Genomic DNA, 57538 nt, shown 5'->3' on the forward strand with positions numbered 1-57538 from the left:
CTTAATTGAGAACAGCTCCTAGCCTGATGAGTATGCTTTGGCAACAGCACAGCCTTTGGGTTTAGTCACCAGAATCCTCTCCTTCCGGGTGGCGAGCTAGTAGTAAATTCGGTTTACAACGCGCTTAAATTCGAGCAGGTGAAAAAAGAGCTGGCCAAGCTCAACGACCGGTGGAAAATGCTGGCCGAGATGTAGCCACAGCCGCCTCTTAAAACTGAAAGCCTCTCCTGAAGCGTTGTGCTTCGGGAGAGGCTTTTTTGTGGTGTTGTTTTGCTAACGACGGTTTGCAGCTACCCGAAGGTGGCGGTTTCGAAGCACTTCACTGTCAACCAAGCAGAAACTTTGATAGAAGCACAAAGCTTGATTTAACCACTGAACCGCCACTTTTGGGTAGGTGCTGTTGTATGCAGTTTTCATTTCTAATATACAATTGAACATTCTATTATTGTCAATCCGTTATTTTGTCTTTGAAGCAATAAGTCTAAACTTTCACCTTTTTCATTTGAGCCAGAGTAGAGTCTGTTCGTTTTATTTTTCTTGTTCTTTCCTGTCCAATAAAATTGTGTTTCAAGAACTGCTTCTAATTCATACCCATCACTTTTTAGATATTCAACAAATTTCTCTGTTAAAGTCTCAATGTCAGCCCTGCTTTCATATTTAATTTCCCAACCTGTCGCGATATTAGGCCCGTCTCCACCGATTTTGTTATAAGTCACATTTCCTATTAGTCCTAAAACTGGAAACTCGGTTATTGTTTTATTATCCATAGTGCATACCAAAGAAATGTCTCTTTTTTAACATCATAATGGTCGTCAAGTGCAATACCAAACAAGTAGGAAATGTAAAGTAGTCCTATTGGGAAAAATAGAACTATTGCTGAACCTATAATCCATCTTCTTATTCTTTTACGAACAGGTTCAGCACTTGTCTTGAAAAAATACTTTACAATCCAAGTCAAGATGATTACGATTATCAGATAGAGTAATATTGGTAGGACAATTATCAACTCTTAGTTTTTTTTTAAATTGCATACAACATTAGGGTTAGCGAAGGTGTGAGTTTCGCTAATCCCACCCCAGTACGAAAGTGACTTTCGTTTATCGTATCTAAATCGGTATGATAAACGAAATTCTGACTTGGTGCATCTCAACTTATCGATTGAGGAGGATGGTGTGGCGCGTAGCTGACAGTAGCAGCAGCGCCACCGCGCCTCAGCGGGTCCTCAAGTATACACCGTTTCATCAGAAACTGCGCGCCTCTGGTGTTGCTTAGACTCCTTAGGTCCGAACAGGGAAGGACGCTGAGTGGCCCGAATCTTATCCAGATAAGAATGATTCTTATCTGGAAAGAGTTACCTACCTTTGACCCCGACAACAAGCAGCGGCGGCGGCAGCTTCTTAAAGCACCGTAGCAGCTGGCCGAAACCGACTGCAAGCAACGCTAAACCGACCACCGACTTCCCACTCATCAACCTCATCACTATGGCTCACGAGCAAGAGGGGCGCGCCCCCGAGAATAACACCACCGAGTACTTCATGAACGATACGTCCGTGGCCAAGTGCCCGTTTGCGGGCGGTTCGATGACCCAGGCGGCCGGTGGTGGCACCCGCAACCGCGACTGGTGGCCCAACCAGCTTCGGCTGAACGTGTTGCGCCAGCACTCGGGCCTGTCCAACCCCATGGATCCCGACTTCAACTACGCCGAGGAGTTCCTCAAGCTCGATTTGCCGGCTGTAAAGCAGGATCTGTACGAGCTGATGACCACCTCGCAGGACTGGTGGCCCGCCGACTACGGCCACTACGGCCCGTTCTTTATCCGCATGGCCTGGCACAGCGCCGGCACCTACCGCATTGCCGACGGCCGCGGCGGTGCCGGATCGGGCATGCAGCGCTTCGCCCCGCTCAACAGCTGGCCCGACAACGCCAACCTCGACAAGGCCCGGCTGCTGCTGTGGCCCGTTAAGCAGAAATACGGCAACCAGCTTTCCTGGGCCGACCTCATGATTCTGGCCGGCAACTGCGCCCTCGAATCCATGGGCCTGCCCACCTTCGGTTTTGCCGGGGGCCGGGCCGATGTGTGGGAGCCGCTGGACGAAATCTACTGGGGCTCGGAGCGCGAGTGGCTGGGTGGCGACAAGCGCTACAGCGGCGACCGGCAGCTCGAGAACCCGCTGGCCGCCGTGCAGATGGGTCTTATCTACGTGAACCCCGAAGGCCCCAACGGCAACCCCGACCCGCTCGGCTCGGCCCGCGACATCCGCGAAACCTTTGGCCGCATGGCCATGAACGACGAGGAAACTGTAGCCCTGATTGCCGGCGGCCACACCTTTGGCAAAACCCACGGCGCCGCCGACCCCGCCAAGTACATCGAGCACGAGCCGGCCGCCGCTGGCATTGCCGAGCAGAGCAAGGGCTGGCTGAATTCGTTTGGCAAAGGCCACTCCGAAGACACCATTACCAGCGGCCTGGAGGGTGCCTGGACCACCACGCCCGCCAAGTGGAGCAACGACTACTTCAAGCACCTGTTCGAGTTTGAATGGGAGCTGACCAAGAGCCCCGCCGGTGCCCACCAGTGGCAGCCCAAAAACAACGGCGGCGCGGGCACCGTGCCCGATGCCCACGACCCCAGCCGGTCGCACGCGCCGTTCATGACTACTGCCGATATTGCCCTCCGCGAAGACCCGATTTACGAAAAGATTTCGCGCCGCTTCCACGAAAACCACGAGGAGTTTGCCGACGCCTTCTCGCGCGCCTGGTTCAAGCTCACCCACCGCGACATGGGCCCCATCGAGCGGTACCTGGGCCCCGAGGTGCCCGCCGAGGAGCTACTCTGGCAGGATCCGGTGCCGGTGGCCGATTACGAGCAGATTGACGAGACCGACGTGGCCAAGCTCAAGGGCATGCTGCTGGCCTCGGCCGTATCGGTGCCCCAGCTGGTGCGCACGGCCTGGGCCTCGGCCTCCACGTTCCGCGGCTCCGACAAGCGCGGCGGGGCCAACGGTGCCCGCTTGCGGCTGGCCCCCCAGAAGTACTGGGAAGCCAACAACCCCGGCGAGCTGAGCACCGTGCTCGACACGCTGGAAAGCATCCAGAAGGAGTTCAACGACGGCCAGACTGGCGGTAAGCGCGTATCGCTGGCCGACCTGATCGTGCTCGGCGGTAACGCCGGCATCGAGGAGGCCGCCCGCCTGGCGGGCCACGAGGGCGTGCAGGTGCCCTTCCGGCCCGGCCGCACCGATGCCACGCCCGAGCAAACCGACGTGCAGTCGTTTGCCGCGCTGGAACCCCACGCCGATGGTTTCCGCAATTACCTCAAGCTCAACCACGAGGCCTCACCCGAAGCCATGCTCATCGACCGGGCCCAGCTCCTGACGCTGACTGCCCCCGAAATGACCGTGCTCATCGGTGGCCTGCGGGTGCTCGATACCAACTTCGACTCCTCGCGCAACGGCGTGTTCACCGACCGTCCCGGCCAGCTCACCAACGACTACTTCGTGAACCTGCTCGACATGGGCACCACCTGGAAGGCCACCAGCAAGGAAGACCAGCTCTTCGAAGGCCGCGACCGGAAAACCGGCGTAGTAAAGTGGACCGGCACCCGCGTCGACCTCATCTTCGGCTCGAACTCGGAGCTGCGCGGTGTGGCCGAAGTGTACGGCACCCACCAGGCCGAACCCAAGTTCATCCGTGACTTCGTAGCCGCCTGGAGCAAAGTAATGGAAGCCGACCGCTTCGATTTACATCGGTAAGCCGCTTGCGTTTTAAGTTGAAAAGGGTGGCCCAGTAATGAGCCACCCTTTTTTTAGTTTCAGCCCAACGCTTCCGGTTGAATTAACGCAACCGATAGCCTAGCCGCAAATGGGCGCTGAGTAGGTCGCCGGGCAGCAGTTGGTAGGTGCGGCTTTCGATGCCAGCTTGTACGTAGAGGCGTTCGATAGTTGCATCCAGCCCCAAGCTCCAATACAAGGTGGGCTTCAACAGGCGGGTGGTTTCGTACTGTGGAGCGGTCAGGACGGTTACCGTACCATCGGGGTTAAGGTACTGGCCCGGATAGCGCTCCAAGGTGGTCGTCCTGCCCGCCACTAAACCCGGACCTAGGGCGAAGCATAAAGCCGGCCGGCCGGGGTATCGGGAGGTGCGCACGGACAAAGCGGCATCTAGTAAACCGACTGCGTACTTTTCGCCGGGACTTTTATCTGGCTCCCGGTCTTGGCTATCGGCCCGAAAAAAACCTATCTGGGGCTGAAAGCTCAGTAATGAGTGCTCAGACAGGGACCTATTAAGCCCGACTGTGGCTAAAGTTCCAGGCCAACCGTGGTTGGTATAGAAACCGCGCCCCAGGCTGGCAAATACGGTAGTAGCCAACCTTGTTTCGGCCGGAACTGCCGGGGGTTGAGCTTGAGCCGCCGCCGGTAACAACAAGCCGAGTGCGAATAGGCATCCTAAATGAATAGCAGATAGTTTCATAGCTGGGAAAGCGGTTGCGGCCACCAAGCTAGCGTAATTTCCGAGGCCGTACAATGCGCTATCATGCTTTATTTCAGGCGCCACTTTGGGATAGTAGAGCCTCTTGTCTTGGTCTTGCCCCACCGTAGTGCACGATGTTCTCAATCATGCCCTTAAAGATGACGGAGTGGAAAGGAACCATAGCGTACCAGTAGAGCCGGCCAGCCAAACCGTGGGGGCGGAAGGCGGCCAGTTGTTCCAACGTGTGGGTGCCGTCGTCGTTGGGCAGGATGCGGAACTGCAGCCAGGCTTCGCCGGGGAGCTTCATTTCGGCATAGAGCAGCAGGCGGCCGTTGGCGCGGTCGGCGACCAGCACGCGCCAGAAATCGAGCGGGTCGCCGGCGCGCAGGTCGGTGGGCGAGCGGCGGCCCCGGCGCAGCCCCACGCCGCCGGCCAGCTTATCGAGCAGGCCCCGGATGCGCCAGAGCCAATCGACCTTGTACCAGCCCCGCTCGCCGCCAATGCTCCACACGTTTTGCAGTACCTGCTGGGGCGGGCGCGTGAACGATAGGGTTTGCCGGTCGCGGAACAAACCGAACTGGGGCATCTGGATATGGTCCATGAACTGCTTTTCCATCACGCCGCTGCTCAGCGCGTCGCTCCAGCTGCTCACCACCTCGTTCTGCTCGATGCGCTGGAAAGCCAGCCGCACGGCCGCGTCGTAGCTCATGCACGCGTGCGGCACCACGGCGTCGATGCTGCGGGCGGGGTCGGCCACGGTGTCGTTGCGCAGGCTCTCGACTAGGCTCTGGGCCAGCGAAAACGTGGTGCTCGTGACCAAGTACAGCCACCACGACGAGAGCCGGGGCGTGAGCACGGGCACCGTAACGATGTAGCGCTTCAGGCCCCGGGCGTGGGCCAGCCCCAGCAGCATCTGCCGGTAGGTGAGCACGTCGGGCCCGCCGATATCGAACGAGCGGCCGAGGCAGGCGGGGTTGTTGAGCACCTGCATCAGGTAAAACATCACGTCGCGGATGCCGATGGGCTGGCAGCGCGAGTTAAGCCAGCGCGGCGTTACCATGACGGGCAGTTTCTCGACCAAATCCCGGATAATCTCGAAGGAAGCCGAACCCGAGCCGATGATAATGCTAGCCCGCAGCACTGTCAGCTGGGCGGTCTGGACCTTGCTTAGTACCTTTTCCACGGCTTTGCGAGAGCGGAGATGGACGCTCAGCGCCCGGTCGTTGGCAATGCCCGACAGGTAGATGACCTGCCGGCAGCTGGTGCGGCTCAGGTAGCGGCCGAAGTGCAGGGCCGAGAGTTGCTCCAGCCGAAAAAAATCCTTATCGTGCCCGCTCATTGAGTGCACCAGGTAGTAGGCCGCCTCAATATCGAGGGGCAAATCGGCCAGCGAATCAGGCCGTAGCAGGTCGCCCTCGGCCACCGTAATGTTGGCGCGCAGCCGCTCCGGAAACTCGAAGCGCCGAGCGTCGCGCACGAGGCAGGTAACGTGGTGGCCCGCCTCGATGAGCAGCGGCAGCAAGCGCTGGCCAATGTAGCCGGTAGCCCCGGTAAGGAGAATGTGCATTTTCGAGCTGTTAGCGGAGGGCTGTTAGCTGTTAGCTTCCGGGCCGACAGCCGAGGGTGGAGCTACGCGCCGGCGCCTCACTCATTCAACTGCATATGTAGGGGAGAGGTTATGGGTAGGACGTGAGAGGTGATAGAACGTCATTCTGAGCGAAGGCGCAGCCGCAGTCGAAGAATCTCTACCGCTTCGTTTGAATCGACATTACGAAGCGGTAGAGATGCTTCGACTGCGGCTGCGCCTTCGCTCAGAATGACCGGTTTTCTACTACCGCCCATTCCCGTACCGCTTCTTACTTCTCACACTACTTGTGTTTCGGCCGCCGCTTGCGCCTGCTGGCTGCCCGGTCGCGCTCGGCTTTGCGTTCGGCGCGTAGCAGCAGGCGCTCTTCGTAGCGGCTCAGCAACTGGCGGCGGACGAAGTGGGCGAGGTCGGCGAGCGAAACGAGCCGGGTAGTGCGCAGGAAGCTGAGAATATCGCGGCGGCGCAAAACGCTGATGCCCGGCAGGCCCTGGGCCAGCAGAAACTGCTTGATTTCGGAGACGCGCAGCAACCCGGCTACGGCGGGCCGCTCGACGGTGGCGTTGTACTCGGCCGGCCGGTACACCTGCAAGCCGGCCGGCGAAGCTACCAGCACGCCCACCCACTCGGGTAGCAGCGGCAGCAGTTTGGCCAGGTGCTTCTCGGTGACGACAAACGTGACGAAATCGTAGGCCCGGCCGTAACAGGGCAGTTGCCGGGGTACCCGTTGCAGCGTGTCGGCGTCGCCTTTCAGCTCGTAGCCGTGCATAAACTGCTCGGTAATGTGCACAACGTCGGCGCGGGTGGTGCCGGTGGGCAGCTCGTCAATATACACGCCGCCCGTCAGCAGCGGGTACAGCAAAGGGCGGATATCCGCGTCGTTCATTCGGGGGGCTACAAGCTTTCAGCCGCAAGCTACAAGCTGACGTTCAACATCAGCTTGTAGCTTGCGGCTGAAAGCTTGCGGCTCAAAACTAAATTACACGTACCCGGTCGCGGTGGGTGTCGTCGCACAAAATCTCGAGGCCTTTGTAAGCCAGGGGCCGGCCGGTGTTGTGGGTGAGGCCGTCGTTTTCGTAGAGGTGGGCTACATCGAGTACCAGTTGGGTGTATTTCCGTTCGCCCAGCTCGATGGCCACCGGCCGGCCAAGGCCGGCATCGAAGGTGGCCAGGGCCTGATCAATTTCTTCCAGAATTTTACTCATAGCTCAGAAGGACGGGTACGAGGAGGAAATATAGAAAGATGCGCGCAGTTATGTTGTGCCATTACCCTACGGCTGCCACAAAAAAAACGGCCCTGCCTGCTCCGACAGGAGCAGGCAGGGCCGTAAATAGTTGCAAAAGCCGCCGCTTATTTCTTGAGTAACTGAAGCAGTGCTTCGGCGGCCGGCTCCGACGAGGCCGGGTTCTGGCCCGTAATGAGGTTGCCGGCCTGGGTTACGTACGGTGCCCAATCGGGGCCTTTCGAGTAGTTGCCGCCGTTTTCCTTTAGCATATCTTCTACCAGGAAAGGCACCACGTTGGTCAGCTGCACGGCTTCCTCTTCGGAGTTCGTGAAGCCAGCTACCGATTTGCCTTTCACCAGTGGCTCGCCATTGGCGGCTTTGGTATGGCGCAGCACGCCGGGGGCATGGCATACGGCTGCTACGGGCTTACCGGCGGCATACATCGTTTCAATCAGCTCGATAGACTTTTTGTCCTCGGCCAAATCCCAGAGCGGGCCGTGGCCACCGGGGTAAAACACGGCATCGTAGTCAGCTCCCGAAACCGAATCGAGCTTCACGGTCGAAGCCAGCACCTTCTGGGCCTCGTCGTCGGCTTTAAAGCGTTTGGTAGCGTCGGTCTGGGCGCCGGGGTCGTCGCTTTTAGGGTCGAGGGGTGGCTGGCCGCCTTTGGGCGAGGCCACGGTCAGCGTTGCGCCGGCATCTTTGAATACGTAATAAGGAGCCGCAAATTCTTCGAGCCAGAAACCGGTTTTTTCGCCCGTGTTGCCAAGTGTATCGTGCGAAGTAAGCACCAGTAGAATTTTCATGGAAGTCGTTTTTAGGAGTAAGAGAAAAAAGAGCAGCGGCCCAAAACGCTACAGCGTGGCGGCTTGCTCGTAGCGCAAAACTTTGCACTCGGCCAATACGGGCACAATCTGGCCTGCTACAAGCTGCCGGAAATGGTTGGAGTTGAGCTAGGCCACCTTCACCACGGCTTTGCCGGTATTATCGCCCTGGAACAGGCCCAGGAACGCGGCCGGAATCTGGTCGAAGCCTTCGGTTACGGTTTCCTCGAACTGCAATTTGCCCTGGCCGTACCACTCGCCCAGCTGCTTTACGCCCTCGGGCCAGCGGCTGAGATAGTCGCTCACGATAAAGCCCTGGAGCTTGGTGCTGGTTTTAAGCAGCTTGCCTTCGGGCCGTGGGCCCATAGGCACTTCGGTGGCGTTGTACATCGAAATCTGACCACAGACGGCAATCCGGGCGTGCTTGTTGAGCAGGTCGTACACGGCGTCGGTGATGGGGCCGCCCACGTTGTCGAAGTAGCAATCCACGCCGTTGGGCGCGGCAGCGGCCAGCGCGGCGGGCACGTCGGCGGTTTTGTAGTTGATGGCCTCATCGAAGCCTAGTTCCTTCAAATACGCCACTTTCTCGTCGGTGCCGGCCGTGCCAATTACTTGGGCGCCTTTAATTTTGGCCAGCTGGCCTACTACCATCCCTACCGCGCCGGCCGCGCCCGATACTACCACCGTTTCGCCCGGCTTGGGCTCACAGATGTCGAGCAGCCCGAAGTAGGCGGTCAGGCCCGTCATGCCCAGCAGGCCGAGGTAGTAGCTGATGGGGGCCTGGTCGGCGGGTATCTGTTGCAGGCTTTGAGCCGGAGCCACGCTGTATTCCTGCCAGGGCAGGTTGCCTACCACCAGACTGCCTACCGGCAACTGGTCGGCCTGACTTTCCATTACCTCTGCCACCACGCCCCCGGCAATCGGCTCGCCCACCTCAAACGGCGCCACATACGATTTGGCACTGCTCATCCGGCCCCGCATGTAGGGGTCGACGCTTACGTAGCGGGTTTTTAGGAGCACTTCGCCGCTGTTAAGGGCGGGCAGTTCGCGGGTTTCAAACTTGAACTGGGCTTCGGTAGGCTCGCCCTGGGGGCGGCTGGCGAGAAGAATGGTGCTGGTTTTCATAGCAGAATCGGTTTTTAAGTGAGTGGGGGTAAATGAGAAAGAGAACGTGCGGCCGGGCATAGCCAGCGCAACACGTTCTCTTAATAGGCTACTGCCCGACTAAGCCGCGTTGGTCGTGGTCGTCAGGTTGACTTCGATGTTGCCTTTGGTGGCGCGCGAATAGGGGCAGATGCCGTGGGCAGCCTCTACCAACTGCTCGGCCTGGCCCTGCGAGAAGCCCGGCAGGTTTACGTGCAGATCGGCCGAAATGCCGTACCCGCCGTCTTCGGCCTGGCCGAAACCGATGAGGGCTTCCACCGTCACGTCCTGCAGCTTCACACCGGCCTGGCGGGCAGCTACGCCCAGCGCCCCCTCGAAGCAGGCGGCGTAACCGGCCGCGAACAGCTGCTCGGGGTTGGTGGCACCGGCTTTGCCGGGGCCGCCCATTTCCTTGGGGGTGCTCAGCGTCAGGTTCAGCACGTCGTTGCTGGTGCTGATGGCACCGTCGCGGCCGCCTTTGGCTTTGGCCTGGGCCGTGAATACTTTGTTGGTAAGTTTCATAAGAAAAGGTGAAATGAAAAGAAAAGGCTACTGCAGCCGAATAAGCAGGTTGTTGAGTTGGCTACGCAAAGCCAGAAAATCTTCGTTTGGCATCCCGAGGCGAGTCAGCATCTGCTCCGGAACCCGGCAGGCAGGTCCGTGCAGGGCTTCGCCGTCGGGTAGCAGCTCGATGATAACGGAACGCTCGTCGTGGGCGGCACGCCGGCGGCTGAGCCACTTCCGCTGCTCCATGCGCTTCAGCAGAGGGGTAAGAGTGCCCGAGTCAAGCAGCAGGTGCTCGCCTATCTCCTTTACCGTTAGCTCCTTGTGCTCCCAAAGCAGCAACAGCACCAGATACTGTGGATACGTGAGGCCCAACTCCTGTAGCAGCGGCTGGTAGGCCTTCGTCAGCATCCGGGAGGCGGCATACAACGGGAAGCAGAGCTGGTTTTCGAGCAACAGCATGGGGTTGGACGGATCGGGCGAAAGCGGGGCTGCTGGGTCGGTCATGGTAAGGTAAACGGAGAAAGGTTGTGTATGTTTTAATCGTGCGCAATTAATATGTAAAAACAGTTGGCCAGAAACCACTGCCGGTTTCTGGCCAACTAACTTGCACAGCAGGCACCAGGCGTTTTGGGTAGCTTCAGGCCTTTTCGTAGGCCTGGAAGCCACCAATCAGGTTGCGCACCTGGGTGAACCCCTGTTGTTGCAAAAAAGCCTTCGCGGCAGCCGAGCGGCTGCCTCCTTTGCAATGCACCACTACTTCCTGGTCGTGCAGGTCGTCCAGTTCCTGCAACTTGCCGGGCAAGTCGCCCAGCGGGATGTTGCGGCTGCCAGGAATGCGGTTTTCCTCGTTTTCCCAGGTTTCGCGGACATCGATGATAACGGGGGGAGTATTTTGGGTCAGGCGTTCTTTCAGTTCGACGGCTGTAATGTCAGTCATAGCAGAGTAGGCAGATCAGTGAAAAGCCCTGGTTGGAAAGGAGGGCGGTGAGAGTGTAAGCGCAACAATAGTAAAAAAGCCAGACAATCTGCACTGGCTCTGTTTTAAAAATTGCCAGAAAAATTACCGGGCCCCGATTGCCAGCCGTTGCGTCAGCCACTGGCCATTGGGCAGCAGCAGGCGCACGAAGTACAGCCCGGCCGGTAGCGGCAGCCGCAGCTCGGCGCGACCGGCTTCGGCGGCCGGCTGCTGCCATACCACCCGGCCCAGGGCATCGAGCACCGTGGCGTGGCGGTAGGGGCCGGGCACCTGCACCCGGCCGTCGGGGCTGGGGTTGGGGGCAAGGCGGTAGCGGGCGGCTAGTTCGGTGGCGGGCGTGGCCGTTACCACGCTGCCGCCCATCAGCGGCCGCAGCATCAGGGCACCGGCAGGACTGTAGTTGGTGGCGGGGTTGAATGTTTGCCAAGCTCCCTGCGAACCAAAATACAGGTAATCGGGCGGGGAAGCGTTGTTCAGGTCGTATCCAAACTCCACGAACTGGGTGGTGGGAGCCTGGCCGTAGCCGGCAAAAAAGCGGCCGCTTACCTTCACCGGCGCATCAAACACCACCTCTACATAGGGCCGGTCGGCTGGTAGCGTGAGAGGCACCACAAAGGTTTTGGTGGCTTTGGGCTCGGCCATTGGCTGGCCACTGCCTTCCACCACGTCCCAGATGGCGGCCGTAAGTGTGCGGCCGCCGGCCGTGGCCAGCACCGGATACAGGCGCAGGGCCCGCACCTGGTCGGGTTGGTTGAGGTCGAAGCGCAGGGCGTAGTAGCTGGGCGGGCCGGTAGAGGCCGGAGCCAGGCTCAGTGAGGCTTCGGCCGTGCCATCATCATAGGCATAATAGTCGCTCAGGTCGGTGCGGCGGCTGGCGGTGTCGTTGGCTAGTGTGCGCGGGTCGGTTTCGTTGGTGATGAGCACGACCCGCTGGCGTAGCTGCTTGGCGGCGGGCGTAAGCGGTACGGTGGCGGTGCTGGGGTTGCCGGCTATCGGGACCTGCCGGATTCCGGCATCGAGCGAGGCATTGCCCCGTAAAAAAATCGACGTAGTGTTGTCAGGCAGCACATCGAGCAGGCCCAGCCAGGTGATGGGGGTAGGGGCGGGGCCGGCGTCGAGGTTGTTGGCCGTGGTGGCCGTGCGCAGGGCTAGCTCCTGGGTAGGGCTGGCATTGAACTGGGCTACCGGCATGGCCGTGTAGCGGCGCAGGGCGCTGGGCAGGGCGCGGCTGGTGGCAATGTCGCGGAAGGTAGAGTCGGTAGCCGAGCGGTTGCGGTCGAGGCGCACGTAGTCCACACTCCAGGCGTCGCGGGCGTTGAAGAGGTAGCCGCTGGTCCGAATCCGGAACTGGAAGGCGCCGTGCAGGTAGTCGGCTTTGTCGATGGCCAGGGCTTTAAACCGAAAATTGGTCGTATCGCCCGGGCTGTTCAGGCGCCACACCTCATCCCAGATGTCGTTGGTGCCCGCGCGCTTGAACTCGACGTACAGCGCAACAGGCCGGGTACCGCCGGACTCGGGCCGCCCGCGCCGGGTGCCGGCCTGCCAGAAAAAGCTCAGGTACACCCGGTCGGTGGGCAGCAATCCGCTCAGGTCGATGGGCTGCGAAGTGAGCGAGTCGGCGTCGCCTACCCGCCCAATGGGGCCACGGGGGCGGCCGAGGGCGTTGAGGCCGTCGAGGGTGGCTACGTTGCGCGAAATAGGCCGGCGCGGGTAGCGGTTGTTTATCAGCGCCCCGCCCGTGGGCTCCCAGCGTTGGGCATCGGGCCGGCCCTCCGGCTGGCGGGCAAAATCATCGAAAAACGGCAGCGGCAGCACCGCTGCCGGCCGTGCCGCCGCCGCATTTGCCGGCGCGTGGGCCGGCTCCGAGCCCAGCGGCCCCAGCAGCTGCGCCCATCCAAAAAAGGGCAGCAGTAGCATCAGCAGTAGCAATACGAAACGGTAGCAATACGTCATAGCAAAAGAGGAAAAGCAGTTTTCGAGGCAAAATACCCAATCATCAGGCTCAGGAGTACCCCTATAAACGAAGTAAGGTCCGCTGTCGTGCAACGAACCTTACCAAAACTTTGAGCCAGCCGAACGATGTAGGGGCGGGGCTTGTCCCCGCCCGCCGTAGGAACAGGCAGTTTAGCGCCAAAAGTGACCGTTCAACGGTGCCCGTTCATGCAGCTAAGCAGCGCTAGTCCACACCTTTCAGTGGGCCCGTGCCGGCCACCCACAAGTCCACGAGCTGGCCCATGCGGATAGTGGTGCCGGGGCCGGGTACCGGGCGCTGGCGCGTAACCGTGCCATCGGCCTCGCCGTTGGAGGCAGGCTCATAGAAAATCTCGCCCACCTGCAGGCCCTGGCCCACGAGCAGCGTGGTGGCCTCATCGGCGGGCATGTTCACGAGGTTGGGCACCGGAAACTCCTGGTTGCCCAGCCCGTCGCCCACTTCCAGGTCTACGCGGGTGCCTTTGGTGATAGGGTCGCCGGCTGCTATTTCCTTGCCGTTCACCGACTGCCGCAGCACAGCATCCTTGAGAATGTTGGGCACAAACTTGAGCTGGCCGACCACCAGATCGTAGCTCTTAAGAATCATCTGGGCATTTTTCACCGAGCCGTCGGTGAGCTTGGGCATCTTGATGACGGGCGGGTTCTTCATCGACACCGTGACGTACAGTTTGCGGCCTTCTTTCACCTGCTCACCCGCTTTGGGCTCCTGCTGCAGCACCGTGCCGGGCTTGATGCCGGCGTTGTACGTACTGTCATCAACCAGATAAGCCAGGTTCCGCTCGTCGAGGTAGTCCTCCAAATCGGCCTGGTTCATGCCCGTAACCTTAGGCACCACAATGGTTTCGCCGTGGTTGGTGGTGATGGGCAGATACACCTGAAAAAAACCGAACACCAGCGCCGCCACGAGCACCACTATCAGGAGCAGATGCTTAACTAAATCGGCTGGCGTATCGGAGCGAAGGAAAGACATTCAGTAGGGAGAAGCTAGGAGTTGGAAGGGCAAAGTTAGGGTATTGGCGCGGGGGCGGATCAAAGCAGCCCGGCGTAGGGGCGGGGCTTGTCCCCGCCCGCCGTTCGCCCCGTGTTAACGGAATCGTTCCACGACAATCGTTCAACGGCGGGCGGGGGCAAGCCCCGCCCCTACATCGTGCTCACGGCTTGCTGCGCCGTGCGCTGCTTGCCAAACTCCAGAATCCGGTCGATGAACTGGTAGGGTGTGTAGCCGGCCAGCGCCGTTTGGTGGAAGATGCAGGTGGCGGGCGTCATGCCGGGCAGCGAGTTTACCTCGATAATGAGCACTTCCACCGCCCCGTTCTGGCGCACCCGCACAAAGGCATCGATGCGAGCGTAGCCCTGGATGTGCAGGATTTCGGCCACCCGGCGCAACTCTCGCTTCACTTCCTCCGAAATGCGCTGCCGCTCGTGGGCATCGGGGGCGTAGCGGGCCGGGGTAATATTCTGGCCTTCGCCGGCCAGAAATTTCTCCTCTAAGCTAAGCACCTCGCCCGTGGCTAAGGCCTCCGAGGCCTCGAACACCTCAATTTCCAGCTCGCCATTCTCGCCCCAGTGCGTGAGCAAGCCGCCCGTTACTTCCAGGAAGTGGGCGGCCCCGTCACGGGCTATCAGCGTTTCCACCAAAAAGGCTGCTTTGCGCGGAAACTCCTCCTTGAAGCCCAGCTGGAGCGTGGTGGCATCCTGGGTTAGCAAGTCCTCCTGGTCGCGGAAAATGAGGCGGGTGAAGGCCTCCAGCTCCGTGCGGTTCTTGATTTTCTTCACCGCCGACGAGCAGCCGTCGTCGGCGGGCTTGGCAATGAACGGGTAGGGGAACTGCGTTTCGAGGCCGCGGAAGAAGCTTTCGGCGTTGGCTTCCCACTCCAGGCGGGTGGCCATGCGGTGCTCGGCCACCCGCAGGCCGGCTTCGCGCAGGCGACGGTTGGTGTCGAACTTGTTGATGGTGATTTGGCTGCTGGTCACGCCCGAGCCGTTGTAAGGCAGCCCGAACTGCTCCAGCCGCTGCTGCAGCGCGCCGTCTTCGCCGGGGCGGCCGTGCAGGGCAATAAACACCTCATCAACCATACCGGCCAGCTCCTCGAACGATACGCGGCGGGGTTGCGTGGCCGCCGGCCCGGCGTAAGTGCTCGTAATACCACTGGCCTCGCGGCGGATACGCTCCAGCACCGGGTGCGTGGCGTGGCCGGCCTCGTGATGCTCGATTTTTTCGCGAATGTCGTCGGCGTTGTCCTTGAGCATCACGTTGATGGGCAGCACATACAGCCGGAAGTCGGCGCTGCTGCCGGTCAGGAACACCGGCAATGGCTCATACTTAATACTGGAGCTGAGCTTCTCGTAGATATTGCGCCCGCTTTCCACCGAAATGTGCCGCTCCGACGAGTAGCCACCCATAATTACGGCCACTTTCGTGCGCTGCTGCTCGCCCGCGGCCCGGGCTGCCACGGCGGCATCGAGCTGGGCAAGCAGGGCCGCCAGCTTCACGGGCCGCAGCCCACCGCGCCGCCGCGCCGCCAGCGAAGTGCGAATCAGGTAAGTAAGGAACTGGCTGGGGTTGAGGCCGATTTCGGCGGCCTGATGGAAGAAGAACGAGGCTGGCAGCATGCCCGAAGTGGTGTTCGGGTCGTTGAGAAACAGGGTGCCATCGGCCTGCATGAAGCCATCGAGGCGAGCGTACACCTGGAAGCCGAACGTGCGGAACATCGTTTCGCAGGCGTCGCGAATGGCTTGGATGCCCGCCTCGGGCAGGTCGATGGGCGTGATTTTGCGGGCCAGACCGGGTAAGTACTTCGAGCGGTAGTCGAACAGCTCGTCGCCCTTCACAATCTCGGTGGGCGGCAACGCCAGGGGCTGGCCGTTGGCGTCTTCCACCACGATGCACGAAAACTCGCGGCCCTGCACGAAGCTTTCCACCAGCACCTGCGTTTCGCCTTCCACGCTCGTCAGCAGCACGCTTTCGGTCACCGCCAGCCGCTCGTTCAGCGCCGTCAGCAACTCGTCGGGCCGATGTATGAGTTGTTGGTTGTTAGTTGTCAGTTGCTCGTTGGCGTCCGTGAACTGGCCATCTGCAACTGGCAACTGGTCACTGACAACTGACAACTCAAGTATAACCGGCAAGCCAATACCCTCGCGGATATCAACGAGGCGCTGGAGCCAGCCGATTTTCTGGGTGTCGCTCAGGGCCTGCCACTCAGCTTGCATAACGGTTTTGCGGAACAGGCTGCGCTCAACGGCAGCCGCAAACTGGCCCACGTTGGCTTCGCGCAGAATGCTTATGCCGATGCTGCTGCCCTGGCGCGGGGCCTTGAACACCAGCGGCAAACCCAGCTCGCGCACCAGATAATCCAGCGTGGCCTGCGGGTCGGCGGCATCCCAGTCTTCGGCCGTAATCAGCCGGAAATCGGGCGTGGGCTGGCCCAGGGCCTTGAGCAGCTTCTTCTGGGCCACCTTATCGATACCGAAAGCCGAGGGCAAAATGCCGGAGCCCGAATACGGGATGCCATACCACTCCAGCAGGCCCTGAATGGCTCCATCTTCGCCGCCCGGCCCGTGCAGGGCCAGAAAGGCGAAGTCGATGAGCGTGGCCAGCTCGCGTGGTTCTACGCGGCGGCCCACTTCGGCAATAATACGGTCCTGCTCCTCCAGGCTCAGCTCGCCTAGGCTTTCAAAGTAGAGCTGCACCGGCACCGTGCTGGCCGGCAGCGCCGAAACGGGTGGGTAAAAGTCGCGGATGGTGCCTTTATAAATGAACTCCCAGTTGAGCAGAATAAAGTTGCCGCTGCTGTCGACAAACACCGGCGCGGCCTCAAAAAGGGCCTTGTCGAGGTTGTCGTACACCGTGCGGCCACCCGCAAAACTGATTTCCCGCTCCCGCGACGGGCCGCCAAAGAAGATGCCTATTTTCATACGAGGGCAAAGGTACGGGTTTGGGAGATTGGTTGCAGGGCTTGTGCAAGCCATTGAACCGGGGCAAAGAAACGGCGGGCGGGCGGGGCTTGTCCCCGCCCGCCGTCCGAACAGTCATTGCCACTCAGTATGAGCAGGTTGTCGGCCTAGGAGTGGTTTCAGCGGCGGGCGGGGGCAAGCCCCGCCCCTACACCGTTTCTTTACCCCTTCTGCAACCCTTATCTTCGCCTCCCAAGCCAACCCTATTCCCATTCCATGAAAACCCTCGATCAGTACAACTTCGCCGGCAAGCGCGCCGTGGTGCGCGTTGATTTCAACGTGCCGCTCGACAAAAGCTTCGCCATCACCGACGACACCCGCATCCGGGCCGCCACGCCAACCGTTAAAAAGATTCTGGCCGACGGCGGCTCGGTGGTGCTGCTTTCGCACCTGGGCCGGCCCAAAGGTGGCCCCGAAGACAAGTTTTCGCTGCGCCACATTGTGAGCCGCCTGAGCCAGGAGTACGGCCAGCAGGTGCAGTTTGCCGACGACGCGCTAAAGGCCGAAGAGCAGGCCAAAACCCTGCAGCCCGGCCAGGTGCTGCTGGTAGAAAACGTGCGTTTCTACAAGGAAGAAGAGAAGGGCGACGCTGAGTTTGCGGCCCAACTGGCCAAGCTCGGCGACGTGTACGTGAACGATGCCTTCGGCACGGCGCACCGCCGCCACGCCTCCACGGCCGTTATGGCCGAAAGCTTCGCGCCCGCCGACCGCGTAGGCGGCTACCTGCTGCTGAGTGAGCTGGACAACGCCAAAAAGGTGCTGGAGCAGGCCGAGCGGCCCTTCACGGCCATTATGGGCGGCGCCAAAATCTCCGACAAAATTCTCATCATCGAGAAGCTGCTCGATAAGGTCGACAACCTGCTCATCGGCGGCGGCATGGCCTACACGTTTGCCAAGGCCCAGGGCGGTAGCATCGGCAGCTCGCTGCTCGAAGAGGACAAAATGCCCCTGGCCCTGGAACTCATCGAGAAGGCCAAGGCCAAAGGCGTAAACCTGCTGCTGCCCACCGACAGCCTCATTGCCGACAAATTCGCCAACGACGCCGCCACCAAAGTAGCCGCCAACGACCAGATTCCGGACGGCTGGCTCGGCCTCGACCTCGGGCCCGATTCCATCAAGGCCTTCACGGAGGTAATCCGCAATTCCAAAACCATCCTCTGGAACGGCCCGATGGGCGTGTTTGAGCTGCCTACCTTCGCCAAAGGCACCACGGCCGTCGCCCAAACCATTGCCGACGCCACCCGCGAGTCGGGCGCCTTCAGCCTCATCGGCGGCGGCGACTCGGCCGCAGCCGTTAACCAGCTCGGTTTCGCCGACCAGGTAAGCTACATCAGCACCGGCGGCGGCGCGCTGCTGGAGTACATGGAAGGCAAGGAGCTGCCCGGCGTAGCGGCACTGGAGGCGTAGCTTCGCTAGAAGCGAGTACCAAGAAGTGAGAGGTGAGACTCTCGTGCCGCCGGCCCAATTTGGTCGGGTATCACGAAAGTCTCACCTCTCACTTTTGCTTAAATCAGATTACGGAGGGCGGCGTAGGGGCGGGGCTTGTCCCCGCCCGCCGTTGAACGGTGCTACCAAAACTCCCAACGGTACCGCTCCAGCGGCGGGCGGGGGCAAGCCCCGCCCGTACACCGTGCTGACGACTCTCTAATTCAGATAGGGCGTTTCCAGGTCCATGCCCATCAGTTTTAGCGGCTCCAGGGACGGGCGGCCGGTGAGGCGGGTGCTGAGGATGCGTAGCTCCGGCTCGCTTAGCACATCGAGGTTATGGAGCCAGTGCAGGCGGTGCAGCTGCAGCTCGATGGGGCCGAGCGGATTCACCTGGGCGTACTCCTCGCGCAAATAGGCGTGGGCGCGCAGGCGTAGCGCTTCAGTGAAGGTTTCGAGGGCGGCGCGCTGGCCGGGCCGGTCGTGCAGGCTCAGGCGGATGCGGTTGGTGGCCAGCGTGGCCGTGCGGCCGAAGTAGCGGCGCGCCAGCCATAGCCCGCCCAGGGTCAGCATTAAAATCACCACCGCTACGATGTTGTCGGGTGTTCCGGGCTCATGTAGTCTATAATTAGAAAACCAGCTGACAAGCATAACCCCGGAATAGAGAACCAGCCGCAGCCAGGAAGGCAGCAGCTCCACCGGGGCAGCAAACTCCAGCTCCACAGGCAGCAGCTCCTCGTACGGAATCTCCGTTTCGAGCCAGGCCGTGCCGTTGCGGCGGCGCTGGCTTACGTACAGGCCGTGTTGGCGAAGCAGTAGCAGCGAAGAGCCCCGGAAAATATGCGTTTGGGAGAATTGTGGGATACTCATGTAAGTACAAAACCGATAAACCTGATGTTCCGGGCAGCACCAGGAATCCGGGTTGGGCCTTCCAAGCCAAAAGTGAGAAGGAAGCTTACTGAATGATAATGGGCGACGGAGCGAAGCAAAGCACAAAAATAAGCAGCATAAGCCAGCCCAGCACCTTGCGGCCTGCCGAAAGCGGCCGCTCGTTGGGGGCGGGCGGATGGAAAATGCCGGTTGCGCGGGCCAGCAGCAACCCGAACAGCAGCCAGCCGGGATTTCCCTGGAGGCCCGGGAAACCAGATGCCAACGCTATTTGCCCCAACCACACCGAAGCCCCCAGCAGCAAGGCCCGCCGGGCCGTGGGCACCGCCCGGCGCAGCACCACCCACAGATACAGCGCGTAGGGCAGGCCCCAGGTCAGCCAGTCATCGGTGCTGGTGCTCAGCGTGAACAGGCCCAGCCCGGCGTAGAAGATAAAAGCCACAAACAGCAGCACCGACACCCGCGCCGCCCGGCGCGGCCCCAACAGCCCGTACACGATGTGGCCGCCATCGAGCTGACCGATGGGCAGCAGGTTGAGGGCCGTAAAGAATAGCGAGAACACGCCCGCCACCAGCACCGGGTAGTGCAGCAGTTCATACGGGTGCGGCAGCAATGCCGGGTCGGCCAGCCACGCCGCCATGGCCTGAAACAACAGCGGCTGCCCCAGCGTGACTACGCTGCCGGCCGGCAGGTTCTGGTAGGCGTAGCGGCCGTACTCGGCCCCGAACTGCCGCAATTCGGGATGAATCTGGAACAGGTACTCCAGCGGCGGCAGGTGCGTCAGGCCGTACCACAGCACACCCACAGCCACCACAAAACCGGCCAGCGGACCGGCCAGTCCCACATCGAAAAACTCGCGCCGCGAATGAATCTGGTCCTTGATGCGGATAACGGCCCCAAACGTGCCAAAACCCAGCGGCAGCGGAATAAAGTAGGGCAGCGTGGCCCCGATGCGGTTGTAGCGGGCCGTGAAGTAATGCCCGAACTCGTGTACCGTGAGCACCGCCAGAAACGGCACCGCGTACCACAGCCCCGGCTTCAGGGCCGCCCACACCTGCGCCAATGGCTGCATCAGTAGTTCAAACGGCAGGAAATAGTCGGCCAGAAACCGGTTGTTTACCAGCGTAACGCCCGCCAGCGTGGTAGTGAGCAGGGTAACTACAAACAGCAGCAGGTGCAGGCCGTAGCGGGCCGGCCGGGGCCAGGGCGGCCGTTCGTAGCGCCGGAATACCAAGCGGGCATCAGCCTGTGCCTCGGCGGCCGTGAAGGTGGGCGGCCCGGCCGCGTCGGGGAACGGCAAGGGCAACAGGGGTTCGGACGGCGGGGTTGGTTCGGGCCGAATGGGGTCAGGCGGAAAAGGCACGGATGGCGGCGGGCAGGGCGTCCTGCAAGGTAAGGGGCGGAGTCAGGAAAAGCGTGTGCAGCCCCAGCCGGCGGGCGGTGGCTATGTGCTGGGGGCTGTCTTCGATAAACAACGTATCGGCGGCCTCCCAGTTCATTTCGCGTAGCGCATGCCGGAAAATTTCCTCGCCCGGCTTGCGCAACCCCACTTCCTGCGAGTAAAATACCCGGTCGAGGCAGTCGGCAATACCGTTTTGCAGGCCATACTGCGCCTGTAGCCGCTGGTTGATTTCGGTGATGTGCAGGTGGTTGGTGTTGGAGAGCAAGGCCGTCTGGTAGCCCTGGCGGCGCAAATCGGCCAGCAACGCGAGCCGCTCGGCCGGCACATCGAGTAGCATGGCGTGCCAGGCGGCATCGAGCTGCGCATCGGTGGCCTGCAAACCATAGTGCTCGCGTAGCCCGGCCCGGAATTCAGCTGCCGAAAGCTGGCCGGTTTCCAGCTGATCGAACAGCTCGGCCTGGGCCGCCTGCGTGAACTCGATGCCGCTGCCCAGGGCCCGCATGGCCTCCAGAGTACGGTTATAGTCGATATTGATGATGACGCCGCCAAAATCGAACAGCAGGTGAGGAAGTTTCTGAGCCATAGATTTAAAGCGAAGTAGGGGTAAGCGCAAGGCCCGGTAGCAAGGCCGGCTGTCATGCGCATAACACGACTGATCGGGAGCTTTACCCGATAAAAAATTGCAAATCCAACCGCAAAAGTCGAAGTTTGCAGGGCTGAAACCAACCGCCCCGGCAGTTGAATAAGCAACGGGCCTATAGCTCAATCGGTTAGAGCAATTGACTCATAATCAATAGGTCACTGGTTCGATTCCAGTTGGGCCCACAGTGTACCCTTGCAATCTTCTGTTAAGCAGTTGATTGTAAGGGTATATTTGTTTCGAGGGGCAGCCGGTGGCATATACGCCAGCGCTTGGTTGCCTCGATTGTCTGTCCTTTTTCAAAGGCTTTACCCTTTTGCTTTAGAGCCTTGATATGGACCAAGTTCAGGTTGGCGTGTTTTTAGATATCAGCTACCGGGCCGATTTGGATGTGTTGGTAACGCGCTGGCTCCGACCAGTCGATCTGCCTGAGCTACAGGCCGGCTACGAGCAAATACTAGCTGCCAGCCAAGCCAGAAACTGCCGCCGCTGGCTGATTGATGTGCGCCGCCGCTACAACACCCACCAGCTGGGGGCGCACTGGATGATGAGCAGCTTGCTACCTCGTTTAGAACCTGCACTAGGCGGCCGGACCTGGTTGGCGTACCTGCTGGCCCCCCTGTACCTGCGCGATTCGGCCGCCGACTCCGCATTTCCTCCCCCGTCCTACTTCGAGGGAAAACCGTTTATTGGCGAACGGTTTACGGAGGAAAGTGCGGCTATTGAATGGCTGTACACTGACGCATTTTAGGAAGGTCAACAAGTACGTGTACTGCGTCAGCGTTCTGCCTGGCCAACTCAGCTGCCACTCAATTCTGCAGCGTGAACAGCGGTAGAGGCTGCAAATCGGCATATTTGCCGCCCAATTGCTGCAGCTCTTTCTGGTGCAGCTGCAGGTAGTTGTTGAAGCGGATGGCGGCCTGGTCGTAGCGGGTGCGGAAGCCCACCAGCTCCGCATCAGCCTCCTGAATCTGGCCGGTCAACATCAGGACCGGCGTGGCTTCTACGGTGGGCGAAGAAGGCACCGGCACAAGGCCATACACGGCCCGCAGCAGCGAATCCTGGGCCATATCGTACGCGTCAATCAGCTCCGAATTGGCCATACTCTGCTGGGTGTAGCGGCGGGTGGGCAACCGGTCGTTGGCGTACTGCAGGCGGGCTAGCGCAGCGCGGTCGGTGCCCGGCAGACCGCTTAGCTCGCGCAGGAGCTGCTTGGTGTTGCGCTGCTTGTCGTCGTCGGACTGCTGCATTTCGCTCCAGCGGGCCGCCACGGTGTCGCGCAGAATATTAAGCTGAACCTTTACGGCTTGGGCCGAAGCCGGATCGATGGGGGCCGGCGTACGGTTGCAGCCAGCCACGAGCAAGCCCAGCGCCAGCAACAGCGCGACAAAACGTATCATAAAAACAAAGAAATTAAACGAGTAAGCACCCAACGAAAATACCGGCGTAATCTTTCCCTGCACCTGAAAAAAACTACTACGGCTTGCTGTTAGCGTCCGGGCATTTCACCCGCTCCCTAAATCGGCTTAAACTGCTCGAACAGTTGTCGGCAGTCGTGGCAGTAATGCACGGCGCGGCAGAGCGTAGCGCCGAAGGGGGTGCGTAGCTCCGTGTTGGTGGTGTGGCAGCGCGGGCACTCGGCGTACTCCAGAATGTCAAGCTCCAGCAAGCCGCCGTTGAGCTTGGGCGGCGTGGCCAGCCCGTGCTGGCGCAGCCCCTCGCGGCCCCGCTCGGTAACCATGTCCGAGGTCCAGGGGTCGCGCAGGCTGATTTCGGTGGTTACGCGCGGGATGCCATGGGCCCGCAGGGTCGTTTCCACGTCGCGACGCATGTAATCCATAGCCGGGCAACCAGCAAAAGTGGGCGTCAGGCGCACATGCACGCCGCCGTCGTCCTCCACCCGCACCTCCCGAATCACGCCCAGGTCCACGAGCGAAATCGTTGGGATTTCGGGGTCGGTAACGGCTTGCAACCAGTCGAGAATCTGGGCTTCGGTAGTGGGCATATGATGAGGGCTTATTGCTTCACGTAGAAATGTCATTCAGAGCGCAGCGAAGAATCTCGCGTGCGGACGTTGTGTTGCCATTTCAACGTCCGCACGCGAGATTCTTCGCTGCGCTCTGAATGACGTTACAGCAGTACCGTAGCCGCCTACCAGTCGGCCGTGGGGTCGAGGCGGAATACTTCGGCCATTTCGTCGAGCAGGGGCTGCAGGTGCTCGGTGTGCTGGCCGTGGCGGCCGCCGGTTACGGGCGTCAGCAGACGTAGGTCGGGTAATGTAAGGGCGGTTTGGGCCAGTACTTTGCTGATGCTGGCTTCCCAGCGCCGCTGCAACTGCTCTTCGCCAACAAACAGGCCGCTGCTGATGATTTCGGACTCGGCGTCGGTGGTTTCGAAGATGCCCAGCGCGTAGGGCAGCGTGAACTCCAGCGCTGCTTGCATGCGCTCAATGGCCTCCTCGGTGGCGGTGCCCAAGCGCTTCACCCAAGTATTGGCGTGCAACACATGGTACTTCAACTCGCCCTTCACCTTGCGGGCTACTAGGGCCAGCGGCTCGTACGAGCTGTCGGCCAGCGCCTCAAAACGCAGCAGCTCGGCGTGGTCAAATAAAAAGTGGCGAACCAAACTGAAATCGTACTCGCCGATGGGTAGCTCCGTGAGCTGGCAGCAGTGGAATTGGGGGGTGTTGCGGGTAAAAGCTACCGTGTCGGGCTCGGCCTCGCCCAACTCGTGTAGCAGCGTGTAGAGCTGCAGCGAGTGGCCCAGCTTGTCCTGGGCCATGCTCGAAAAGGCAATGTCTTCTTCCAGAATCGGTCCCAAGCCGTTCCATTCGGAGTTGCGGTGGCCCAGAATCAGCTGGTCGTCGGCGAGGCGGTAAAGTAGGTCGAGGGTGGGGTTCATCTATATAATATGGCAAATGTGCGCAATGTGATGAATGTGGAAATAAAAGAAGACGGATCGGACAGTTATAGGTAGTTTAAAGAAGCCCTACGCGCCGGCCACATTCAGCATATTTCCCACATTCATCCACATTAAATTATCTTTCCTGCTTGAACCGGTCGATGCGGTCCTGCACTTTATAGGCAATGGCTTCGCGGTACTTTTTGTCGGGCGTAGTGGTCCACATGTCGCGGTCATCGTCGTCGGAGCGCAACAGGTCGGCACTCCGGATTACCCACACATTTACTACAGGGCGCTGGTCGCCGAAGGCAGCTTTGGCAGCCTGCAGCGCTGCCTCAGGCGAGGCGGCCTGCACCTGCCCCACGTGGGTGTGGGCCTTGCCGCGCTTCTTAAGGTGGAAGATGTCGTAGGCTTCCAATCCGGCAGCGTCGGCGGTGGTCAAGGCGTCGGCGGGCAGCAGCGGCAGCCGGTCGTACACCGACTGCTGGTCGTCGCCGTATTCGGTTACCCGAATGGCTTCGGTAGGAACTACCCACATGCCGGTACACGGAAAGCGGCGGCTGAACTGCTCCTTGCCAAACAGAAACGCCACATCGGCTTCGGGCGCATGCACCGGCCCTACATATACGTAGGCCGTGTTTTCCTTGCGCTGGTGAAACACTTCGTAGGTCGGAAACTGGTCGAGCGCGGCCTTATCGGGCGGGGGCGGCGCCGACTCGGGCAGTTCCAGCCGGCTGATGCGCGGGTCGAATGAAAAAAGCATAAGTATAATGTGCGGAATGTGAAAATGTGCGGAATGTGAAGAATAGATGCGTGAATAGTTTTCACATTCTACCCATTCTCCACATTCCGCACATTCAAAAAACTACGCCAGCGGGCGGACGTAGCGGGCCTGGGGCTGCTGCATGGCGCGGCGCACCCAAGCACCGTTTTCCTCGGCGGCGCGACGCACGGCAATGCGCTCGGCGTTGCAGGGGCCGTCGCCGTTGATTACGCGCTTGAAATCCTCCCAATCTGGCTCCGAGAATTCCCACACGCCGTCCTCGTTTTTGCGCAGGTTGGGGTCGGGCAGCGTCAGGCCGATTTCCCAGATCTTGGGCACGTACATGTCCAGAAACTGCTGGCGGCAGGCGTCGTTAGTAGCCATCTTCACTTTCCAGCGCATCAGGATTTCGGTGTGCACGCTCATCTTGTCCGACGGGCCGAAGAAGGTCATGATGGCGGGCCACCAGCGGTTGAGGGCTTCCTGCATCATTTTCCGCTGAATGGGCGTACCGGTGGCCATATGCACCACGGCGTCGTGGCCATACTTGAGGTGGAAGGCTTCCTCGGCGCAAATCCGGTCGAGGGCGCGGCAGTAGGGGCCGTAGCTGCCCTTGGCGTTAGCCATCTGGTTCACAATGGCGCCGGCGTCAATCAGCCACGAAATCACGTTCGAGTCGGCCCAGGTGGGCGTGGGGTAGTTGAAAACGTTGCTGTACTTGCTCTTGCCGTTCACGAGGTCCGACAGCATCTGCTCGCGGGTTTTGCCCAGCGTTTCGGCGGCCGAATACAGCAGCTGGGCGTGGCCTACTTCGTCCTGCACCTTGGCCATCTGGGCCATTTTGCGGCGGAAACCAGGAGCGCGGGTAATCCAGGTGCCCTCGGGCAGCGAGCCGATGATTTCGGAGTGCGCATGCTGCTCAATCATGCGCGTGAGCTGCTTGCGGTAAAGCTGGGGCATCCAGTCGGTGGGCTCGATTTTCTCGCCCCGGGCAATGCGGGCCTCAAACTCGGCCAGCAGAATCGGGTCTTCGTTTTCGAGGCCGGTAGCAGCCTGGGTCGGGATATCGTGGGTGGAAGCGGAACCGTACATGGTGGTGGGAATTAAGTAGTGAGTATTGGGTACTTGGTATTGAGAGTTGAACGGGCTGATTTTGAGTGCTTACGCAAGATGAATTTAATTTAACGTCATCTAACTACTCACTACCAGCTACTCCATACTAAGAGCGCACTTCCAGCCCGAATAGCAGCTGGTTGGCGAGGCGGTGGGCAATGTCGGGGGGCGTGAGCGGGCCGCCGGGGCGGTACCAGGTGGGCAGCCAGTTGAGGGAGGCCAGCAGCGTGAGAGCGGCAAAGTCCGGGTCGGGGGCGTACAGCTCGCCGGCGGCCGCGCCCTCGGCAATCAGCGTCCGGAAACCGGCTTCGTACCGCTCGCGCAGCGCCAGAAACTCGGTGCGGGCCGGCTCGGAAAGGTGCCGCCACTCGTGCAGAAATACGGCCGAAGCAGCTACATCGGTGGTAAGCACGCGCACGTGGCTTTCTACGGCCCGGCGCAGGCGCGGGGCGGCCGGCAGGGCGTCGTCGGCTGAAGCCTCATCGAAACCGGCAAAGAAGTCTTCGGCCAGCCGGAAGCAGATACGGTGCAGCAACTCTTCCTTGCTGCGGATGTGGGAGTAAATACTGCCCGCCTCCATACCCAGCGCGGCGGCCAACTCGCGCATGCTCGTGGCCGCAAAGCCGCGGGTGCGGAACAGGGCCGTGGCCGTTTGGTCAATCTGGTCTTTGCGGGAAAGTTGGACAGTTTCCATGGAGCGTGGGTGGGAAGGGGAAGAGCGGGAATCAAATGTACTAATCCTAACGTTCGTTAGCAAAGAAAAGTTTGTCCGGCTATTCCAACTACTTTCCAAACACTCAGCGCGTTGAACGCGAGTAGTTGCCAGGGCACCGCGCACTTGGCCCTACCACGTACCTTTGCAGCCCCGCCACCCGGCGGTTCCGCGTCGCTGGCAGCAGCACACGCGCCGGAAAAATCAGCGAAAAATCAACGATTTATGACCCCTCTCGATAAAGTAGGCGAGTTCGGCCTGATTGGCCGCATCCAGCAAACCGTAGAACTCACCCAGCCCAGCACCGTTCTCGGTATCGGCGACGATGCGGCCATCCTGGCCCCGGCCGCCGGGCAGGAGCTGGTTATCAGCACCGATTTGCTGACCGAAGGCGTGCACTTCGACCTCACGTTCTGCCCGCTCAAGCACCTGGGTTACAAGGCCGTGGCCGTCAACGTGTCGGACATTGCCGCTATGAACGCGCTGCCCACCCAAATTGTGGTGGCAGTCAGTATCCCGCCGCGCTTCACGGTGGAAGCCGTAGAGGAGCTTTTCGAGGGCGTAAAGCTGGCCTGCGAGGCCTACAACGTGGACTTGGTGGGCGGCGACACCACCGGCAGCCGCGCCGGCCTCACCGTTAGCGTAACGGCGCTGGGCCAGGTGGAAGCCGGCCAGGCCGTGCGCCGCAGCGGGGCCGGCCCCAACGATTTGCTGTGCGTCACCGGCGACCTGGGTGGGGCCTACCTGGGCCTGCAGGTGCTGGAGCGCGAAAAGCAGGTCTGGCAGGCCGACCCCGAATCCCAGCCCGAACTCGACAAGTATCCCTACGTGCTTCAGCGCCAACTCCGCCCCGAGGCCCGCATGGACGTCATTCACGAACTGCGCGAACTGGGTGTGGTGCCCACCAGCATGATTGACGTGTCGGACGGGCTGGCCTCCGAAGTGCTGCACCTGTGCCAGGCCAGCGGCACCGGGGCGCGCATCTTCACCGAAAACCTGCCCATCGCCAACCCCACGCTCGAAGTGGCCAACGAGTTCAACCTCGACCCCATCATGTGCATGCTCAACGGCGGCGAAGACTACGAGCTACTATTCACCGTCCCGCTCGCCGACCACGCCAAGCTCAAAAACCACCCCGACATCACCATCATCGGCCACATGGTAGACAAGAGCGAAGGCGCCAACCTCATCACCAAAGCCGGCCAGCCCGTGCCACTGAAGGCGCAGGGGTTCTCCCACTTTTAATCACAGATGGTGCAGATAAAAGGGATGCCGCAGATTCGTTCGATAAGCTGAACGAATCTGCGGCATCCCTTTTATCTGCACCATCTGTGATTTAGTCCTCCGGATAAGGGATATAGACGAAGTTGGTGAACTCCTCGTCGAGCACGAACAGGCAGCAATACTCGTTCGGCTCGCGGTAGGTTTGCTGGAAGGCCTCGATACCCGCCTCGCTGATGATGCCCTGCTGCACGAACAGCTCCAGGTAGCTGGCGAAAACGTGCCATTCCAGGTTCAACTCGTCGGCATTCACGAGCAGGCCGCCCAGCGGCACTTCCTGGCGGGCAAAGACGAAGATGGGGTACTTCGAAATGTCGCGCTTGCGAATTTGCGACGAGGCTTCGCTGAGCGTATCGGAAACGGTGGCGAAATCCTTGGTGATGGTGCCGAGGTATTTGCCGTTCAGTTCGGGGTCGTTGGTGTAGTCCATTGAGCTTTTATTGTTCCAGGTTTCCACAGCAAGTGGAACGCCACTCCGAAAGAAAATCCATTGATAGCTGCCATTGCTAACAATGTAAGTTGAAATGCTCTATTTGAACCTGAGTCATTCCTGAGAAGTATGGATGAAAACGCAGAAATAAATATTATCAACCCGTAGAGACTCATGCAAAGACCGAAGAAAATAGGATTTAGCTTGCTGTATAATAATTTGATATACTTTTTAGGTAGCTGAATACAAATAATATTGAAGAATAAACATGTAAACCAAGTTACTGTAGCCAGAAACAGCAAGCCCTGCCAATCAGAAAAGAGGAATGAGGATTGTGATATCAAAAGTATTATGGCCGCTATTTGCATAGCGCCCCATCCTATAATGAATGCAGTAAATGACGCAAGGAAATAACTATTCATTAACGAAAGCTATAAATGAACAATGTTCTTATAATAGTAGATTTAGCTACCGCAACTCCAGCAGCACCACATTCTCCACGTGGTGGGTGTGTGGGAACATATCCACCGGCTGCACTTTTACCACGCGGTAGGCTTCATCCAGCAGCTCCAGGTCGCGGGCCTGGGTACCGGGGTTGCAGCTGACGTAGACGATGCGGGGGGCACGCATTTCGAGCAGGCGGGCCACTACGTCGGGGTGCATGCCGGCGCGGGGCGGGTCGGTGATGACGACGTCAGGGCGGCCGTGCTTTTGGATGAACTCGGCGTTGAGCACGTCCTTCATGTCGCCGGCATAGAACTCGGTGTTGGTCGTGCCGTTGATTTCGGAGTTGAGGTAGGCATCCTGCACCGCCGACTCGACGTACTCGACGCCCACCACGTGGCGGGCCTGGCGGGCCACGAAATTGGCGATGGTGCCGGCGCCGGTGTAGAGGTCGTAGACCAGCTCCGAGCCGGTGAGCTGGGCGAAGTCGCGGGTGATTTTGTAGAGGTTGTAGGCGCCCTCCGAATTGGTCTGGTAGAACGATTTCGGGCCGACGCGGAAGCGCAGGCCTTCCATTTCCTCGTGAATGTGCGGCTCACCCTTGTAGCACACCACCTCTAGGTCGTTGAAAGTTTCGTTGCCCTTGTCGTTGAGCACGTAGTTGAGCGAGGTGATTTGCGGGAAGCGCTCGGCCAGGAAATCCAGCAGCGGCACTAGCGCGTCGTGGGCGTAGTAGCACTGCAGAATCACCATCAGGTCGCCGGTATTGGCCGTCCGGATGATGAGGTTGCGCAGGAAGCCTTCCTGCGTCACGAGGTTGTTGAAGGGCAGCTCGTGCTCCAGGGCGTAGTCGCGCACCGCCAGCCGGATCTGGTTGCTGGGGTCGGGCTGCAGCCAGCAGTGGTTGATGTCGAGAATCTTATCGAAGCGGCCGGGGGTGTGGAAGCCGAGCACGCGCCGCTCGTAGTCGTGGCCGCTGGCAATCTGCTCGTTGGTCAGCCAGCCGTTGTGGCTGAAGGTGAATTCGAGCTTGTTGCGGTAGTAGGTCTGGTCGGGCGAGGGCGCGATGGGCAGGATTTCGGGCAGGGCCACCTTGCCGATGCGCTGCAGGGTGTCGGCCACCTGCTGGTGCTTGAACTGGAGCTGGGTTTCGTAGCCCAGGTGCTGCCACTTGCAGCCCCCGCAGGTACCGAAATGCTCGCAGAACGGCGTTACGCGCAGCTCGGAATACTTATGAAACTTGGTGGGCACGGCCTCCAGAAAGTTCTTCTTGGCCTTGGTCACGCGCAGGTCCACTATGTCGCCGGGCGCTACCTGGGTTACGAATATCACCAGATTCTCGCGGCGCACCAGGCACTTGCCCTCGGCCACCATGTCGGTAATTTCGACTTCGCGGAGCAGCTCCGCCGGGATGTTCTTCACTGATTTTCTCACGTGGCAAAGATAGACCACGGATGAGCACGGATTTTAACGGAGTGCCCGGATTTTGTGAACGGCCCCGGCGGCGTAGCGCGGTTGGGCGCAGTTTGCGGCCGGAAGCGGTTCAGGCCCGAGCGGTTTCCGGCCGCTGCCAGCAGTGAAAAATTAGGTCCTGCGAATCGGGGAGGGCCGGCAGGGCCAGGCGGACGCACCAGGCAAACCCCTGCTGCTCGAAAGCCTGCAGCGTGGTTGTGAGTCGTGTGCTTTCGGGGGTGCCGATGGGGTAATGGTACTCGATGAGGTATTGGCGGAAGTGACCCAGGAGGCCGGTTTGGGCCAAATCGGCCAGAATATCGGCCTCGGCACCCTCCACATCGAGCTTGAGTAGGTCGAAAGCGGCGGTGTCAGCCAGCACTTCGCTGAGTTGGCAGGCGGGCACCTGCACGGTGCGGAGGCCGCCGGCGTGGGGGTGGAGCGAGCCGGTAAGGCTGGCCCCATCGGAGCCGTAGTAGAAGGGTAATTCGCCGGCCGTGGCGGCCAGCGCGGCGTTGTGCAGCACTACGTTGTGCAGCTGGTTAGCGGCCACGTTGCGCGCCAGCAGCCGGAAGGCTTCGGGGTTCGGCTCGAAAGCCACGATATGAGCCGTCGGAAATAGCCGCTTGAAGTACAGCACCGCCATCCCGATGTTAGCCCCCGCATCGAGGATGCGCGGGGCAGAGGAAGTAGCCGCAAAAGCGTACGGTTCGGTCAGGAATAGCTCCTTGAACAGACGCAGCAGCAACTCGTAGCTGCTGCCCTCTACATCGAAGCCAAACAGCCGTTGCCGGTACACGCCGTCGCGGGGTTGCCAGCGAAGGCTGGTTTTCAGCCCCAGCGCAACCAGCACCCGAAACACCTCCCAGGCCTCGCGCCCCCGGTAGCGGCTCCGATAGGCCACATGTGCCCAGCGCAGGACGTAAAAAGGAAGCTTAAGCAGGGTCAGCGAAAACATGGGGAGTGGTTGGGTAGGCGGTGGTCAAAAGTAAGCGAATCGCGACTCGCGCCCCGGCGTTGGCGCGGTACTGTGCTCCTGGCCGGGGCTTCCGCTTGCGGGACGTAATTTGCGGGCGGTTTACGCTAAGTTGATTTCTGCTGAGTATGAAAGATAAAGTAGTCCTGATTACGGGCGGCACGTCGGGCATCGGCCGGGCCACGGCCCTGGAGTTCGGGCGGGCAGGGGCCAAAGTGGCCATTACCGGCCGCAACGAGGCCCGCCTGGCCGAAACCGCCGCCGAGCTGGCTGCCCTGGGTATTGCCCACTTAGCCATCCGGGCCGATGTGGGCGTGGAAACCGATTCGGAGCGCGCCGTGGCCGAAACGGTGGCCGCGTTCGGCGGGCTCGATGTGCTCATCAACAACGCCGGTATCAGCATGCGGGCGCTGTTTCGCGACGCCGACCTGGACGTGATTCGGCAGCTGATGCAAACCAACTTCTTCGGCACTGTGTACGCCACCAAATTCGCGCTGCCCTACGTTACGGCTGCTAAGGGCTCGATTGTGGGCATCAGCAGCATTGCCGGCTACCGGGGCCTGCCGGGACGCACGGGCTATTCGGCCTCCAAATTCGCCATGCACGGCTTCCTGGAGGCCCTGCGCACCGAGCTGTTGCCCCAAGGCGTGCACGTGCTGCTGGCCTGCCCCGGCTTCACGGCCTCCAATATCCGCAATGTGGCCCTGGCCGCCGACGGCCAAGCCCAGGGCGAGTCGCCCCGCGACGAAGGGGCCATGATGAGCAGCGAGGAAGTGGCCCGTTACCTGCTGAGCGCCGTGCAGCAGCGCCGCCGCGACTTGATTCTCACCAGCCAAGGCAAGCTTACCGTATGGCTCAACCGCCTGCTCCCCGGCCTGGCCGACAAGCTAGTGCTCAAGCATTTTCGCAAGGAAGAACCGGATTTCAAGTTGTAGCCAGCTGCACCGCGAGTAATTGTTAGGAAAGTATAAAATCAGTACGATGACTATAGAAACAGCTAACCCCACGGCTTCACCAGCACCTCAGCTTCTGCTCTTGGTGCCTTACCCGACGGTGAAGGAAAGCTGGGGTTTTGTAGGCTGGTACCTGCTCGTAACCCTGGTTGGAGGAATAGGGCTGATGGCATTGCTGAATCTCCTAACGTCTCAGGGGCATCAGCAGCCTTATATTCTGGTAGTTATTGTGCTCTGCGACTTACTATTATTGGGTTTCCTGTACTGGCGCTACGGCCGGCGGATGATGCCGCTGCAGCTGCTGGGAAAGGCGCCAGGGTGGCTCTATGCGGCCCTGCCGTTACTGACTGCGGCTGCTATACTGGTACTGTCGTTGCTCGACTTTATCCCATTGCCTAATTGGGGCCAAACTATGTTTGAACGCATGGCCCGGCAACCGGTGCTACTACTGCTGCTGGGGGGTATCGTTGTTCCGGTGTTGGAAGAAGTGCTGTTTCGCGGCGTGATGCTGCAAGGATTGCTGCGGCATCAGCGGCCCTGGGTGGCCATTGGGCAGCAGGCGCTGCTTTTCGGCCTCATTCACTTCAACCCGGCCCAGAGCTTGAGCGCCTTTCTGATTGGGCTGCTGCTGGGCTGGCTGTGCTACCGCACCGGCTCGTTGCTACCGGGCATCGGTATTCATGCGCTCAACAATCTGCTGGCCTCCGGGATGATGATTTGGTTGCCCGAAGTTGTCAGTTCCCAAACTTCGTTGCTGGATTTGCTAGGCTCGCACTGGACCTACGCCGGGCTAGTAGCGCTGGCCGCCGGAGTGTTAGGGCTGCTGCTGTGGCGTATAAGCCGGCTGACGCTGCCCGCCGCCTGGGCCGCCGCGCCCAGCTCGCCTGAGCCCGACCTGGAAAACTAGCGTCGCCGCAGCTTCTGCAGCAGCGCCACGGCTTCGGGGGCCGCGCCGGTGGCTAGGGCGAGGCCGCCGTACACGGCCGTGATGACCGTGGAGCGCAGCAGCATCGTGAGCAGGGGCGAGGCCAGGGTGGGGGCCAGCCAGCCGGCCAGGCCGGCGGCGGCCGTGATGAGCAGGATGAGCGGAATCTGCCAGGTGAAAGGCTGCATCCGGAAACTACGCCACACAAACCACGTGCGGGCCAGGTTGATGCTAACCTGCGCCGCCACCGCCGCCACGGCCGCCCCCACCATGCCCAGCCGCGGAATCAGCAGCAGGTTCAGCCCCACAATCAGCAGCGAAAGCGAGATGTTGAACACCAAATCGAAGCGGTAGCGCGGCGAGGTAACCAGGATGAGCCCGTTGAGGCCCGTAATGCCGTCGAAGAGCCGGCTGCCCAGCAGCAGCAGCACTACTAGGGTGCCCTGGGCGTATTCGGCCCGCATGAGCGAGTAGATGAACGGCAGGTTGAGGCCGATGCCCAGCGCCAGCAGACAGCCGATGAGGGCATTGAGGCGGGTGGTACGGCGGTAGAAATCGGCCATGCCGGCCAGGTTCTGCTCTTTCCAGTAATTGGCTAGCAGCGGGAAGGCGATTTTGTTGAGCGAACGGGCCGGAATAGCCAGCGCCGTGCTGATGTTGAAGGCAATGGCGTAGATGCCGGCCGCCGCCAGGCTCACCTGCGAGCCCACCATTAGCGTGTCGATGTACATAATGATGGAGCCCGATAGGGAGCTGAGCAGCGTGAAGGCCCCCATGCTGAACAGCTCGCGTACCGGCCGCACTGCCAGCACCGCCCGCCGGGGCCGCCAGTGCAGCTCGCCGATGCGCAGCAGGTACCCCACCAGCAGCAGCACCAACAGCCCATTTACGCCGATGAACCAGAGTACATAGCCATGAAATGACAGCAACCCCTGGGCAAACAGCAGCGCCCCGCCCAGAATGAGCAGCCGCAGCAGGATATCCTGGAGAAACGACGAAAAAGCCGTGTGATAAAGCGCCTTCAGGTAGGCATCGAGCAGCGAATAGAGCAGCGTAAAGAGCGCGAAAACGATGCCCCAGGCATAGTAGGGACCCAGCGCCGCCACTTCTGTTTCATAAAAGCCCAGCAGTACCGGCTTGCCCAGCCAGAACAGGGCGGCCATGGCCACGAAGCTCAGCAGCGGCACGCCCAGCAGGAATGGCAGGAAGCCGTGGTGGCCGTTTTCGGGGCTGCGGAAGTAGGGGAAAAACCGGATGCCCACGCTGGCAAACCCAAACGCCGCTACCTGTGCCAGCAGCGTTGAAACCGAGGCCAGCGTAGTGGTAAGGCCCAGCTGCCCGGGCGCAAAAAACCGCGGCAGCACCAGCGTGGTGCTCACGAAGCCCAGCGCCAGCCCGAGGTAGGAAATTACGGTGTTGCGCAGCCCCTGCCGCTGAACGATACCCAAATGGTAAATGAGTGAATAAGTGAATGTGTGTTGCGCGGCAAACCCAGCTGTCATCCTGAGCGGAGCAAAGGACCTTGAACCAGCAGGCACCAGGTGGTTCAAGGTCCTTCGCTCCGCTCAGGATGATAGGGCGTACATCTGTCTCCAGATATCCCCGCAGGTGCGGAAGGCCACGTTGCGGCTGCGAAGGTACTCCATGATGGTACGGAACTGCACGGGGCCGTTGCGCTGGTTGGCTGAGTCGAAGTTCTCGTTGTGCCAAAGCACTGTAGCCACGCCCCCGAACCGCTCAATTTCTTCGAACATGGGCAGTAGGGCCGGCAGGATTTCCTCGGGAGCCAGTTGTAGGTACCGGGGGTGGTGGAAGGTGGTGTCCATCACGTTGAGCGGGATTTCGAGGAAATCTGCTGCCATCCCGCGCTGGAAGTTGAATGGCCGAAACGGCAGGCAGTACGAGTTCCGAAAGCCGTAGTGCTCGGCAAAACCCAGGGTGGAATCGTAGGCGAATAGCAGATCATCTACCAGCGCCGGGGTGATGCGCGGTTCCCAGCTCAAATAGTGAAAGCGCAAGCCCTGACTGGTCGGGCCAAGGTGGCAAATCTGCTCCGCGTCGTAGTGCAGCTTGTTAGGGTTAGTGGAAGAGCCCAGACTAGCATGGAGCTCTACTTTAGCTCCGGCTTGCAGTAGGCTATCTACCGACTGCCCAATCTGATTATATCGATAATCGGCATTTGGAGTGCCATTGGGGTCTTTGCGGTGCTCGGGCAGGAAGAAGAACGTACTTTTCGCGCCGTACTCGGCCACGGTTTTCTGCACCAGTTCAAGGTTGTCCCAGGCATCTTTTTGGGTGAAGTGCCGCCACAACTGCCGGCCGAAGCTGAGTAGGTTGCCGCGTCGCAGCGCGGCTTTGGCAGGGGCTTTCCAGGCGCTGTAGAGGTTGTCGATGTCGTGGGTGATGCAGGCGGCCCAGGTGGCTCCACCGGCCCAGCGGTGCGGGTGCAACGGCTGGCCGGTTACGTGCTCGACGGCCGTTTTCAGCACGTCGAAGTAGTAGTTGACCACTGGCACGGCCACGAACCCGTAGCGAGCCTGCACGCTGGCTGCGTAGGGAAAGCGCCCATGCTGGTCGCGCTCGTCCGAAAAGAACTCCTGCCAGCCGCTGAGCAGGTAAAAAGCGGCCGAAATTACATCAGCATTGATGTGCGCCCGGCTTGCTGGCAGCAGCTCCAGCAGCGGTAATTCCAGACTCTCATCAAAGAAAAAAGGCAGCCGCTGCCCGCCCCACTCGCGCCAATTTGGTTCGGGAGGGTAGGGCGCGGTGCCGGCAAAAAAGTCGTGATTGGCATCTGCCACCTCAATTTGCGGCTGAGTAGCCTCGTAGCCAATAGTCACGGTTGGCACCCCGACATACGCTTCCCGAAAGTGCCGCAGCACATACGAAAGTCGCAGTTCGGCGGTAACAGACTCAACAACGGGCAGCGGTGGGGCAGGCATACCGCAAAGTAAGCCAGAACAACTCCGCGAACCTCAGCGCCTGCCTCCACGCACCGCTGCGGGAAGCTACGTCCGCGCCGTTGGGGCCGTTTTTGCCAGCCACTGCTGCAGCGCCCACGCCGCCCGCTGCTGGCTCTGTCCCTCGTTGGGGGTGCCCAGCGTGGCGTTGTAGTAGGCGGCCCGCTGGTACAGATTGGCTGGCTTGGCTAGCTGCATCCGGCGTAGCCAGCCACTTAATTCCGGCAGCGTATCAGCCTGCTCTACCAGGCCGTGGGCCACGTAGCCGTAGTAGTCGTCGGTGATGCCGTGGGTTCCGAATCGGAAGTACACGCTGGCCAGGTTCAGCAGCGTGGCTTCCAGGTGGGTGCTGGTGTCGGCGGCTAGCAGCGCATCGTGCTCAGTTAAAAACTCGAACACATTCTGCTGCCGGGCATCGGAAAACTGCAGCGCCGGGTGCCGGTTGGCCAGAAACGAGAAGTCGCGAGTGTCGCTGGGGTGGGGGCGGAAGGTAAAGGTGAGGTCGGGAAATTCGTTGAGCAGGTAATCGAGGGTAGTGGTGATGGCGGTGGTGTCGTCGAGGGTGTTGCAGGCCAGGGCTACCCGGCGCACGGCGGGGCTGCGATTGCGGCGGGCCAGGAAAGCATCGGCCTTGGGCATGCCTACCAGCTCTACCTGGCCCGCTACGGGGCCGCAGAGCCGGTATTTGTCCAGCGCGTCCTGCCCTTCCAGCAGGCTCAGCCCAAAACCCAGCGGCGGGAAGCTGGTGCTCACGGTGGCGTGCTGCACGTAGGCGGTGGGTACGCCTTCGGCCTGGCAAGCTAGCAGCAGGGCCCGGGCATCGTCGTTGTGGTCGTTGGCAAACACCACGGCCCGGGGCCGGTAGTGGCGCAGCGCCCGCCGGTACACCTCGTAGTAGCCAACGGCGTTGAAAATCAGGTCGAAAAACCGCCCGGCCCGCTCGCCCTCGGTGCGCTGCAACGCCCGATACACCCGCGGCAGTTGGCCGTAGTACAGCAGCTTGCGCCGCAGCGAAAGGCGGTTGACGGCCTCGTTGTAGCGCCCAATCTGCTTGCTTTGGCCGGCCACCAGCACGGTATTGGGCAACGTCTCCCGCAGAAAGTGCAGCGAATCGTAGTTGTTCTGGCTCACCACGTATAGCCACACCTTGCCGCGCAGGTTTTCGGGGTTGCGCACCTTCCGAAACACGTTGCCCAGCAGCCGCAGCCCCGTATAGCCCGCCACTTTCAGCAGCCGTTTCCAGGGGCTGGCCGGCGAAATGGGCTCCAGCGTGTGGGCCGGTAGCGCGGCAAACAGATCAGTAAAGCGTAACTGCAGAATGTCGCGTAGGCGGGCTGCCTCACCCTCCGCCCCTGCCTCTTCGCCGGAGAGCGGGGTGCCTGACGATTTGGGAAGAGGTGCGGTGTGAGGCATTGAAGCGAAGTGAACAGACTTACAATGCTTCCCAGGTGAGGGCGGTGCCGGCCTTCAGCGCTTGGCGCGCAGGCTTGCCGAGCAGCTGGTCGAGGTAGCGCGGGGGCAGGCCGTCGCCGGGGCGCACCACGCGCAGGTTTTCTTTGGTAAACAGTTCACCGGCCTGCACATCCTGAGCCACGTATACCGAACGTTTGTAGAGGCGGCTTTTTTCCTCGGCCCGCTGCACGCCATACTGTACCTGACCCAGCGCCTGCCAGGCCCGCTCGATTTCGGTTACGAGCTGGGCCACTTCCTCGGGTTCCAGCGAAAAGGCCGAATCCACGCCGCCGTCGGCGCGGCGCAGGGTTACGTGCTTCTCGATAACGCAGGCGCCCAGCGCCACGGCAGCCACCGAGGCCCCCACGCCCATGGTGTGGTCGGAGAGGCCCACCAGCGTATCGGGGAAGAGCTGCTGGAAGTGCGGCAAAGTGCGCAGATTGGTGTTGAGGGGCGTGGCGGGGTAGGTGCTGGTGCACTTGAGCAGCACCAGCTCGCGGCAGCCGGCTTCGCGCAGCACCTGCACGGCCTCGGCCACTTCGGCCAGGGTGCTGGCCCCGGTGCTCATAATTACGGGCTTGCCGGTGACGGCCACCCGGCGCAGCAGCGGCCAGTCGGTGTTCTCGAAGGAGGCAATTTTGTAGGCCGGCACGTCGAGGGTTTCCAGAAAATCGACGGCCGTCTCATCGAACGGCGAGCTGAACGCCAGCATGCCATGCTGCCGGGCCCGCTCGAACAGCGGCTGGTGCCACTCCCAGGGCGTATGGGCTTCCTGGTACAGCTCGTGCAGCTCGCGGCCGTACCAAAGCGAAGCCGGGTCGTCGATGCGGTAGGCTCCGGGCAGGGTCATGGTATCGGCGGTATAGGTCTGCAGCTTGATGGCGTGGGCGCCAGCCGCGGCCATGGCATCTACAATGGCCAGGCCGCGCTGCAAATCCTGGTTGTGGTTGCCACTGAGCTCGGCAATAATGAACGGCGGCTGGTCGGGGCCCACAAGGCGGGAGCCAAAGGAAATCGTCATGGGGCAAAAATACGCACAACTGCACGGTTGCCCAGCAGCGCGGCTCACCCTGCCCCCAGCCAGCCAAACGTCAGCGAATCGGCCTCATTGGCAAGGGGCTGCAACCGAAAACCGGCCCGCTCGAAGGCGTGCACCGAGGCGGCGTTGGCGGTCTGCACGTGCCCCAACACCCGGCGCACCCCCGGAAACTGCGTCAGGAGCTGCCGGGTGCCGGCCAGCAGCAGCAGCGGTGCCAGGCCCCGGCCCCGGAAATTGGCATCGAGCAGGTAGCTGAGCGTGGCCGTGTCGCCTTCCACCGCAAACCGGATTAGGCCCGCTGAGTGGCCCGTGGCGGCATCCCGGGCCAGCAGGAGCCGCGCGTTTTCGTCGGCCAGCCGGGCCGCAAACCACCGCTCATGGTCGGCTGCGGCTACAGGCTCGGGGTTGAAGGAAAACCGCCGCACGGCCGGCTCGTTGGTCCAGGTCAGCAGCTGGGCCGAGTCGGCGGCCGTGGCGGGACGCAGGGCGAAGGGCGGCGGGGGCAGCAGCAGCGCCCGCAGCTCCTGGCGCAGGCGGGTGGGGGCCTGCCCATCGAACACTCGGCGCTGAGCGGCCTGCATTTCGGTGGCGATGCGGCCGGCTTCGGAGGAAGTGAGGATGTTGGCCGCCGCGGTGTAGGGGCGGGCCAGGCCGGCGGCGCGCAGGTAGTGGTCGAGGTCGTGCTGGTTGGCGGCAGTGGGCAGCAGCAGCAGCAGGCCGCCGCCGGCCGCGCAGTATTCGTAGCTCACGGTGCTGGCCGAGCACACGGCCGCGCCGCACCGGCGCATCAGGGCGGCCAGTTCCGGCGCGGCCAATTGGCGGTGCAGCGTAAGGCCGGGCTGTCCGGCGGCCCAGGTTTGCAGGGTTTCCCAGCCCTGGTAGGCCCCGCCCACCACTGCGTGCACGTGGCGCACGCCCGGCAGGGCCAGCAGTTCAGCAGCCACCCGCCGGGTCTGGTGCGTGGGGTCGGCTCCGCCCAGGCACACGAACACGGTGGCTGCGTCGGGCGCTGCTGCCGCTGCGTTATTTTCGGCTGGCTTGGTTTGAAACGCCGCCCGCAACGGGGCATAGGCCGGGCCGCTGAGCAGCCGGGCGCCCGGCTGGCGCAATTCGTAATCGGCCATGGTGAGGCCGCCAGCGGGGTTGAGCACCAGGTCGGCGGCCAGCGGGTAGGCGTGCAAATCGTCGAGGTACACCAGCCGGTGCACGGCCCCGCGCACAGTGTTCTGGTAATCGTAGCGGAAATCGTAGCCGTCGAGTACCAGCACATCGTCGGGCCGGAGCACCTGAGCGGCAAGGTAGGCGGCCTCCTCGGGCAGCGGCCGCACGGGCAGGGCCTGCACCGCCGAGCCAGCCGTTGTAAGTTGTTCGGCCAGCGCCGCATCGGGCTCCCGAATCAGAAACAGCTGCTCCGGGAAATCGGGCCGCAGAATTTCGGCCAGCGCCAGCAGCCGCATCACGTGGCCCAGGCCAATGCGGGCGTTGCCATCGGCACGGAGTAGGAGGCGCATGGGGTTTAATTATCTAAATTTTTTCGTCGTTTATTTTCAATTTTAAAAGTAGCCCAATAGTAATTGATGTGATTGAATAGGAAAATATTATGCTTTCGCTCAATCTGCCGCCAACAAACATTGATGTGATGCATATACCAATAATTGAAATTAAAATAAATATTAGTTTTAGTGAAATAATTTTAAGGTTGTAGAAAGATAGATAACTGAAAAAAAACAGATAAAATATAGCTGTAGGAGTTGAGAGGGCAAAGCTGAATACAATGAATGCTAGATATATGTATATAAAATTAACGACTAAGGTAGAATTGCTATTTATTTTACTCTCAATGAAAATTGAAAGTATGGGAGCTATCAAAATAACCAATAGCCAGTGCAAAATCGGATAGCTTCTACGCATCTGTTGACAAGTTTGTAAAACGCACTGAACAACATTTAGCTCACACCTTCTTCTGCTCAATATGGGCGTTAAGCGCTACCAGTTCCGGGTGCCTATCGAGTAACACAATCAACTCCTCAGCCCCCAGTGCATCGGCCTGATGCTCTTCTATCAGCCGCTGAATCAGCTCAAAGTCCTCGGCCGTATCAACGGTGAGGCGGTAAGCGCTGCGGTTGGAGGGGCGGGTGAGGTGCTGGAACTGCACCCGCCCCGAGCGGTTCTGGTGGATGTAGGGCGTGACGTGTTCCCGGTCGGAAACCGTTGTGGCGTGGCGGGCGGCCTCCTCCAGCAGCTCCCGCGAGAATACCTCAAAGTCGAAACCCCGGGGATAGGTGCGCTCCAGCACATTGGAGAGGTACAGGAGTGGGGTATCGGCCGCCAGATACTCCTGCACCGCCCGCGCAATCAACCCGCCATCGAGCAGCGGGCAGTCGGAGGTGACGCGTACGATAACGTCCAGATCGTGCGCGGTGGCGCACTGCTGGTAGCGGGCCAGCACGTCGTCCTCGGGTCCGCGCGTCACGGGCAGGCCGTGAGTCGCCGCAAAATCGGCCAGCGGGTCGTCGGTGGCGTTGGTGGTGATGGCCAGGTAAATTGGTAACCCGCTGGTCTGCAGCCGCTCGATATGATACGCCAGTAGTGGCCGGCCGGCCACGGGCCGCAGCACTTTGCCCGGCAGCCGGGTGCTGGTCATGCGGGCCTGCGAAATGATGCCGACCTTTTTCACGACGGTTCTGCCGCCACAAATTCCCGGATGCAGTCAATCACATACTGTTGTTCCTCGTCGGTGAGGCTGGGGAACAGCGGGATGCTGAGGCAGTGGGCGTAGTAGGCCTCGGCGAGCGGGAAGTCGCCTTCCAGCCAGCCCAGGCCCTGGTAGTAGGGCATCCGGTGCACCGGAATGTAGTGGACCTGCGCGAATATCTGCTTCGCGCGCAACGCCTCGTACAGGCCCCGCCGGTCTTCTACCTGAATCACATACAAATGATAGGCGTGGCCCGGCGCCGCGGCCAGCGGGCGCACGGCGGGCATTTCGGCAAAGGCGGCATCGTAGCGGGCGGCCAGGGTGCGGCGGCGGGCCAGGCCGGCATCGGCGCGCTGCAGCTGGCTGATACCTAGGGCACAGAGCATATCGGGCAGGCGGTAGTTGTAGCCGAGCTCCTGCATTTCCATGTACCAGCCGCCTTCGTCGGGCCGGCTGAGTTGGGCGGGGTCTTTGGTGATGCCGTGGGTGCGCAGCGTCAGCAGCCGCTCGTACAGGTCGCGGCGGTTGGTGGTAATCATGCCACCTTCGCCGGTGGCAATGTGCTTGACGGGGTGGAAGCTGAAGATGGCCAGGTCGGCAAACTGCCCGTTGCCGCAGTTTTGCTGCTGGCCCTGGCTGTCGATGAAAGAGCCGCCGGGGGCGTGGCAGCTGTCTTCGAGCAGCCACAGGCCGAACTCGTCGCAGAGCTGGCGGGCCTGCTCCAGGTTCACCGGCAAACCCGCAAAGTCCACCGGAATCAGCCCGTGGAAGTAGCCCTTCGGGTGGCTTTCGAGCAGCCGGCGCACGGCCCGCAGGTCAATCAGGGCCGTAGCGGGGTCGATGTCGGCGAAATGTACCTCGCCGCCGCAGTAGCGCACGCAGTTTGCCGAGGCCGCAAAGGTGATGGGCGTAGTGATGACGCGCTGACCGGGCTGCACATTCAGGGCCAGCGCGCACAGGTGCAGCGCCGCCGTGCCGTTGCTCACGGCCACGGCGTACTCGGCCCCCACGTATGCCGCGAATTTCTCCTCGAACTCGGCTATCAGCGGCCCCTGCGTAAGGTAATCGGAACGCAGAGCGGCCAGTACGGCCCGCTCATCGGCTTCGGTGATGTGCTGGCGGCCGTAGGCAATGGGGCGGGTGGGCTGGAAGTCGGAGGCGTTCATGGGGCACAAATAATCTGGAAAGCTCAGGATGACAAACCGTTTTCGCACGCCTGTCTGGGCTCCCTACACCGTAAATCCGGCGTCGACGTGCAGGCGGATTTCCTCGCGGATTTGTTCGGCCGAGAGCCAGTCGGTGTTGTTGCTCGAATCGTAGTGAAAGCCGGGTTCGGTGCGGCGGCCGTGGAAGTGGGCAATGAATGCATCCACGTCCCAGCGCGGCGTGAAGGGCAGAATGACGTAGTATTTGTCCAGCTCAACGGTGCTCAAGGCGTCGGTTTCGGTTATCATTTCCTCGTGCAGCTTCTCGCCGGGCCGGATGCCCACAATTTCCTGCCGGCAGTTGGGCCCGATGGCCTCGGCTACTTCGGTAATCTTGTAGCTCGGAATTTTAGGCACGAAAATCTCGCCGCCCCAGCTGTTCTCCAGCGCGTACAGCACCAAATCCACGCCCTCGTCGAGCGAGATGTGGAAGCGCGTCATGTCGGGGTGGGTGATGGGCAGTACGCCCGAGTCGCGGCGCTGCAGGAAAAACGGCACCACCGAGCCCCGCGAGCCGATGACGTTGCCGTAGCGCACCACCGAAAAGCGCAAATCGCGCGAGCCTTTCATGTTGTTGGCGGCCACAAACAGCTTGTCGGAGCAGAGCTTGGTGGCGCCGTAGAGGTTGATGGGGGCCGCGGCCTTGTCGGTGCTCAGGGCTACCACGTCGGATACGCCGCAGTCGAGGGCCGCGTTAATCACGTTTTCGGCCCCGAAAATGTTGGTTTTGATGCACTCCATCGGGTTGTACTCGGCGGCGGGCACCTGTTTGAGGGCGGCGGCGTGCACAATAATATCGATACCCTCACAGGCCCGCTTGAGCCGCTCGGCGTCGCGCACATCGCCAATAAAGTAGCGGATGGCCGGAAACTCGGAATGCGGAAACTGCTGCGACATCTCGTACTGCTTGAGCTCGTCGCGCGAGTACACCACCAGCCGTTTCACCTGCGGATAGAGCCGGAACACGGTTTCGACGAACTGCTTGCCGAACGAGCCGGTGCCGCCGGTTACCAGAATGGATTTATGGTTGAGGTCGAGGGCCATGGATGGGGTGCTGAGCGAAAGAAAGGCCGGACCGCGAAACGGCCGGGATGGGGGAGGGCAAAAGTAGGCATTCCGGCCGGAGCTTGCGTAGTTTTGCATCGTCCGCTCTATCAGCTGTCATCCTGACGAAGGAAGGACCTTATCGTGCTAAGGCAGTCGTAGTAATAACTCGCTTCTATGTGATAAGGTCCTTCCTTCGTCAGGATGACAGCTGATTTTCACCGCTGCTTATGCCTGCCTCCGCTTCCGCCGAACCCATCAAGCTCGTCATCTGGGACCTCGACGACACATTCTGGCGGGGTACGCTTTCCGAGGGGGCTATTACGGCGTTGGAAGAAAATCTGCAGCTGGTGCGCGACACGGCGGCCCGTGGCCTGGTGCATACCATCGTGAGTAAGAACGATTTCGCCCCGGCCGAGGCGCGGCTACGAGAGCTGGGCATCTGGGAGTTGTTTGTGTTTGCGCGCATCAGCTGGCAGCCCAAAGGCCCGATTATCAAGGAACTGTTGAGCCAAATGCAGCTGCGGGCCGCCAACGCCCTGTTTCTCGACGATAACCCCGCCAACCGGGCCGAGGCGCAGTTTTACAACCCCGAGCTGCGCGTGGCCGACCCCACCGAGCTGCCCCAACTGGTCCCGCTACTGCGCGCCAGCGGCCAGCCCGACCCCACGCTCGCGCGCCTCGCCCAATACAAGCTGCTGGAGCGCCAGCAGCAGGCCCGCACCCAGTACGACGACAACCTGGCTTTCCTGCGCGACGCCCAGGTGAAGGTAGAGTTTCGCGAGGGGCCAGCCGCCGTGCTGCCCGATCTGGGCCGGCTCGAAGAGCTCATCAACCGCTCCAACCAGCTCAATTTCACCAAGCGCCGCGTGACGCTGCCCGAGCTGGAAGCCAGCCTGCGCGACCCGGCCCGCCGCTGGGGCGCCGTGCGCGTGCACGACCGGTTCGGCGACTATGGGCTGGTGGGCATTTACTGCGTGCACGAGGCCGAAAACCGGCTGGAGCAGCTCGTGTTTTCCTGCCGCATCCTGCACCTGGGCATCGAGCAGTTCACCTACGCTCACCTGGGCTTCCCGGTCGTGGCAGTGCAGGGCGACGTGGCTACGGAGCTGAATCAAACGGAAAAGCCCGACTGGATTACCGTGCAAGCGGCCTCGCCCGCTGCCGCCACAACCCCTGCCACGTCGGCCGGCAAGCGGCTGCGAGTACTGCTGAAAGGCGGCTGCGACCTGGGCCAGCTCACGCCCTTCCTGCAGGCCTTCGACCTTGAGGTAGCCGAGGAGTTCAACTTCAACAACGAGCACCAGATTCCGGTGCACCTGGAGCACACGCTGCTGCTGCGCGCCACCCGCGAGTGGCCCGGTGCCGACCAGCGGCGTTTGGCTGCCGCGCTGCCCTTCCTGGGCCGCGAGGCCTTCGACACCCGCCTTTGGGAGTTCGGCTACGATGTGCTGGTATACAGCCCGCTGATGGATTACACCCAGCCACTGTACCGCGAGCGGGCCACCGGCCACCGCGTACCCTTTGGAGCCTACCAGGATATTACGGCCGAGCCGCCCGCTGCCCTGGCCGCCCGCTACGCCCAGCGCCGTTTTCAGGGGCTGAATGAGGATTTCCTGCGCCGGTTCGCGCTTGATTTCGCGCACGAAGGCCCGATTTCGCCCGTCGAATTTCAGCAGAACCTGCGTTGGCTGCGGGCGCAGGTGCCCGCCGCCGTGCCCATCTTCCTACTCAGCGGCGCCGAAATTGAGGTGCCCGGCTCGGGCGAAACCGGTGCTAAACAGCGCCATGAAACCATGAATGAGGCGCTGGCCGAATTCGTGGCTTCGGCCGAGAACTGCTTCCTGCTCGACGTGCGCGAATTCGTGCAAAGGCCCGCCGACGTCAGCAACAACCTGCGCCATTACCACCGCCAGCACTACCGCACCCTGGCCCAGCAACTGGCCCAGGCCCTCGGCGCGTGGCAGGGGCAACATCTGGGCCACTCGGCTTGGGCCGATTGGAAAGCCCGCGCCTGGGGACTGGTGCCAAATAAGCTGCGCGGGCTGCTGGGGCGGTAATGTAGCGCGAAGCTCCCGCTTCGCGCAGCGTTTAACGATTGCGCAAGGCCCAGCCGTCAGCAACGACGCGCGAAACTCCCGGTTCGCGCTACAGTATCAGCTCCACCAGCCGCTCCGTGAGGGCGCGGCGGGAGTAGCGGGTGGGGCGGGGGCCGGGCAAATCGAGGTTGGGGTTGATGCACCAGCGGGCTACCAGGCCCTCAAATGCTTCGACTAAGTCGGTGTAGGCATCGGGCGGCAGGGTGTGGCCGGCGCCGGTTTCGCGCAGCAGTAGGTCGGCATCCGACCCCAGCGGGCCCACGCACAGAATGGGCTTGTTGGCGGCCAAGTACTCGAACACTTTGCCGGGCAAAATACCCTGGTTGTTGGCCACGTCCGGAATGACCAGCAGCAGCGCCGTACTCCGCAATAGGTAGCCCACCGACTCATGGTGCGGCACGAAGGGCACAAACTCAGTGCGTTCGGCCAGACCCGCTGCGGCCACCTGCTGCCGGATGCCGTCGGAAACTTTGCCCACGAAGCGCAGCCACAGCGGCACATCGGGGTGGCGGCGGGCACATTCGGCCGTGGCGGCCAGCAGCTGGTCGAGGCGGTAGGTATCGGCAATAGTGCCGGTGTGGGTTACCAGCAGTGCATCGGTGGGGGGGTGGCTAAGTTCCCGGAAATCGGCCTCGTCGTAGCCGTTGGGCAGCACTTCAATCTTGGCCGGATCGATTCGGGCTGACTTGGCCGCAAAAATCCGCTTGGTGTGGGGGCTCGTTACCAGCACCACATCAGCCTGTTCCAGCACCTGGCGCTCGTAGCGGGCATCGAGCCAGCGGGCGGGCGGCAGTTGGTTCAGCTCCTTGTAGTAGTAGATATCGGTCCAGGGGTCGCGCAAATCGGCCAGCCAGCGCAGGCCGTAGCGGCGCTGCAGCTCCAGCCCGATAAGCTGGGTGGAGTGCGGCGGCGAGGACGTGAGCACGGCGTCGAACTGCTCGCCGGCGGCCACCAGCTTGGCCACGGCATCCAGTACGAAGCGGTTCCAGCCCCGGCGCGCATCCGGAATAAACAGGTTGCCGCGCACAAACTTGAACAGCTGCTGGCTCGGGCTCGTCTTGCTCTCGCCCACAAAGCCTCCGTAGGGCACCTGCCGGCGGCCCGTAAGACGCTTGTAGCTGTCGAAGGGCTCAAACGTATTCGTCCGAATAACCCGCACGCCGGCCGGCACATCAGCGGCCAGGCTCTCATCAAGCACCGGGTAAGCCGCCCGCGTAGGGTCCACGGTAATCACGGTGGGCTCGATACCGAACTCGGGCAGGTGCTTGACGAACTTGAGGCTGCGCTGCACGCCCGCCCCGCCCGAAGGTGGCCAGTAGTAGGTAATAACGAGCAGGCGAAGCGGGCGGGCGGAATCGGGCACGGAGCGGCAGGCGGGCGGTGAAGCACGAAGGTACGCGCTGGCGGCTTTTCGGGCTTTTCTGGTTACTTTTGGGGGTTGATTTCTGTAGACGTTGCTGAAGCAGGCACTAAGCTTTGGGCAAAGAAGCTTACCTGCGAATTTGATTCTGCGCCATTCAAATAATCCCCGTCTACTTACAGCTCAACCCGAACCTGCAGCATCCAACCATCTGCGCCCACCTGTACTTTATGTTTGATAATCTCTCAACCAAGCTCGACAAAGCCTTTAAAACCCTTAAAGGCCAGGGCAGCATCACCGAAATCAACGTTGCGGCCACGGTAAAAGAAATCCGCCGGGCGCTGGTGGATGCCGACGTGAACTACAAGGTGGCCAAGGAAGTCACCGACAAAATAAAGGACGAGGCCATGGGCCGCGACGTGCTGGTAGCCGTGTCGCCGGGCCAGCTGATGACCAAAATCGTTTACGATGAGCTGACCCAGCTCATGGGCGGCGAAAAACAGGACATCCAGGTAAAGGGTGATCCGGCCGTGATTCTGCTTTCGGGCCTGCAGGGTTCGGGCAAAACCACCTTCGCCGGCAAACTGGCCGCCTACCTCAAGAAGCAGAACCGCAACGTGTTGCTGGTAGCCTGCGACGTGTACCGCCCCGCTGCCATCGACCAGCTGAAAGTGCTGGGCGAGCAAGTGGGCGTAGACGTTTACTCGGAGCCGGAGAACAAGAACCCGGTAGACATTTCGCGCAATGCCATTGAGTTTGCGCGCAAAAACAACAAAAAGGTCGTCATCATCGACACCGCCGGCCGTTTGGCCGTCGATGAGCAGATGATGGCCGAAATCGAGCAGGTAAAGCGGGCCATCAACCCCTCCGAAACCCTGTTTGTAGTCGACTCGATGACGGGTCAGGACGCGGTAAACACGGCTAAAACCTTCAACGACCGCCTCAACTTTGATGGCGTGGTGCTCACCAAGCTCGACGGCGACTCGCGCGGCGGCGCGGCCCTTAGCATCCGGGCGGTGGTCGAAAAGCCCATCAAGTTCATCTCGACGGGCGAGAAAATGGAGGCCCTCGACCTGTTCTACCCCGACCGCATGGCCCAGCGCATTCTGGGCATGGGCGACGTAATTTCGCTGGTAGAGCGCGCGCAGCAGCAGTTCGACGAGGAAGAAGCCAAGCGCATCAACCAGAAGATCCGCAAAAACCAGTTCAACTTCGACGACTTCCTCTCTCAACTGGAGCAGATCAAGAAGATGGGCAACATCAAGGATCTGGTGGGCATGATTCCGGGCGTAGGCAAGGCCATGAAGGACGTGGAAATCGACGACGATGCCTTCAAGCCCATCGAGGCCATCATCAAGAGCATGACACCCAAGGAGCGCGCCCAGCCCGAGCTGCTCAACGGCTCGCGCCGCCGCCGCCTGGCCCTGGGCTCGGGCACGGACATTCAGCAGGTAAACGCGCTGATGAAGCAGTTTGAGGACATGCGCAAGGTGATGCGCACCATGAACAAAATGAGCAGCACCAAGGGCGGCATGGCCCAGATGGCCAAGATGATGGGCATGAAAGGCCCGCTCCGTTAATCACTGATTCACGCTGATTAGTCGTGATTTCACTGATTTTTTGGTGGGTGATGCCAGGCGGCCCCGGTAGCAACTGCTGCCGGGGCCGTTTGGCGTCACGCCCGCTCGAAGGGATTGGCAGGTACCACCAGCAGCACCTTTTCGCGCTCGATTGCTACTTGGCCCGGCTTGGCTCCGCGGGGTTTGCGCACGTATTTTTTGGGCGTGTAGGTAACCGGGCACAACGAGTCGTTCTGGCGCTTGGAGTACCAGGCGGCCAGCTGGGCGGCCCGCTCCAGCACCGGCGCGGGCACTGGCTGGCCGGGCCGCTGCCGGATAATAACGTGCGAGCCGGTAGCGTCTTTGGCGTGCAGCCAGAGGTCATCTTTGTGGGCGTAGCGCTGGGTCAGCAGGTCGTTGTTGACGGCGTTGCGACCCACCAGAATCGTGAAGCCGGAATCCTCGAACACCTTGAACGGTAGCTCGGTTGCGGCGGCTTTGGCGGCTGCGGCGGCATCGAGGCCGTGCTGCTTGCGCCACTGCCGCAACGCCCGCAACTCGCCGGCGGGCAGGGCGGCCAGCTCCTCCAGCCGCTCCAGCGCTTCGAAGGCTTCGGCTTCACGGCGCTCGGAGCGCTCGGCTAGTTCGCGGGTTTCGCGCTGCTGGTTTTTGGCCTTGCGGTACAGGTTCTGGGCCGTACGTTGGGGCGTCTCGGCGGGCTTCAGCTTGATGGTGCGCCGCTGGCCGGGCTGGTAAAAATCCTCGACTTCCACCTCGGTGGCACCGGCCGGAATCTGGCTCAGGTGGGCCATAATCAGGTCGGCGGTCTGGCGGTAACCGGTGGTGTTTTCGAGGGCGTGGAGGCGGTTGCGGGCGTGCTGGGCGGCCGTGGCGGCGGTGTCGGCGCGTTTTTCCAGCAACTGCTGTACCTGGCGAAGCTCCGTTTCGTAGGCCTGGCGGCCCAACAGCCGCGGCACGTAGCGGCGCAATGCCCCAATGGGGTCGTTGGCGGGCAGTTCGGCCTCGATGGTGCCCACAGGCAGCAAGCTGAGGCGGGTGCGGTTGTCGAGCCGCACGATATAAAAAGCGGCAGGCTGCTCTAACTGGCCTACCACCTGCGCGACCAGCCCACGCTTGGTTTCCAGTGGAGCCGGGTCGTAGCCTAGCGTATGCAGGTAGGCCCGGCCCAGGTCGCCAAGGGCAGGGTAGGCCTTGGCCGGATCGGCTGCTTCGGCCGGGGCTGCTTCGGAAGCGGGCTGAGTGGGCGGGCGCAGGTCGGCGTCGGCCAGGTAGCGCGGGTGGAACAATTCGGCGGGGCTGGCCGGGTCGGCGGGGTGGAACACGGCGTTGGGCCGAGTACCGTAGAGCTTGAGCACCAGCCGAGCCCCGCTCATAAAATCCAGCTGTAGCACCCGGTCGTGGGGCCAGGCCGCTACGGTTGCTACCTCTTGGCCCAGCAGGCCGGGCAGCAAATCCACCGAGTTCTGGCGGGTACGCTGGAAGCTTTCGGGCAGGGCCAGCAGCGTGCCGGCGGCGGCCAGCGTTAGCTTGAGCCAGAACTCGGCCCCGCCGTTGGTAAGCCCGATAACCAGCTCGTCGCGCTCCTGCGAAAAGCAGGCAGCCACCCGGTAGCCGGCCAGCTGGCGGGTGAGAGCCGGGGCAAGCTGGCGCAGAAAGTAGTAGTTGGCGGGCATCAGTAGGTTAAATTGTACAGCGGCCCCGTTTCGCTCACAAGGTTTCCCGCAACCCGGAAACTACGTTTAGGTCGTCGGGCGACGGAACCGGCGTTAAATCTGCTCCAGCTGGGTGCGGGTCCGCTCGCTGGCCATCTGGTCGCCGGTGTTTACCGTCGATTTGGGCTCGATCATCAGAATCCAGGTTTCGCCTTTTGAGTGGGGGCGGTGGTCGGTGCCGCGGGGTACTACCAGCAGCTCGCCGGGGTTCAGCTCGGCCGTGGTGCCGTCGCGGAAGTCAATCAGCAGCTGGCCTTTCACCACCATAAACAGCTCGTCTTCGGCCGCGTGGTTGTGCCAGATGAACTCGCCTTGCACCCGTGCAATTTTCAGGTGCTGGTCGTTCAATTCGCCAATTACCCGCGGGTTCCAGTGGTCGGTGAACTGCGCAAACTTGTCTTCGAGGCGGATAACCTTCATTGTTCAAAGAATTGGGACGCCGGATGATAGAAACGCTACTGGCAGCCTACTACCAGGCCGTCGTAGGCCAGACGGATATTTTCCGGCAGGGTGGCCTCGACATCATGATGGCGGCCCAGCTGGTGGCTGATGTGGGTGAGGTAGCCGCGGGCGGGGGCCAGATCTTCGAGAATAGCAACGGCCTGCTGCAGCGTGAAGTGAGAAATGTGCTGCTCGTGGCGCAGGGCATTGAGCACGATGATTTCGGAGCCCCGCATCAGTTCCATCGATGCGGGACTCAGGTAGTTGGCATCGGTGATGTAGGTGAACCCGCCCACCCGATAGCCCAGCACCGGCAGCTTGTAGTGCAGCGCCCGGATGGGCTGAAACGGCACCCCGGCCACCTCGAAAACGTCTGTTTCGCTTTCAATCGGATGCAGGGCTACCTGCGGCACACCCGGGTATTTGTGGTCGGCAAAAATGTAGGCGTACTCCTGCTGCAGCTGCGCCAGCACCCGGGGCTCGGCGTGCAGGGGCATGTCCTGCTGCTGCCGGAAATTATAGGCCCGGATGTCGTCGAGGCCACCCGTGTGGTCCTTGTGCTCGTGGGTAAACACCACGGCATCGAGGTGGTCGACCTGCGCGCGCAATACCTGCTGCCGGAAATCGGGCCCCGAATCGATGACAATGCTTTTGCCGGCTACCTGCAGGTGCACCGATACGCGCAGGCGTTTGTCGCGGTAGTCAACTGAGCGGCATACGTTGCAGGTGCACCCGATTACGGGTACTCCCTGCGACGTACCCGTACCCAGAAACGTGATTTGCATAGGGGAGAGGCTAGGAGTTGGAAGTCAGGAGTTAGAAGAAGCTACATACGCATGCTAACTTCCAGCTTCTAACTCCTGGCTTCTCAAATTACCCTACGTATTGCTTTACCACCCGCACCAGGGCATCAAAATCGAGTGGCTTGGGTAGATAATCGGTTACGCCGGCCTCGCGGAATTGCTCCATCGAGTAGTTGTTGGCGTTGCCGGTGATGGCAATTACTGGAATTTTGGCAATGCGCGGGTCGGAGTTGCGGCGGATTTCGCGGGTGCACTCCATGCCGTCTTTCACCGGAATATTGATGTCCATCAGCACGCAGTCGATGGGCTGGCTTTCGATTTGCCGGATAACTTCGCCCCCGTTTTTGGCCGAGACAATGCGGTATTGCTGCAGTTCCAGAATCTTTTTTGTGAGATTGAGGATAACGGAGCTGTCCTCGGCGATGAGAATGGTTTTGGCGTTTAGGTTTTCCATAGGTGGTGGGCGGAGAGGAAGTTGGGAATGAAAAGGACGCGAAAAGGCAGCGCGGCCCGGCCCGTCAGGGAGCCTGTGTCAGGGCAGGGTAAACGGCTCTGAATTCTGCAAATAAAACAAGTAAAAGTTGAAAATCAGCCGGGGTGTTTTCCGTGTCCTGGGCGCGCAGCTTGTGTTCCAGACTCTTAACGCTTTCAGCCAGTGCCAGAATGCCTAAGGTAAAGCCTGTACCCTTGAGTTGGTGCAGGTGCGGCAGAATAGCAGCGTATTGGCCGTCGGCTACCAGCGCCGCGGCTTCACTCAGCACCTGGTCTGCTTCCTGCTCGAAATCGGTGTAGAGTTGGGCCGCAAACTCGCCGCCTCCCAGCTGGCGCAACTGTTCCACAATGGCCATATCAATCACCACAAGTCCTGTGGCGGCTTCGGTGGGCGGGGTAGGGGCATCAGGCGCGGTGCTGGTGGCTGTAGCCGCCGGCGCGGCCGGCGTAGCAGTTGTAGCGGCGGGCACCTGGCTGAGCACGGGCTGGGCGGCGGGGCTGCTCCAGCGGCGCAGCATGGCATACAAATCCTGGCTTTTTACCGGCTTGGCAATGTAGTCGTCCATGCCCTCCTCCACGAAGCGCTTGGCATCTTCGCGCATCGAGTAGGCCGTCATGGCTACTACTGGCGGGCAGCCGAGGCCGAGGCGGCGGCGGATTTCGCGCATCGCCGTCACGCCATCCATTTCCGGCATCTGAATGTCCATAAAAATCAGATCGTAGCGGGTATCGGGCGCAATGGCCCGGCTGATGGCTTCAAACCCATCGGCGGCTACTGTTACGTTACAGCCCAGCTTGTCGAGCAGGCGCGAGGCTACCTTCTGGTTGATGGGGTTGTCGTCGACGAGCAGAATGCGCGGATTGGTTTCGAAACGCACCACTTCCTGGGGCCGCTCGCGCGCCAGCCGGCGCTCCTGCACAATTTCCTCCTCGTTGTAGGCCACCTCGCAACGAATAGTAAACCAGAACGTTGAGCCCTCGCCCGCGTTGGAGTACACCCCAATTTCGCCGCCCAGCATATCGGCCAGCTGCCTGCTGATGGCCAGCCCCAGACCAGTGCCGCCAAAGGCTTTGGTGGGCGTGGTATCGAGTTGGGTGAAGTTGGTGAAGAGCAGTTTTTCGTCGTCGGGCGCAATGCCGATACCCGAGTCCTGGACCGCAAAGCGGAGTTCGTACTTACCCTCAGATACTTCTTCGGGGGCAGTATCAGCCGTGGCCTTTACTTCGGGAGCCGCCGCCACCGATACAATGATGCTGACGGTGCCCTGCGAGGTGAACTTGATGGCGTTGGAGGTAAGGTTGCTCAGAATCTGGAGCAGGCGCGTTTCGTCGGTGATAATGAAGCGCGGCGTGTTGGGCGTGAGATGGTAAGTGAACTTAAGCCGCTTCTGGCCGGCGCGGTTCGAAAACAGCGAGTAAATCTTTTCGAGCGTGTAATGCAGGTCGATACCCGACTCGTTGAGCTGAAGCTTACCGGCCTGAATTTTCGACAGATCCAAAATGTCGTTCAAAATAGCCAGCAGCGCATCCGACGACTTACGCAGCGTGTCCACATACTCTTCCTGCTCCTCGCTGGCCACCGTCTGGTGCAGCAGGTCAATCATGCCGATGATGCCGTTCATGGGCGTGCGCAGCTCGTGGCTCATGTTGGCCAGAAACAGCGTTTTGGCTTCCAGGGCCTGCTCGGCTTCCTCCTTGGCCAGGCGCAGGTCGTCCTGCATTTGCTTGAGGCCGGTAATGTCGCGCCCGATGCCTTCCGTTCCGTTCAGCTGGCCGGCGGCCTCGTCGCCCAGCAGCCGGCGCGCGTTTACCAGCACACTCACGGCATGGCCACTCTTGTGGCGCATGGCCACCTCGAAGTTGCGCGCCTCGCCCAACTCGCGCACTTGTTGCAGCAGGTTTTCGCGCTCGTGCGGATGAATATATAAGTCGCCAATAAACTGACCGATGGCCTCTTCTGGCTGGTAGCCCAGCATGTCGTACACCGAAGGGCTGAGCAGTGTGATGATGCCCTGGGTATCGGTACGATAGTACACATCCTGAAAGGACTCGAAAATAGCGCGGAACTTCTCCTCTTGAGCCACCAGCTCCAGCTGCGAGCGTTTTTTATCGGTAATGTCGTGGGCAATGCCCGAGATTTCCTCAAACGAGCCGTCTTCGAGGTAAATTGGGTTGAGGTAGATTTCGCGCCACGAGTCTTGACCCTTGGCATCGCGCAGGCGCACCTCGAAGCGCTGCGGGTGCCCTTGGAAGGCGCGGCGGTAATTGCTGATGAAGGCCTCGCGGGCCTCGGGGTCCATCAGGGCCACATCGGCCTGCCACATGTTCATGCCCAAAGATGGGTATACGCCATTGCGGCGTAGGAAATAGGCGGCGTAGTTGCGGTTGAACGAGGCCAGCCGGGCACGCGTATCCAACGACCACATCAGGTGCGAGCCGCTCTCGAAAATAGCGTTCAGGCGGGCGTTCTGCTTCTGAATCTGGACCTCGTTGCGCTTGCGCTCAATGGCCAGCGCCACCTGGTTGGAGATGAAGTGCAGAATCTCGATGTCGGAGGGCGCGTAGGCATCGGCCTTCTGGTAGTCCTGCACCGCAATTACCCCAATAATTCGCTCGCCAATGCTCAGCGGCGAACATAGCATTACCTCCGGCATCAGGCCGTAGGCCGTTACGGACCCATCGGACACCAACTGCTGCAGGTCTTCGCGCAGCAGATACAGCGGCCGGCCCGTGCGAATGATATGCTCCGAAACACCCGTCGAGAAGGGCCGCGTCATCATGGCCTGCTCACCGGGGGCATTCTGATCGACGAAATAAGCGAACTGCAGCTGGGTGCGCGCCTCGTCGCAGAGGGCAATGTAGAAGTTATTAGTTTCGATAATCTTGCTCAGCTCGCGGTGAATGGCCCCGTACAGCGACAGCAAATCTTTGGAGCTGATGGCCAGGTTGGCAATGCTGTAGTACACCTTCTGCAGCCGCTCGGCCTTTATCCGGTCGGTGATGTCGTGCAGAATGGCGCGGGTGCTTACCGGCTCGTTGTCCTGCCAGGAGCACGAAATGGAGCCAATCAAATGCACCGGCTTGCCCGACTTGGTCAGGAATACGGTTTCGAGCTTGTTGACCTTCTCGCCCTTATAGAGGTTGCGCAGCTGGTAGAGCAGCTTGGCCTTGTAGTAGGGGTGCACCACGCTGGCCAGGGTGAGCGACGGTAATTCCTCATCATCATAACCCAGCTTTTCCTTCCAGGCCTTGTTCACGAACAGAAAGCGGTTGTCGATGCTCAGGTTCTGAATCAGGTCGTGGGCATTGTCGAGAAAGTCCTGCAGGCGGTTGCGGTTGTCGGTAAGGGCCCGCACGGCCACCTGCTTGTCGGTGATGTCGCGGCCTACGAACAGCACCCCGATAATGGCCCCATCATTGTCGCGCTCAAACTCAGAGTGCCAGAAGAAGGTGCGGCCCCGGCCGTAAATCGTCAGCAGCGAATGCTCGAAGAAATCCTGTACTTCCTGGGTTTCCAGGGCCCGCTGAAAAGCGTAGCGGCGCGGCTCCTGCTCGCTGGGTGGCGCAAACAGGCCAAAATATTCCCGCCCAATCAGGGCCTCAACCAAGTGCCCGGTTACTTCGCAGAAGTACGAGTTTACATCCTGAATAATGCCCTGGCGGTCGAGTAGCAGGTAACACATACCGGCCCGGCTGAGCACATCGCGTAGCTGGCCGCGCGAAAAGCTTTCGGAGGCTAGGTCGGTGGTTTCGGCGGCCGGCACTGCGGGGGCGGCATGCTGCGGCAGTTCGCGCAGGGCCAGCAGCAGCAATGGTTCGGCCTCGGCTGCTGGCCCGGCCAGGCGGCTTACAACCGCCTGGGCTCTGAGCCGGTCGCCCCCGTTGGCCTGCTGCCCCTGCCAGTGCCACGAGCACGCCTCTCCCGAACGAGCACAGGCCGCCAGTAGGTCGTGCATTTCGGTTTCGGTGGCGGGTCCGTCCTCGGCGGTAGGCATGTCGACAGCCGTGAAGGCCATCAGGCCACGGTTGAGTAGCACGGCGCGGGTGGTGCCCAGGTAATTGATGGCACGCTGGTTGCAGTCGAGCAGGGTGCCGTGGTTGTCGTAAAGAAGCAGCGCTTCGGCCGAATGCTCGAACAGCGCCCGGTAAATGTCGGGCGAAGGTGCGGCGGAGTGGAGGGCGGCCGAGTTGCTCGGAGAAGGAGGCATGAAAGAGGCAGAGAATGGCAAAATGGCTTCCCCAACAAGCGGGTCCCCGAACGAAGTTCTTAAATTGGGAACAATTCCCGAATAATCCATCTTTTTGCGCTATTCCCCCTGTTACCTGCTCTGCCGCCCCGCCTGGTTTTCACCGTTACAACCGACCTGAATTACGACCAGCGGATGCAGCGCATCTGTTCCTCGCTGGCCCGCGCCGGCTATGCCGTACTGCTGGTGGGCCGGCAGGGGCCGGCTTCGCAGCCACTAGGTCCGCAGCCGTACGCCCAGCACCGGTTACGCTGCTTTTTTCAGCGCGGAAAAATATTCTATGTAGAGTACAACCTGCGCCTGCTGCTGTTTCTGGCGGGCCAGCGGGCGGCGGCCTGGTGCGCCATCGACCTCGATACGGCCCTGCCCGTATGGCTGCGGGCCTGGCTGGGCGGGCAACCCTTCGCGTACGATGCCCATGAACTGTTTACTGAGGTGCCCGAAGTGGTGGCCCGGCCCCGGGTGCAGCAGCTGTGGCGCCGGATTGAAAACTTTATTGTGCCCCGCGCGGCGTTGGCCTACACCGTGGGCCCGGCGCTGGCTCAACTGTTCGGGCAGCGCCACGGCCGGCCCTTTGCGGTGGTGCGCAACATCAGCCGCCTCAGTGCCGAAACCCTGCCGCCTGCCCCCAGCGCGGCGCCGGCCGACGGCTTTATTCTGTACCAGGGGGCTCTGAACGCCGGCCGGGGCCTGGAGGAGCTGCTGGCCGCCATGCCGCAGATACAGGGCCGGCTGGTGCTCTGCGGCGAGGGCGACCTTTCGCACAGCCTGCGCCGGCAGGCCGGGGCGCTGGGGTTGCTGGCGTCGGGGCAGGTGGAGTTTCGGGGCTTTGTGCGGCCCGACGAACTGCGCGAGCTGACGCGCCACGCCACGGTGGGCGTTAACCTGCTGCGCAACGTGGGCCTGAGCTACTATTACTCGCTGGCCAACAAGTTTTTCGATTACCTGCACGCCGGTGTTCCGCAGGTCGTCATCGACTTTCCGGAGTACCGCGCCCTCAACGAGCAGTACGACGTGGCCGACCTCGTGCCCGACTTGGAACCGCCTACGCTGGCTGCCGCCCTCAACCGCCTGCTGCCCGGCGGCGACGCAGCCCGGTACCAGCAACTGGCCGAAAATGCCCGTCGCGCCCGCCCGCTGCTTAGCTGGCAGCACGAGGAGCAGGAGCTGCTGCGGCTGTACGCCACGCTGCTGCCCAACGCGCAGGTAGCTGGCGCGGCCGGCGCGTAAGCCCGAATCGGCCGTAGCTTTGCGGCTTCTTACGTGCTCCTATGAACCCGCCCGCTAACCTCACTGCTTCCAATCAACCAACGCTGCTCGTACTTACCGGCCCAACGGCCGTGGGAAAAACGGCCCTGTGCGTGGCGCTGGCGCAGCAGCTGCACACGGAAATTGTGTCGGCCGACTCGCGGCAGTTTTTCCGGGAGCTG

The 57538-nt window shown here is 61.2% G+C and carries 49 protein-coding genes and 1 tRNA gene (1 of these 50 cut by a window edge); 11 read left to right on the forward strand and 39 right to left on the reverse strand.

Annotated elements, in window-relative coordinates:
* Window positions 1–419 precede the first annotated feature (419 nt).
* The gene (locus J7E24_RS06505) at window positions 420–767 is read right to left on the reverse strand and encodes a hypothetical protein (protein ID WP_215136359.1); all 348 of its coding nucleotides are present in this window, start codon (window positions 765–767) and stop codon (window positions 420–422) included.
* 768 nt (window positions 768–1535) lie between these two features.
* On the opposite strand from J7E24_RS06505, the gene katG reads away from it, so the two are divergent.
* Window positions 1536–3749 carry a catalase/peroxidase HPI gene (gene katG / locus J7E24_RS06510; RefSeq protein ID WP_215136602.1) on the forward strand — a complete coding sequence of 738 codons (2214 nt, stop codon included), beginning with the start codon at window positions 1536–1538 and terminating at the stop codon, window positions 3747–3749.
* Between the two features lie 82 nt (window positions 3750–3831).
* On the opposite strand, the gene J7E24_RS06515 is transcribed toward katG, so the two are convergent.
* The 12 genes from J7E24_RS06515 to J7E24_RS06570 all read right to left on the reverse strand — a co-directional run bounded on the left by J7E24_RS06515 (window position 3832) and on the right by J7E24_RS06570 (window position 16635).
* Window positions 3832–4062, reverse strand: a complete 231-nt coding sequence (locus J7E24_RS06515) for a hypothetical protein (RefSeq protein ID WP_215136361.1) — start codon at window positions 4060–4062, stop codon at window positions 3832–3834.
* Window positions 4063–4540: 478 nt separating this feature from the next.
* Entirely contained in the window at window positions 4541–6034 is a 1494-nt protein-coding gene (locus tag J7E24_RS06520) for an SDR family oxidoreductase (RefSeq protein WP_215136362.1), read from the reverse strand.
* Window positions 6035–6335: 301 nt separating this feature from the next.
* Window positions 6336–6938 (reverse strand): sce7726 family protein, encoded by a 603-nt coding sequence (locus J7E24_RS06525; protein WP_215136364.1) that lies wholly within the window; start codon window positions 6936–6938, stop codon window positions 6336–6338.
* 88 nt (window positions 6939–7026) lie between these two features.
* Complete coding sequence (locus J7E24_RS06530; RefSeq protein WP_176900707.1) at window positions 7027–7257, reverse strand: hypothetical protein; 231 nt, start codon at window positions 7255–7257, stop codon at window positions 7027–7029.
* 146 nt (window positions 7258–7403) lie between these two features.
* Window positions 7404–8084 (reverse strand): type 1 glutamine amidotransferase domain-containing protein, encoded by a 681-nt coding sequence (locus tag J7E24_RS06535; RefSeq protein ID WP_215136366.1) that lies wholly within the window; start codon window positions 8082–8084, stop codon window positions 7404–7406.
* A 147-nt stretch (window positions 8085–8231) separates the two neighbouring features.
* Window positions 8232–9227, reverse strand: a complete 996-nt coding sequence (locus J7E24_RS06540) for an NADP-dependent oxidoreductase (protein ID WP_215136368.1) — start codon at window positions 9225–9227, stop codon at window positions 8232–8234.
* 99 nt (window positions 9228–9326) lie between these two features.
* Window positions 9327–9767 carry an organic hydroperoxide resistance protein gene (locus J7E24_RS06545; protein ID WP_215136370.1) on the reverse strand — a complete coding sequence of 147 codons (441 nt, stop codon included), beginning with the start codon at window positions 9765–9767 and terminating at the stop codon, window positions 9327–9329.
* Window positions 9768–9794: 27 nt separating this feature from the next.
* A complete protein-coding gene (locus J7E24_RS06550; protein WP_215136372.1) occupies window positions 9795–10256 on the reverse strand; it encodes a MarR family winged helix-turn-helix transcriptional regulator in 462 nt (153 codons plus the stop codon).
* Window positions 10257–10389: 133 nt separating this feature from the next.
* Entirely contained in the window at window positions 10390–10689 is a 300-nt protein-coding gene (locus J7E24_RS06555) for a rhodanese-like domain-containing protein (protein ID WP_215136374.1), read from the reverse strand.
* 123 nt (window positions 10690–10812) lie between these two features.
* Window positions 10813–12681, reverse strand: coding sequence for a hypothetical protein (locus J7E24_RS06560; RefSeq protein WP_215136376.1), 1869 nt, complete (start codon window positions 12679–12681; stop codon window positions 10813–10815).
* A 223-nt stretch (window positions 12682–12904) separates the two neighbouring features.
* Window positions 12905–13690, reverse strand: a complete 786-nt coding sequence (locus J7E24_RS06565) for a PASTA domain-containing protein (protein ID WP_215136378.1) — start codon at window positions 13688–13690, stop codon at window positions 12905–12907.
* Window positions 13691–13860: 170 nt separating this feature from the next.
* Window positions 13861–16635 carry a D-alanine--D-alanine ligase gene (locus tag J7E24_RS06570; RefSeq protein WP_215136380.1) on the reverse strand — a complete coding sequence of 925 codons (2775 nt, stop codon included), beginning with the start codon at window positions 16633–16635 and terminating at the stop codon, window positions 13861–13863.
* A 255-nt stretch (window positions 16636–16890) separates the two neighbouring features.
* Here J7E24_RS06570 and J7E24_RS06575 point away from each other — a divergent pair, with 255 nt between their 5' ends.
* The gene (locus J7E24_RS06575; protein WP_215136382.1) at window positions 16891–18081 is read left to right on the forward strand and encodes a phosphoglycerate kinase; all 1191 of its coding nucleotides are present in this window, start codon (window positions 16891–16893) and stop codon (window positions 18079–18081) included.
* A 237-nt stretch (window positions 18082–18318) separates the two neighbouring features.
* Here the strand turns inward: J7E24_RS06575 and J7E24_RS06580 are convergent, their stop codons facing one another.
* The 3 genes from J7E24_RS06580 to J7E24_RS06590 form a co-directional block, all read right to left on the reverse strand.
* The gene (locus tag J7E24_RS06580) at window positions 18319–18969 is read right to left on the reverse strand and encodes a hypothetical protein (protein WP_215136384.1); all 651 of its coding nucleotides are present in this window, start codon (window positions 18967–18969) and stop codon (window positions 18319–18321) included.
* A gap of 85 nt (window positions 18970–19054) precedes the next feature.
* Window positions 19055–20287, reverse strand: coding sequence for a site-2 protease family protein (locus J7E24_RS06585; RefSeq protein ID WP_251047065.1), 1233 nt, complete (start codon window positions 20285–20287; stop codon window positions 19055–19057).
* Window positions 20288–20333: 46 nt separating this feature from the next.
* Entirely contained in the window at window positions 20334–20972 is a 639-nt protein-coding gene (locus J7E24_RS06590; protein ID WP_215136385.1) for an HAD family hydrolase, read from the reverse strand.
* Window positions 20973–21140: 168 nt separating this feature from the next.
* On the opposite strand from J7E24_RS06590, the gene J7E24_RS06595 reads away from it, so the two are divergent.
* A tRNA-Ile gene (locus tag J7E24_RS06595) sits at window positions 21141–21214 on the forward strand.
* 149 nt (window positions 21215–21363) lie between these two features.
* Window positions 21364–21780 carry a hypothetical protein gene (locus J7E24_RS06600; protein WP_215136387.1) on the forward strand — a complete coding sequence of 139 codons (417 nt, stop codon included), beginning with the start codon at window positions 21364–21366 and terminating at the stop codon, window positions 21778–21780.
* 58 nt (window positions 21781–21838) lie between these two features.
* Here J7E24_RS06600 and J7E24_RS06605 read toward each other — a convergent pair whose 3' ends face one another.
* The 6 genes from J7E24_RS06605 to J7E24_RS06630 form a co-directional block, all read right to left on the reverse strand.
* Window positions 21839–22429, reverse strand: a complete 591-nt coding sequence (locus tag J7E24_RS06605; RefSeq protein WP_215136388.1) for a hypothetical protein — start codon at window positions 22427–22429, stop codon at window positions 21839–21841.
* 116 nt (window positions 22430–22545) lie between these two features.
* Window positions 22546–23034, reverse strand: a complete 489-nt coding sequence (gene paaD / locus J7E24_RS06610; protein WP_215136390.1) for a 1,2-phenylacetyl-CoA epoxidase subunit PaaD — start codon at window positions 23032–23034, stop codon at window positions 22546–22548.
* A gap of 146 nt (window positions 23035–23180) precedes the next feature.
* Window positions 23181–23930: a 1,2-phenylacetyl-CoA epoxidase subunit PaaC gene (gene paaC / locus J7E24_RS06615; protein ID WP_215136392.1), complete on the reverse strand. Its 750-nt coding sequence runs from the start codon at window positions 23928–23930 to the stop codon at window positions 23181–23183.
* 136 nt (window positions 23931–24066) lie between these two features.
* A complete protein-coding gene (locus J7E24_RS06620; protein ID WP_215136394.1) occupies window positions 24067–24693 on the reverse strand; it encodes a phenylacetic acid degradation b in 627 nt (208 codons plus the stop codon).
* A 102-nt stretch (window positions 24694–24795) separates the two neighbouring features.
* Window positions 24796–25785 (reverse strand): 1,2-phenylacetyl-CoA epoxidase subunit PaaA, encoded by a 990-nt coding sequence (gene paaA, locus J7E24_RS06625; protein ID WP_215136396.1) that lies wholly within the window; start codon window positions 25783–25785, stop codon window positions 24796–24798.
* A gap of 127 nt (window positions 25786–25912) precedes the next feature.
* On the reverse strand, window positions 25913–26500 hold the full coding sequence (locus tag J7E24_RS06630) for a TetR/AcrR family transcriptional regulator (protein ID WP_215136398.1): 588 nt from the start codon (window positions 26498–26500) through the stop codon (window positions 25913–25915).
* Between the two features lie 243 nt (window positions 26501–26743).
* Between J7E24_RS06630 and thiL the strand changes: the two genes are divergently transcribed.
* Window positions 26744–27763: a thiamine-phosphate kinase gene (thiL, locus tag J7E24_RS06635; RefSeq protein WP_215136400.1), complete on the forward strand. Its 1020-nt coding sequence runs from the start codon at window positions 26744–26746 to the stop codon at window positions 27761–27763.
* A gap of 91 nt (window positions 27764–27854) precedes the next feature.
* Here thiL and J7E24_RS06640 read toward each other — a convergent pair whose 3' ends face one another.
* The 3 genes from J7E24_RS06640 to J7E24_RS06650 form a co-directional block, all read right to left on the reverse strand.
* On the reverse strand, window positions 27855–28229 hold the full coding sequence (locus J7E24_RS06640; protein ID WP_092771092.1) for a hypothetical protein: 375 nt from the start codon (window positions 28227–28229) through the stop codon (window positions 27855–27857).
* 468 nt (window positions 28230–28697) lie between these two features.
* Window positions 28698–30107, reverse strand: a complete 1410-nt coding sequence (gene rlmD, locus J7E24_RS06645) for a 23S rRNA (uracil(1939)-C(5))-methyltransferase RlmD (protein WP_410779721.1) — start codon at window positions 30105–30107, stop codon at window positions 28698–28700.
* 109 nt (window positions 30108–30216) lie between these two features.
* A complete protein-coding gene (locus J7E24_RS06650) occupies window positions 30217–31083 on the reverse strand; it encodes an FkbM family methyltransferase (RefSeq protein ID WP_215136402.1) in 867 nt (288 codons plus the stop codon).
* A gap of 146 nt (window positions 31084–31229) precedes the next feature.
* On the opposite strand from J7E24_RS06650, the gene J7E24_RS06655 reads away from it, so the two are divergent.
* Together J7E24_RS06655 and J7E24_RS17875 are read left to right on the forward strand one after the other, a co-directional pair.
* The gene (locus J7E24_RS06655; protein WP_215136404.1) at window positions 31230–32036 is read left to right on the forward strand and encodes an SDR family oxidoreductase; all 807 of its coding nucleotides are present in this window, start codon (window positions 31230–31232) and stop codon (window positions 32034–32036) included.
* A 103-nt stretch (window positions 32037–32139) separates the two neighbouring features.
* Window positions 32140–32961 carry a CPBP family intramembrane glutamic endopeptidase gene (locus J7E24_RS17875; protein WP_215136406.1) on the forward strand — a complete coding sequence of 274 codons (822 nt, stop codon included), beginning with the start codon at window positions 32140–32142 and terminating at the stop codon, window positions 32959–32961.
* Here J7E24_RS17875 and J7E24_RS06665 read toward each other — a convergent pair.
* The 8 genes from J7E24_RS06665 to pseB form a co-directional block, all read right to left on the reverse strand.
* Window positions 32958–34427 (reverse strand): lipopolysaccharide biosynthesis protein, encoded by a 1470-nt coding sequence (locus J7E24_RS06665; RefSeq protein WP_215136408.1) that lies wholly within the window; start codon window positions 34425–34427, stop codon window positions 32958–32960. The two genes, J7E24_RS17875 and J7E24_RS06665, sit on opposite strands and share 4 nt — an antisense overlap.
* A 117-nt stretch (window positions 34428–34544) precedes the next feature.
* Window positions 34545–35921 carry a DUF7033 domain-containing protein gene (locus J7E24_RS06670; RefSeq protein ID WP_215136410.1) on the reverse strand — a complete coding sequence of 459 codons (1377 nt, stop codon included), beginning with the start codon at window positions 35919–35921 and terminating at the stop codon, window positions 34545–34547.
* 66 nt (window positions 35922–35987) lie between these two features.
* Window positions 35988–37352, reverse strand: a complete 1365-nt coding sequence (locus J7E24_RS06675) for a hypothetical protein (protein ID WP_251047066.1) — start codon at window positions 37350–37352, stop codon at window positions 35988–35990.
* A gap of 19 nt (window positions 37353–37371) precedes the next feature.
* Window positions 37372–38412, reverse strand: coding sequence for a pseudaminic acid synthase (gene pseI / locus J7E24_RS06680; RefSeq protein WP_215136412.1), 1041 nt, complete (start codon window positions 38410–38412; stop codon window positions 37372–37374).
* A gap of 44 nt (window positions 38413–38456) precedes the next feature.
* Entirely contained in the window at window positions 38457–39941 is a 1485-nt protein-coding gene (pseG, locus tag J7E24_RS06685; protein WP_215136414.1) for a UDP-2,4-diacetamido-2,4,6-trideoxy-beta-L-altropyranose hydrolase, read from the reverse strand.
* Between the two features lie 440 nt (window positions 39942–40381).
* Window positions 40382–41107, reverse strand: coding sequence for a cytidylyltransferase domain-containing protein (locus tag J7E24_RS06690; RefSeq protein WP_215136416.1), 726 nt, complete (start codon window positions 41105–41107; stop codon window positions 40382–40384).
* Window positions 41104–42291, reverse strand: a complete 1188-nt coding sequence (pseC, locus tag J7E24_RS06695) for a UDP-4-amino-4,6-dideoxy-N-acetyl-beta-L-altrosamine transaminase (protein ID WP_215136418.1) — start codon at window positions 42289–42291, stop codon at window positions 41104–41106. The genes J7E24_RS06690 and pseC overlap by 4 nt, the downstream gene beginning before the upstream one ends.
* Window positions 42292–42354: 63 nt before the next feature.
* On the reverse strand, window positions 42355–43374 hold the full coding sequence (pseB, locus tag J7E24_RS06700) for a UDP-N-acetylglucosamine 4,6-dehydratase (inverting) (protein ID WP_215136420.1): 1020 nt from the start codon (window positions 43372–43374) through the stop codon (window positions 42355–42357).
* 230 nt (window positions 43375–43604) lie between these two features.
* On the opposite strand from pseB, the gene J7E24_RS06705 reads away from it, so the two are divergent.
* On the forward strand, window positions 43605–45434 hold the full coding sequence (locus J7E24_RS06705; protein WP_215136422.1) for a hypothetical protein: 1830 nt from the start codon (window positions 43605–43607) through the stop codon (window positions 45432–45434).
* 88 nt (window positions 45435–45522) lie between these two features.
* Here J7E24_RS06705 and J7E24_RS06710 read toward each other — a convergent pair whose 3' ends face one another.
* Window positions 45523–46836: a glycosyltransferase family 4 protein gene (locus J7E24_RS06710; RefSeq protein ID WP_317195620.1), complete on the reverse strand. Its 1314-nt coding sequence runs from the start codon at window positions 46834–46836 to the stop codon at window positions 45523–45525.
* 227 nt (window positions 46837–47063) lie between these two features.
* Here J7E24_RS06710 and ffh point away from each other — a divergent pair, with 227 nt between their 5' ends.
* Window positions 47064–48413: a signal recognition particle protein gene (gene ffh, locus J7E24_RS06715; RefSeq protein WP_215136423.1), complete on the forward strand. Its 1350-nt coding sequence runs from the start codon at window positions 47064–47066 to the stop codon at window positions 48411–48413.
* Window positions 48414–48508: 95 nt separating this feature from the next.
* Here the strand turns inward: ffh and J7E24_RS06720 are convergent, their stop codons facing one another.
* The 5 genes from J7E24_RS06720 to J7E24_RS06740 all read right to left on the reverse strand — a co-directional run bounded on the left by J7E24_RS06720 (window position 48509) and on the right by J7E24_RS06740 (window position 56069).
* Window positions 48509–50086 (reverse strand): NFACT RNA binding domain-containing protein, encoded by a 1578-nt coding sequence (locus J7E24_RS06720; RefSeq protein WP_215136425.1) that lies wholly within the window; start codon window positions 50084–50086, stop codon window positions 48509–48511.
* Window positions 50087–50179: 93 nt separating this feature from the next.
* Entirely contained in the window at window positions 50180–50545 is a 366-nt protein-coding gene (locus J7E24_RS06725) for a cupin domain-containing protein (protein ID WP_215136427.1), read from the reverse strand.
* Window positions 50546–50580: 35 nt separating this feature from the next.
* Complete coding sequence (locus J7E24_RS06730) at window positions 50581–51351, reverse strand: MBL fold metallo-hydrolase (RefSeq protein ID WP_215136430.1); 771 nt, start codon at window positions 51349–51351, stop codon at window positions 50581–50583.
* 88 nt (window positions 51352–51439) lie between these two features.
* A complete protein-coding gene (locus J7E24_RS06735; protein WP_215136431.1) occupies window positions 51440–51823 on the reverse strand; it encodes a response regulator in 384 nt (127 codons plus the stop codon).
* 64 nt (window positions 51824–51887) lie between these two features.
* Window positions 51888–56069 carry a PAS domain S-box protein gene (locus tag J7E24_RS06740; RefSeq protein WP_215136433.1) on the reverse strand — a complete coding sequence of 1394 codons (4182 nt, stop codon included), beginning with the start codon at window positions 56067–56069 and terminating at the stop codon, window positions 51888–51890.
* Window positions 56070–56243: 174 nt separating this feature from the next.
* Between J7E24_RS06740 and J7E24_RS06745 the strand changes: the two genes are divergently transcribed.
* Window positions 56244–57338, forward strand: coding sequence for a glycosyltransferase (locus J7E24_RS06745; protein ID WP_215136435.1), 1095 nt, complete (start codon window positions 56244–56246; stop codon window positions 57336–57338).
* 41 nt (window positions 57339–57379) lie between these two features.
* A protein-coding gene (miaA, locus tag J7E24_RS06750) for a tRNA (adenosine(37)-N6)-dimethylallyltransferase MiaA (protein WP_215136437.1) crosses the window boundary here: on the forward strand, window positions 57380–57538 show its beginning. 768 nt of this gene lie beyond the right edge of the window; only the first 159 of its 927 coding nucleotides appear in the window; its start codon is at window positions 57380–57382; the stop codon falls past the right edge of the window.

Origin of the sequence: Hymenobacter sp. ISL-91 (assembly GCF_018613725.1) — a bacterium.
Classification (GTDB): Bacteria; Bacteroidota; Bacteroidia; order Cytophagales; family Hymenobacteraceae; genus Hymenobacter.

Bases quoted from the DNA above. Each gene is read 5' to 3' on its own strand.
- J7E24_RS06560 (WP_215136376.1), bottom strand. From the start codon at position 12,681: ATGACGTATTGCTACCGTTTCGTATTGCTACTGCTGATGCTACTGCTG.
- J7E24_RS06620 (WP_215136394.1), bottom strand. From the start codon at position 24,693: ATGCTTTTTTCATTCGACCCGCGCATCAGCCGGCTGGAACTGCCCGAG.
- J7E24_RS06600 (WP_215136387.1), top strand. From the start codon at position 21,364: ATGGACCAAGTTCAGGTTGGCGTGTTTTTAGATATCAGCTACCGGGCC.
- J7E24_RS06630 (WP_215136398.1), bottom strand. From the start codon at position 26,500: ATGGAAACTGTCCAACTTTCCCGCAAAGACCAGATTGACCAAACGGCC.
- J7E24_RS06670 (WP_215136410.1), bottom strand. From the start codon at position 35,921: ATGCCTGCCCCACCGCTGCCCGTTGTTGAGTCTGTTACCGCCGAACTG.
- thiL (WP_215136400.1), top strand. From the start codon at position 26,744: ATGACCCCTCTCGATAAAGTAGGCGAGTTCGGCCTGATTGGCCGCATC.
- J7E24_RS06720 (WP_215136425.1), bottom strand. From the start codon at position 50,086: ATGCCCGCCAACTACTACTTTCTGCGCCAGCTTGCCCCGGCTCTCACC.
- J7E24_RS06640 (WP_092771092.1), bottom strand. From the start codon at position 28,229: ATGGACTACACCAACGACCCCGAACTGAACGGCAAATACCTCGGCACC.
- katG (WP_215136602.1), top strand. From the start codon at position 1,536: ATGAACGATACGTCCGTGGCCAAGTGCCCGTTTGCGGGCGGTTCGATG.
- J7E24_RS06555 (WP_215136374.1), bottom strand. From the start codon at position 10,689: ATGACTGACATTACAGCCGTCGAACTGAAAGAACGCCTGACCCAAAAT.
- J7E24_RS06725 (WP_215136427.1), bottom strand. From the start codon at position 50,545: ATGAAGGTTATCCGCCTCGAAGACAAGTTTGCGCAGTTCACCGACCAC.
- J7E24_RS06650 (WP_215136402.1), bottom strand. From the start codon at position 31,083: ATGTTTTCGCTGACCCTGCTTAAGCTTCCTTTTTACGTCCTGCGCTGG.
- J7E24_RS06505 (WP_215136359.1), bottom strand. From the start codon at position 767: ATGGATAATAAAACAATAACCGAGTTTCCAGTTTTAGGACTAATAGGA.
- J7E24_RS06745 (WP_215136435.1), top strand. From the start codon at position 56,244: ATGCAGCGCATCTGTTCCTCGCTGGCCCGCGCCGGCTATGCCGTACTG.
- J7E24_RS06605 (WP_215136388.1), bottom strand. From the start codon at position 22,429: ATGATACGTTTTGTCGCGCTGTTGCTGGCGCTGGGCTTGCTCGTGGCT.
- paaC (WP_215136392.1), bottom strand. From the start codon at position 23,930: ATGAACCCCACCCTCGACCTACTTTACCGCCTCGCCGACGACCAGCTG.
- J7E24_RS06730 (WP_215136430.1), bottom strand. From the start codon at position 51,351: ATGCAAATCACGTTTCTGGGTACGGGTACGTCGCAGGGAGTACCCGTA.
- ffh (WP_215136423.1), top strand. From the start codon at position 47,064: ATGTTTGATAATCTCTCAACCAAGCTCGACAAAGCCTTTAAAACCCTT.
- J7E24_RS06545 (WP_215136370.1), bottom strand. From the start codon at position 9,767: ATGAAACTTACCAACAAAGTATTCACGGCCCAGGCCAAAGCCAAAGGC.
- J7E24_RS06570 (WP_215136380.1), bottom strand. From the start codon at position 16,635: ATGAAAATAGGCATCTTCTTTGGCGGCCCGTCGCGGGAGCGGGAAATC.
- J7E24_RS06550 (WP_215136372.1), bottom strand. From the start codon at position 10,256: ATGACCGACCCAGCAGCCCCGCTTTCGCCCGATCCGTCCAACCCCATG.
- J7E24_RS06530 (WP_176900707.1), bottom strand. From the start codon at position 7,257: ATGAGTAAAATTCTGGAAGAAATTGATCAGGCCCTGGCCACCTTCGAT.
- pseC (WP_215136418.1), bottom strand. From the start codon at position 42,291: ATGAACGCCTCCGACTTCCAGCCCACCCGCCCCATTGCCTACGGCCGC.
- paaA (WP_215136396.1), bottom strand. From the start codon at position 25,785: ATGTACGGTTCCGCTTCCACCCACGATATCCCGACCCAGGCTGCTACC.
- J7E24_RS06540 (WP_215136368.1), bottom strand. From the start codon at position 9,227: ATGAAAACCAGCACCATTCTTCTCGCCAGCCGCCCCCAGGGCGAGCCT.
- J7E24_RS06525 (WP_215136364.1), bottom strand. From the start codon at position 6,938: ATGAACGACGCGGATATCCGCCCTTTGCTGTACCCGCTGCTGACGGGC.
- J7E24_RS06705 (WP_215136422.1), top strand. From the start codon at position 43,605: ATGCCTGCCTCCGCTTCCGCCGAACCCATCAAGCTCGTCATCTGGGAC.
- J7E24_RS06735 (WP_215136431.1), bottom strand. From the start codon at position 51,823: ATGGAAAACCTAAACGCCAAAACCATTCTCATCGCCGAGGACAGCTCC.
- paaD (WP_215136390.1), bottom strand. From the start codon at position 23,034: ATGCCCACTACCGAAGCCCAGATTCTCGACTGGTTGCAAGCCGTTACC.
- pseB (WP_215136420.1), bottom strand. From the start codon at position 43,374: ATGGCCCTCGACCTCAACCATAAATCCATTCTGGTAACCGGCGGCACC.
- J7E24_RS06565 (WP_215136378.1), bottom strand. From the start codon at position 13,690: ATGTCTTTCCTTCGCTCCGATACGCCAGCCGATTTAGTTAAGCATCTG.
- J7E24_RS06535 (WP_215136366.1), bottom strand. From the start codon at position 8,084: ATGAAAATTCTACTGGTGCTTACTTCGCACGATACACTTGGCAACACG.
- J7E24_RS06740 (WP_215136433.1), bottom strand. From the start codon at position 56,069: ATGCCTCCTTCTCCGAGCAACTCGGCCGCCCTCCACTCCGCCGCACCT.
- J7E24_RS06655 (WP_215136404.1), top strand. From the start codon at position 31,230: ATGAAAGATAAAGTAGTCCTGATTACGGGCGGCACGTCGGGCATCGGC.
- J7E24_RS06580 (WP_215136384.1), bottom strand. From the start codon at position 18,969: ATGAGTATCCCACAATTCTCCCAAACGCATATTTTCCGGGGCTCTTCG.
- J7E24_RS06675 (WP_251047066.1), bottom strand. From the start codon at position 37,352: ATGCCTCACACCGCACCTCTTCCCAAATCGTCAGGCACCCCGCTCTCC.
- J7E24_RS06520 (WP_215136362.1), bottom strand. From the start codon at position 6,034: ATGCACATTCTCCTTACCGGGGCTACCGGCTACATTGGCCAGCGCTTG.
- pseI (WP_215136412.1), bottom strand. From the start codon at position 38,412: ATGACGATTTCCTTTGGCTCCCGCCTTGTGGGCCCCGACCAGCCGCCG.
- J7E24_RS06575 (WP_215136382.1), top strand. From the start codon at position 16,891: ATGAAAACCCTCGATCAGTACAACTTCGCCGGCAAGCGCGCCGTGGTG.
- pseG (WP_215136414.1), bottom strand. From the start codon at position 39,941: ATGCGCCTCCTACTCCGTGCCGATGGCAACGCCCGCATTGGCCTGGGC.
- J7E24_RS06590 (WP_215136385.1), bottom strand. From the start codon at position 20,972: ATGGCTCAGAAACTTCCTCACCTGCTGTTCGATTTTGGCGGCGTCATC.